Genomic DNA, 50,083 nt, shown 5'->3' on the forward strand with positions numbered 1-50,083 from the left:
GACGAGGAGGTCGGCGTGCTCGATGTAGTTGCGGATGGGGTGCACGACGACCGACTTGGTCAGTGCAACCTGCTCCGTGCCCTCGATGTCGAGGGTGAGGATGGCGTTGGTGCCGTGTGCACGGAGGATGGCGGCGAAGTCGCGAGCCGGCACATTGAGGTGGCGGGGATCTTCACCGTGGCCGTACAGAACCGTGGGGACCTGGCCGTCACGACGTGCGCGGCGAGCTGCGCCCTTGCCGAATTCGGTGCGGACGACGGCGACGAGGTTGTTTTCTTCAGACATGATGAAACGGCTCCTACAACTCACGGGGTTCGTGCTCGGTTTACTGACGTGTGGTTTTGCCTGCGGCAAGGCGGACAGGCGCGCACACGGCCAGGAGCGAAACGCTCGAGCTGAGCCGTAGCCGCGTCGATCACGGTAAACCTGCAACGTGTGGAACTGCTGCGATTCACCCTCGCCGAGACAACTTTGGATACGTTACCGGAGTTTGCTCCCGGCCGCTAATCGCAGGTGGTGGGGACCTGGCCGTGTGGACGTGGTTCGCGTCACATCGAAAGCGGTAGCCTGACGGAGTGACCATCGTGGGGAACGCTCCCGAAGGCAGTCGGCTCGGTGCCGTCGTGCCGGGTACCGACCTGTCGCAGCATGCTCGCCTACTCAGTCGGGTGCACGACGCAGTTCTCTCCGGCCAGGAACCACCGGCGCAGCCGCGGACCGTCGTGGCGCGGTCGTGGTCGAGGGTGGCCGCCGGCGGGCTCACGCCGGATCACTGCGGTGCGTCTACTGTCGCCGATTTCTCCGAGTTGGAGGCGAGGCGTTCGCGTACCGCGCTGCGAAGCGTTCTGCCCGAACTGCGAACCACGCTCACCGAGGTCGCCGAGGACGCGGGCTTCATCGTGGTCGTTGCCGACGCCGACGGTGTCCTGCTCTGGCGCGAAGGGGCGAAGACCGTCAAACGTGCGGCGGACGCTCTCGGGTTCGCGGAAGGCGCACGCTGGTCGGAGCAGTCGGTGGGGACCAACGCGATAGGTACCGCGCTGATCGAAGACTCTGCGGTGCAACTCTTCTCGGCCGAGCACTATGCGCCCACGCATCACAATTGGTCGTGTACCGGCTCGCCCGTGCACGACCCACGGACGGGCGAGATCCTGGGCGTGGTGGACATCAGTGGATCCGCAGCTTCGGTTCATCCCACCACCGTCGCGCTGGTGCGCACCGCGGTTCGCCTCGCGGAGGCGACGCTGTGGCGCGAGCACGCAGCTTCGCTCGAGCGCCTGCGCTCGCGCGCGGCGCCGTTGTTCGCGGCAGGCACAGGTCCGGCATTGGTGGTCGACGAGTTCGGCTGGGTAGCCGGCGCCAGCGGGATTGCCGCGCCCGACCGTGTGGCAGCACCCAGTGCGGGAAAGCCCGTCATCGTGCCAGGTCTGGGGATGTGTCTGCCTGAGCCGCTGGGAGACGGCTGGCTGTTGCGCACCGGCGTCGGCGGGCCGTTGATCGAGCTGGAGCTGGCCCTCGGAGCATCGCCGCAGGTGACGGTGCGTGGTGACGCCAACTGGACGCGCGCGCTTTCGCCGCGTCACGCCCAGATCTTGCGGGCACTGGCAGCCGTCGGTTCGGCAGGTGTGGATGCCGCAGGCCTGAGCGAAGTGCTCTTCGGTGATCGCGAGCATGTCGTGGCAGTGCGCGCCGAGGTGTCCAGACTGAGGAAACACCTCGGCGCGGTCCTGCAGACTCAGCCGTACCGCTTTGCCGAGGGCGTGCGAGTTGTGGTGATCTAGCGCGCCGCGCTGATTCCGGCACGACGTCCGAAGAAGCTGCCGTCGCCGAGACTTGTCCCGCTGGCGTAACCGCCCGCACAGACACCGGACGTGCAGCGACCCGCTGCGAAGAGTCCGAGGATCGGCGCACCCGAGACGTGCAGAACCTCGGAATCGACGGTGGTCTTCAATCCTCCCAGCGTGAATCCGCCTGTGCGGCCACGGAGATCGATTGCCGCGAACGGGCCGACGATCGGCTTCACCCACTCGGACTTCTTGCCGAGCACCGGATCCGAACCTTCAGCCGCGTGCCGGTTGTAGAGGTCGACGGTGGATTGCAGCGATCCGACGGGCAATCCCATCTCGCCTTCGAGTTCCTCGACGGTCTCCGCCACCCAGCTCGGCTGCGCCCGCAACTGTGCACTGGACGATTCGGCATTCATGCCTTCCTCGTACGCAGCTTCGTCGATCACGAGGAATGCCTGGTTGTCCTGCTGGAACAGCGTTGCCTGGCCGATGCGGCCGGGGTAGGTGTCCTCGGGGATGTATCGCTGACCGCGGCCGTTGACAAGAATGCCGCGCACCATCAACTGTGGGTCGCAGAAGAACGCGACCTCGGTGGCGTCCATGTGTGCGGTGTCGGCGCCGAGTGCCTGACCGATCTGGATTGCGCGGCCGTCGTGCGCCTCGATGGAGGCCGCCGGGTGGCCGAAGATGCGCGGTGCGTTCGAGCGCACCATCTCGTTGTTGTACGCGAAGCTGCCCATCGCAAGCACTACGCCTTTGCGGGCACGAATCGCGACATCCTTGCCGTAGCGCTTGGCGACGACGCCGACAACCCGATCGCCGTCTACCACCACAGTTTGGACGCGCAGATCGTATTCTGCTCGGACGCCGAGCTTTTCGGCCGTCTCGACGAGTGGCTTCATCAGCATGTAGCCGCCGCCCTTCTCGCCGGTGTTCTTCTCGGACATCTGCGGAACGTGTCCGCGGGGCGCGGGATCGACGAGGGTGTTGAACGGCGCGGCGTTCTCGCCTCCCGAGTACATCAGGCCGTCGTCGTACGGCGGTTCCCAGCCGGGCTGACCCCAGAACGATTCCTTGAACGGGACCCCGGCGTCGACGAGCCAGTTGTAGTGATCGACGCTGCCCTCGCAGTACGCGTCGATCTTCGTATCGTCGGTTCCGGGGCCGAGCGCTGCCTTCATGAACGTCTTCATGTTCTCGACCGAGTCCTCGAACCCGCACGCCTTCTGCAACGGCGTTCCACCGCCCAGGTAGATGAATCCACCAGCCAGTGACGCGGCTCCGCCCCAACCGCCCGTCCGCTCCAGGACGAGCACCTCGGCGCCGGCACGAGCTGCTTCGATCGCAGCGGTGACGCCGGCGATGCCGTATCCCGCGATGACGACGTCGGCCTCGTAGTCCCAGGTGGTGATGTCGGCAGCGGAGATCGGTCTGACGGTGGGGTCGGCCATGCGAATAGTCCTCTCGGAAGGCGAAACTGCTGATCACCCCACAGTTGCAGTTTCGACTTCCGCAGATCAGGCATGGTCCCGGTCAACGGGAGGTTTGCAAACTCCTCACCGCGCCCAGAAATGTGTCCAGGTCGGCTTCGTCGACGAAGTAGTGCGGCGATGCGCGAACCACGGCGTCGAGTCCGCGGGCATCCATGTCGAGGAGGGTGGACCCGCGACCGCTGACGGTGACGGTGATGTTCTGTGCTGCAAGCTGATCCCGAACCAGGTGCTCGGAAATACCGTCGACGGTGAAGGAAACGATGCCGCTCAGATGGGTTCCTCGATCGCGGACTTCGACTCCGGAAATCGCTGCCAGACCTTCCCTCAGCGTGACTGCTCGGGATTCGATCTGCTCCCACGCCGTGTCGGTGCCGATCGAGAGCAGATAGTCGGCGGCGACGCCGAGACCCAGGCGCGCCGCGACACTCGTTTCCCAGAGTTCGAATCGTGTTGCATCCGGCGCAGGGACGAAGCTGTTCTCGCCGGTCCATTCCGCTCCGTGCAGGTCCATCGCAGCGGGTTCGAGTGCGTCGACGAGTCCGGGGCGGACGTACAGGAATCCGGTTCCGCGTGGCCCGCGGAGCCACTTGCGGCCGGTTGCGCTGAGGGCGTCGACGCCGAGTTCGGTGACGTCGATGGGCAATTGGCCGACGGACTGGCATGCGTCGAGCAGAACGAGCGAGCCGTGGGCCCTCGCGAGTTCGACGACCTCGCGAACGGGGTTGATCAGGCCGCCGTTGGTGGGGACGTGGACGACGGAGACGACGCGAACCCGATCGTCGAGCATGTTCTCGAGTGCGTCGAGGTCGATGCGTCCGTACTGATCGCTCGGGATGATCTCGACGTGGGCACCGGTCGAACGCGCCCGCCCCAGTGCAGCGATGGCGTTGCTCGCGTATTCGACTCCGCTGATGAGAATTCGATCACCGGGTCCGAGCGGAACGGCAGCGAGGAAGTCGTTCCACGCGCGGGTCGCGCTGTCCGTCAAAGCGATATCGGTTGCCTGAGCACCGATGACCCGGGCCAGCGAATGGGGAACAGCAGCGAGGGCGCCGCTCTGACGAGCAGCTGCGACGTATCCGCCGACGTCGGCTTCACGTCGCAGGTGCTCGATCATCGTGGCCGGCACCGGCTCGGGCGGGAGCGAGGATCCCGCGCTGTCGAGGAACACCTTGTCAAGGCATCCGGGAGTGTCGCGGCGGATCGTGTCGAGATCGAACATGGCACCTTCCGTTCATGTCGGTGTGGTTCAAACTACCTGTGAACGAAGCTGTCCCGATGGAGCGAAGACTGGGCACGGCCGATGCCGTGGTGATCGGCCTCGGCGCGATGATCGGCGCCGGAGTCTTCGTGGTGTTCGCGCCCGCTGCCGCAGTAGCCGGTACCGGGTTGCTTGTGGGCCTGGCGATTGCAGCGTTCATCGCCTACTGCAACGCGACGTCGTCGGCGCAGCTTGCGGCCAGATACCCCACTTCAGGTGGGACCTACGTCTACGGACGTGAGCAGCTCGGACCCTGGTGGGGGTTTGCCGCCGGCTGGTCGTTCGTGATCGGGAAGACCGCGAGCTGCGCGGCAATGGCCCTGACTTTCGCGACGTATGTTGCGCCTACGGCGTGGCGTGTCCCCGTCGCGGTATTGGTGGTGGCAGCGCTGGTTGCAGTCAACTACCGCGGAGTCACGCGGACGGCGCACATGGCCAGGGTGATCGTCGCCGTGTCGACGACGGCGCTGTGTGTAGCGCTGGTGGTTGCCGTCGTCGGTCCTGGTGCGGTGCGCGAGTTCCCGGATCTCGCATTCGGGTCGTGGTACGGCATTCTGCAATCGGCGGGACTGCTGTTCTTTGCCTTCGCCGGGTACGCCAGGATCGCGACGCTGGGGGAGGAAGTGCGTGATCCGCGTCGAACGATTCCGCGGGCGATCCTGATCGCACTCACCGTCGCCGTCATCCTCTATGCGCTGGTAGCGGTGGTGCTGTTGGTGACGCTGGGACCTGATCGGCTGGCGAATTCGGCGCGACCACTGGCAGATGCGGTGGGCGCAGTCGGTTGGAGTTGGGCCGTTCCCGTAGTGGTGATCGGTGCCGCGGCGGCGTCGGCGGGGGCGCTGCTGGCTCTGATCGCCGGCGTGAGTCGTACGGCGATGGCGATGGCCCGCGAGCGCGATCTGCCAGTGGCCCTCGCTGCAGTCCATCCACGGTTCGGGGTCCCTCACCATGCGGAACTTGTGGTCGGTGCCGTTGTGATCGCCTTGGTCTCGACAACCGATCTTCGTGGGGTGATCGGCTTTTCGTCGTTCGGAGTGCTGCTCTACTACTTCGTCGCGAACGTGAGTGCGTACAGCCAACGCGGTGTGGACCGGATGTATCCGAAGTGGCTGCAAGCGGTCGGCGCGGCTGGTTGTGTCGTTCTGGTGGTCACACTTCCGTGGATCGCGGTTGTTTCCGGCGCAGGTGTGGTTCTGGCCGGTTGTGGGTACCGGTGGATACGACTGAAGAAATTCAACGACACGTAACACCACAAAGGGTGCATCTCGGACGTTGGCGTTCTATCGTCGGTAGCGACCGCGAAGACCGCCCGAAGGGGAAGTCGAATGGTGACAGCAGCGTTGACAGCAGCACAGACCACGCAGGTGGATTCACGTCCTGCGGCCGAGGCCTACGTCGGTGGTGTGTGCTTCAAACAGGGGCCACCCCGTTTGGTCGGAGCTGAGCTCGAGTGGCTGACCAGCCAGGTTCCCGGTGGGGAGCGGCCGTCAGCAGCGACTCTGGCAAAGGCACTCGGGCGATACGCGCCCACCAGTATCGACCCGGATTCACCAGCGGTTCCGCTTCCTCGTGGCAGCCTCGTCACCGTAGAACCTGGCGGACAGATCGAACTCTCGTCAGCGCCGCGGACGTCCGCCCGAGAACTGTGTGACTGTCTCGACGAAGACCGTCGTACTCTCGAAACACTCCTCGCGTCGTACTCCATCGAAATCAGTTCTGCCGCGGCCGACGTCGCCCGCCCACCTTCCCGGATTCTCCGGTTGCCACGTTATTGCGCAATGGAATCCCGCTTCGCCGGGATAGGACCGTATGGCACCTTGATGATGTGCAATACAGCAGCAGTGCAGGTCAGTGTCGATGCCGGCGGCAGCCCGGAGTCCATTGCCCAGCGTTGGCGGCTCCTCGGGGACATGGGGCCGGCGCTCATCGCTGCGTTTGCGTGTTCTCCACGCTTGCAAGGGGTTCCGAGAGGGGATTGGGCGTCCCAACGCATGCGGACGTGGCTCGAACTCGATTCCTGGCGAACGGTCGCAGTCCCGGAAGTGCAGGACTACGCCGGCTGGGCGCTCGATGTTCCGCTGATGTGTGTGCGAAACGAGGGCGACGATTGGACGGCTCCGCGGGGTGCCACTTTCGGGGACTGGATAGACGGCGCTTTGGATGCCGAGATCGGACGCCGACCCGTCTGGGCGGACTTGGACTATCACCTGTCCACGCTGTTCCCGCCGGTTCGCGCTGTCGGCCATCTGGAGGTTCGCTACATCGATGCGCAGCCGGGAGATCTGTGGCGAGTACCGGTAGCAGCGATCGACGCGTTGCTGTCCGGGCCTGCCGTGATGCGTGAGGCGAGTGATGCCGCAGCGTCGACGGCCGGGAGATGGCGGGATGCGGCAGAGTACGGTTTGGACGACGTCGAACTGCGTTCGGCGGCAACCTCTCTGATGTCGCTTGCCGCGTCGTACGCGCCGGAGCCGCAGTTTGTCCGTCTTCTCGATGCCGCAGCCGAACGGTGTTGTCGCGCAATTGTGCCCGGTGAGAGCGACACATGACGGGGGAGATCACCAAGGAAGCGGTCGAGGCCGTACTTCTGCGAGCGCGTGAACGGTCGACGCTGCTCACCGACTGCGTCGACGATACCGAATTGGTCGCTCAGCATTCTCCGTTGATGAGTCCACTCGTGTGGGACCTGGCGCATATCGGCAATCAAGAGGAACTCTGGCTGGTGCGAGATGTCGGTGGCCGCGATCCGGTGCGTAGCGACATAGACGAGCTGTACGACGCGTTCAAGCATTCGAGATCGTCGAGACCCACACTTCCCCTGCTCAACCCGGCCGAGGCGCGCGAATACGTACGTACGGTTCGCGGGAAGGTCTGGGATGTGCTCGAAGCCAGCACCTTCGGACGCACAGAACTCGACATGGACGGTTTTGCCTTCGGGATGATCGCGCAGCACGAGCAGCAACACGCCGAAACCATGCTCGCAACACACCAATTGCGTTCGGGACCCACGGCACTCGTTGCCACACCCGCTCCGCAAGCGGCCCGCATGCCGGAACTCGACGAGGTCACGATCCCCGCCGGCCCCTTCGTCATGGGGACCGACGACGAACCGTGGGCACTCGACAACGAGCGCACTGCGCATCAGGTCTATCTCACCGACTTCGCGATCGACAGATTCCCGGTCACCAATGGGCAGTTCGTCGAATTCATCGAGGACGGCGGCTATTCCCGACCGGAACTGTGGTCCCGTGACGGTTGGCGGCATCGCGTCGACGCGAAGCTCCGTGCACCACTGTTCTGGGAACGCGACAGTTCGGGTTGGTGGCACGAGACTTTCGGCGTCGAGGCTCCGGTCCCACCGGACAAGCCCGTCGTGCATGTGAGCTTCTACGAAGCCGAGGCCTACGCGTGCTGGGCAGGCAAACGGCTTCCCACCGAGGCGGAATGGGAAAAGGCCGCGCGGTGGGATCCGGAATCCGGAAGATCCCGACGATTCCCGTGGGGGGACGTGTCCGCAGACGAGAAACTTGCCAATCTCGGTCAGCGCCATCTCGGTCCCGCCGGCGTCGGCTCGTACCCGGCGGGTGCGTCGGCAGCGGGTGTCGAGCAGTTGATCGGTGACGTGTGGGAGTGGACGTCTTCGGGTTTCCATCCGTATCCGGGTTTCCGGGCCTTCCCGTATCGGGAGTATTCGGAGGTGTTCTTCGGCGGCGACTACAAAGTGTTGCGAGGGGGATCGTTCGGGACCGACAGCGTTGCCTGCCGGGGGACGTTCCGCAACTGGGACCACCCGATCAGGCGCCAAATCTTCTCGGGTTTTCGCTGCGCCAGAACGATTTCGGGTAGATCCTGACATGTGTCGGCACCTCGGCTATCTCGGGCCGCCGCGTTCGGTTCGTGAACTCCTCCACGACGGCGAAAACTCACTGATGCGACAGTCGTGGGCACCTCGCGAGATGCGTGGCGGCGGGACCATCAATGCCGACGGATTCGGCGCGGTGTGGTGGAACGGTGGAAGGCAGGGACGGTACCGCAGTATCTCGCCGATCTGGTCGGACCCGACAGTCGACGAGACGTTGTCCCACATCATTTCCGGATCCGTTCTCGCCGCCGTACGTTCCGCGACGGAGGGGATGGCCGTCGAGATCGGTGCCTGCGCACCGTTCGTCGACGGAACCTACGCTTTCAGCCACAACGGAGCGGTATCCGGTTGGCCTGGCTCACTCGCCGACTTGGCAGCAGAAGTTCCGGCCGTCGAATTGCTGAAGATGCCCGCGCCGACGGATGCTGCCTTGTTGTGGACAGTGCTTCGGCATCGGTTGAAGTCGAAGCCCGCGGAAGCCGCCGTGACGAGCCTCGTTCACGATGTGGCTGCGGCGGCACCGGATTCACGATTGAACCTCCTGTTCGGCGACGGGCAGGAACTGTGGGCCACGGCGTGGGGCCACACGTTGTACACGCGGGTCGACGAGTCGCGGGCACTGATCGTTTCCGAACCGTCCGATGGTTCGCCGGACTGGGAGCAGGTGCCGGACCGGCACATCGCCTGCGCGCGTCCCGGCCATTTGATCGTCACCCCGATACCGATGGGAGAACAATGAAAACCCCTACGCTCGAGGTTTATCTGACACCGGCCGAATCGGTCGACGCATTGCGAGCCGAGGCCAGGGAGGGCTTGACCGCTACGCCGAAGTGGCTCTCGCCCAAATGGTTCTACGACGCGCGTGGAAGTGAACTGTTCGAGGAGATCACGGCCTTACCCGAGTATTACCCCACCCGTACCGAACGCGGCCTGCTCGCTCGGTACGCCGACGAGATCGCTGCGTTCACCGATCCTGAGATCCTGATCGAACTGGGTTCCGGTTCCTCGGAGAAGACGCGGTTGCTGCTCGATGCAATGACTGCTCGTGGAACTCTGCGAACGTATGTACCGCAGGATGTTTCGGTGACAGCACTGGAAGGCGCGGCGCAGCAAGTCGGTGCCGAATTCCCCGGCATCGATGTGGTCGGGGTGGTCAGTGACTTCACCGGTTCGCTGCATCATCTGCCAGGTGGTGGACGGCGGGCGGTCGCGTTTCTCGGTGGAACTCTCGGCAATCTCGTTCCGGCAGAACGCGCCGAGTTCCTCTCGGGCATTGCAGCGGTGCTCGATCCCGGTGAGAACCTGATCCTGGGCGTGGGATTGGTGATCGATCCCGCAGTCCTCGTGCCCGCCTACGACGACGCTGCCGGTGTGACTGCTCAGTTCAATCTCAATGTTCTCTCGGTCCTGAACAAGCAACTGGGAGCGAACTTTCCCTTGGAGGACTTCCGTCACGTCGCGCTCTGGGATGCCGAGAACGAGTGGATCGAGATGCGCCTGGAAGCACTTCGTGAAGTCTCGGTGCACATCGACGACCTGGATCTGGAGATCACCTTCGCAGCGGGCGAGCAGCTGCGCACCGAGATCTCGGCGAAGTTCACCGAGGAGGGGATTGCCGCGGAACTCGCGTCCGCGGGCTTCGGGGTGCGGAAGGTGTGGTCGGATCGGGATCAGCGCTTTGCGCTGTTGTGTGCGCAGCGGGCGTGAAGTGGGCGCTTGTCAGAGGATGCTGTCTCCCCCTAGAAGTGTCTCAAAAGTTCTGTAGGCGGCAATATTTGAGAAGTGTCGAGAGTAGAGATCTGCGGTGCCGGTATGGACAGCGTCCGACACCGGCGCAAGATCCACGAGATGCGCGAGTTTTACATAGGACTGGTCATCGCTCGCGCCGAGCGGATACTCCTGCTCGCCGGCCTTGCGCTCGAATTTTGACTGCGCCTCAGCGGGGTCGCCAGCCCAGATGAGATAACAGTCCTCTCGGTGGAAGCACCCGACCCCGTCATTCTTCCCCAACTCGAATATCGCTATGCCGAAGTACGGTTGATCTCGTGTCGGATGCTGAGTCATGCGATTGAACGTAGTGACATCGGAGCGCAAAAGGTATCGGTGAATACCCCGGGATTTCGCAAAAACTTGTCGGTGGGCGCCCGTGGAATCGCTCATATGTTCGAATCGAAGACTTCCGCGGACGCGCTGTTTCGGCAGCATGCGGAAATCGCGCGCGCCCACTTCCTCGAGATCGACGCGGTCACTGCGCTGTACTTGGACCGTTGTGAGGAGGATGCCGCGGTTGGAGTCAATGAGGCTTTCGGGGTCAATTCGCGCACGTGGAGATCGCGTCGATACTGAGCATTACGGAGTACGCCGCGCAGAAAATGATTGCACTGGGATGTGACCTGCGCTGGCGACTTCCGCGGGTGGCGGCCGCTTTTGCTTGCGGTGACATCGATCTGGCCAAAGCGATGGCACTGTCCGAAGCTCTCGCCAACGTCTCCGAGCACGCGCTCGATGACATCGAGCGACTCCTCGTGGACGGTGCCTGCCGTGTAACCGGTAACAAGTTGAAGGCGCGCGCACGAGGTCTCATTGCTCGGCACGACCCTGATGGGGTGCGTGCCAGGCGAGTTCGTGCGGAGGCGGATCGGGACGTTCGGACGTGCGCGTCGCACGACGGTATGTCGACTCTGGACGGAATGCTTCCAGCGGTCGGCGCTCAGACTTTGGCCACGAGGCTCCGTGCGATGTCGATGCAGGTCTGTGGTTCCGATCCGAGAACTTTCGGGCAACGGCGTGCCGATGCACTGATCGCATTGGCGGAAGGAAAGACGTCGTTGGATTGTCAGTGCGACGGCGATTGCACCCGTAGGGATGATACGAAGACCTCCGCGCTCCCGATTGCGACAATTCTTGTGGGTGTCAACGCCTCCACCCTGCTCGGATTCGACGACCTGCCAGGCTATTTGCAGGGGTACGGCCACATCGATGCCGACCATGCGCGCGCGATCGCCGCGGACGCCACGTGGCAGAGAGTCCTCACCCTTGCACCGTCCGAGGTGCAACATTGTTCGACTGCGGGGGCAGTCGGACCGGTGCTCGGCGTGGGTCGGTCGATGCGCTCACCGGAGATATTGCCCGCTGCGGCAAGGGATAATCGCTCGAGAAGGAACAGTGGTTCGCGGCGCGGTGAATCCACGTACCAGCCGTCCGCGGCGTTGGTGACGATTGTAAGGACGCGAGACGGTACGTGCCGCTTTCCGAATTGTGTTGTGCGTTCTGATAGTTGCGATATCGATCACACGGTGCCGTTCGATCACGGCAACCCCGCTCAGGGAGGGCCTACTGCAGAACGGAACTTGGCCTGTCTGTGTCGAAAACATCACCGACTGAAGACGTTTGGCAGGTGGACAGTGAAGCAAATCGGAGGTGGTCTTCTGGAGTGGAAAGATCCGTCAGGACGACGAACGGTTACCGCGCCCGTAGGCCCATTCTGTGACCCCGAACTGAGAGTGCCCGACGCGGCGAGACTGCATTTGACGGACGACGATGCGCTGGAACGACGTTTCGGACTTCGGGACAGGGGAGTGGAAGCGGATCTCGAATACCTCCTGGACTGGAGTGTGCCCGGCTGGCGGAAGGCACGATCTGCACCAAGACGTAACGCATCCCCGCTGGCGAACGCTTTGCCGGAGTTTGCCGACTTCTGAAGGGGTTTCGTTTCTCCTGTGGCCTGCGGGTATAGCGAGAGGGCCCGAAAAATGGTGTTTGTCTGTTTATAGTGAGGCGCAGAACGGTTTCCGACCCGAGGAGAACGCGTGCGTCATCCGAAGCTCGCCGCATTGACCGTGGCCCTGACTGCAGTACTGGTGATGCCGGTAACGCAGAGCGTGGCTCAACCATTCCCCTTCGACCCCGGCAGTTTCGGCAACGGAAGCACCGGATCGTTGGGGAGCGACGACCCGGACATACCCATCGAGGACACCCTCCCGCAGTTGTCGGTCACCACACTGGTCGACGGACTCGACCACCCTTGGGACGTGGTGGCGGCCCCGGACGGTGCAATCCTGACCGGACAACGATCCGGCGGATTCTTCGTTCGCCGAGGCGACAACACGACAGGTCCAGTCGCTGCTGACCTTTCGGATCTCTACGCGCAGTCCGAAACCGGGCTCATGGGCATCGCGCTTGCTCGCGACTTCGCTCAGTCGCGCACCCTGTACACCTGCCAAGGATTCAGCGCTGGGGGAGTCACGGACGTTCGAGTGATCGCGTGGACCGTCGACGCCGGATGGACCGCACTCACGCGAACCGGAACTGTATTGCCAGGAATCCCGGTCTCGTCCGGGCGTCACGGGGGTTGCCGAATTCTTGCGGCGCAGGACGGAACGCTGTTCGTCGGGACGGGTGACACCGCGACGCCGAGCGTCCCCCAGGATCCGAATTCGCTGGGCGGCAAGGTCTTGCACATCAACGCCGACGGAACTCCGGCGGCGGGGAATCCGAATGCTTCCAGCCCGGTCTACACGCTCGGGCACCGCAACGTCCAAGGCTTGGCCGTGCAACCCGGAACCGGCCGGGTGTACTCGGTTGAACAGGGCACAAGCGTCGACGACGAAGTCAACCTGCTTACCCCCGGCGGAAATTACGGCTACCGCCCGGATCGGCTTCCCGGAACGTACGACGAATCCGTGCCGATGACCGACCCGGTGCGAGTGCCGGGAGCAATTGCGGCGGTGTGGCGTTCGGGTAGCTCGACGTTGGCTACCGCCAGCGCTGCCTTCACCGGTGGAGCTGCATGGGGTGCCTGGGACGGTGCGCTCGTAATGGGTGGCCTCAAGAGCAAGGAACTGATCTTCCTCCGCCTGAATGCCGACGGACGCTCGGTCGACGCGCAGACCTTCGGGTTGGAGAACCAGTTCGGTCGCTTGCGGTCGGTGACCCCGACGCCCGACGGCTCGCTCCTGGTGACCACCGACAACGGCGCCGGCGACAAGGTGCTGCGGGTGACGCCCACGCCCTGATCTTCAGTACCAGGCGATGACCCGGCACGGACCACCCGAACCACCCGCATGCGTCGGCGCTCCCACCATCACCGTGGCGCCGACGGCCGGAAGTGCGGACAGATTTGCGAGGGCTTCGACTGCGTACTTTCCTGAGCCCAAAGCGCTTCGGTGAGCCCCGTGGGTGGTGCTTCGGCCCGCGTCGATGCTGAGGGTGTCCGAGCCCACGGCGACGATGTTGCGCTCGCGGACGAGAAAGTCGATCGCCTCGGGGTTGAATCCCGGTGTGTGTTGCACGCCGAGTGCATCTCGATTCGTGAAGGCGCCACCGGCACCGGCCCGGGTATCCCAACCCGAGTTCATCGCAACCAGGCTGCGGGGAGCGATGGTCCCGTGGAGGGACTCCCAATCGAGGATGTCCTGGCGGGTGAGCAGTGTGTCGGGGTCGACGGAGGCTCGGGCACTGATGTCGACGACCGCAATCGGCACGACGAGGTCGGCGACGGGAATCTTCTCGACGGTGATTCCGTCCGCACTGGCGTGTGCGGGAGCGTCGATGTGAGTACCAGTGTGTTCTTCGAGGCGGAGTTCGTTGAGGTAGAAGTTTCCACCTGACCCGGCGGAGCCGAGCGAGCCCAGAGATCCGGCGGCGTCGGCGATCTTCGCCAGGTTTCTCATCTCGAACGAGCGCGCGCCCGGCCACACCGGGAACTCCGGCGTCAGTACGTGGGTCAGATCGACGATGGTCTGACCTGTTGGTGCTGCCGACGCAGTGGGCTGTACAGCGCCGGCCATGACGGTCGCGCCGAGGGCACCGGTGCCCAGCGCCGCGAACATCGATCGACGGCTGATCTTCCTGCCCTCGCGTCCGATTGATTCGTAGACCTCCGACAAGACCTTCGGTGAGCACATCAGAAACTCCAGATCACTGGGATCAACACCGTTGCAACTATCAGGAACCACAACAACATCGGGAGTCCGAGCTTCCAGTAGTCGCCGAACTTGTAACCACCAGGGCCCATCACCATCATGTTCGCGGGAGTGGCTACAGGCGTCAGGAAGGAGGCCGCGGCAGCGACGGTGACCGTCATCAGAAGGGGCAGCACCGAGATGTCGAGTTCGATGGCGACCGAGATCGCGATCGGCGTGATGATCAACGCGGTTGCAGTGTTGCTGATCAGCTGGCCCAGAGTCGCCGTCACGACGAAGAGTCCAGCGACGACGACATACGGGCTTGCCCCACCGACGACGTCGACAAACGCATGCGCGAGCTTTTCGGCCGCGCCGGTCTGCTGGATTGCGGTCGACAGCGGGATCATTCCGCCGACGAGAATCAACGTGGTCCACGAGATGGACCGATGCGCCTGCTCGACGCTGATGACTCGTAGCAGCACCATCGCACATGCCGCGAGGAGTCCGGCTATCGCGGATGGCACCAATCCGAACGTCAGCATCACTACCATCGCCGCAACGACGACGAGAGCGATGACCGCGCGGGTTCCCAACGGGGCTGCCTGCTTACGGATCTGGGCAGGTGCGTCGACCACGAGGACGTTCGGATCGACGGCGGTGTGGGTGTCGAGATCGTCCCAGCTTCCTTGCAGGAGAAGCGTGTCACCGGCCGCCAACTTGACGCCCTTGGGGCCGCAGTCCTCACCGGCGCGCTGGACTGCGAGTATCACCAGATCTCCACTGTCGGTCACCATGCCCGGAAAAGCCCTGTCGCCGATCATTTCCGAGCGCGGCGGGATGATCACTTCGACCACGCCGTCGTGCTTGGTGATCAAGGGCTCTGCGGACGGCGCATCCTTTCCCATGAGCTGATACTGCTTCGCGAGGGTCTTGGCATGCCGGCTCAGGTCAGGCGACATCGACGTCCCAGCACGATGGGGGAGGACGTGAGGACCGAGAAGTACGGCGATCGCAATCGTTCCCAATACGAGCGGCGCACCGACCAAGGTGAAACTGAAGAACCCGAAAGCACCGGCCCCGGATTCCTCGGCCGCTTCGGAAACGATGATGTTGACCGGTGTTCCGGTCAAGGTGAGCATCGATCCGGCATGGGCGGCAAATGCCAACGGCAGAAGCAGTTGTGACGTCGATTTACCGAGACGTACCGCCAAGACGACCACCATCGGTACCAACGCGGCTACGGCCCCGTTGACGCTGATCAATGCGGTCAACGCGGCAACCAGCAACATGATCGCACTCACGAGGCGGACTCGGGATTCGCCGACTTTCGCCAGCAGTTTCTCGCCCGCCCATGTGGTGACACCGGTGGCGTCGAGGGCTTCGCTGACGACAAAAAGCGCGGCGATGAACACCACCGTGGGATCGCCGAATCCGGCGAGCGCCTGCTCCATCGTGATCACACCGGTGGCGTACAGCGCCAGGGCAGTGCCGATCGCGATGATGCCGACCGGGATTCGGCCGATCACGAACAGCGCCACGACCAGTGCAAGCACGACGAAAGTGGTGGTGATGTCATTCACGATTCGTAAAGGTACCTGCTCATACAGAACGGCCCCGTCTCGCAAGTGAGACGGGGCCGTGGGACGGACGCGAGGAGAATTAGTTGGAGGCGGCGATGCGGGCCTTCTCGAGAGCGGCCAGCGTGCGAAGAACCGTGGCCTTCTGCTTGTTCAGATCGCTCAGTCGTGCGCGAGCCGGCAACCCTTGTGCGAGTTCGGCGACCTTGATCTGCTCGTCGATCGAACCGAGCTGATCGAGAAGCCCTAGGACGCGCGTCTGGAGCGTGTCGATGTCCACGGTGTCGGTCTTGACCGGAGCGGCAACGCGCGTCGCTGTGCCCGTGCTGGCGGGGCGGGAAGCGCGTGCGGGTGACGTGTCGGCGACAACCGTTGCGGCGCGGGGCCGAATTGCCTTGCGAACAGCGGCCGCATCGGGAAGGACGTCCATGCGGATCTCGTTCAGGACTCGGCGTGCCTCGCGTGCGTTGACGCGGTACTCGCGCTCTTCGTCGTCGTCGGACTGCAGCGTGCCGCCGAGCGGGCGCAGACCGTACATGCCGAGGAAGCGCTTGGCGTCGTCGATGATGCCTTCGTTTTCACGGCATTTTCCGCAGCGGGGTTCGTTGCGGAACATGTCCACGGAGTTGTCGTCTCCGCACCAGACACAAGATCCTGGGCGCCACCGCCGGATCGTCGGAACTGATGAATTCAGGGAATGAGATTCGGGCCGGGATTCCAGGGTTTGCGCGTCGATCACGACGAGCCACACTAGGCGAAGATTGCGGCGCGGTGAACACCGCCCCAACATCGACCTGGGTTTCTCGACGGTAGCGTGATCAAGATCATGTCAATCGTCGCATTCGGCGGTATTCGTGTGTCCCACAGGTGGTTTCATGATGACCGGGTGGTCTGTTTCTGAGACCTTCACGAAGACGACGACGGGCGCGTACCGGTGACCGTGAAGTCACAGGTACGCGCCCGTAGTGCGGCGCGAGACTAGGCGCTGCCGTTGAACAGCGAAGTCACAGAACCGTTCTCGAAAACTTCCTTGATGGTGCGAGCGAGCAGCGGTGCGATGGACAGCACCGTCAGCGTCGGGAACTTCTTCGACTCGTCGATCGGAAGTGTGTTGGTGACAACAACTTCCTTCGCGCCACACGTCGACAGACGCTCGGCCGCAGGGTCGGAGAGGACGCCGTGGGTTGCAGCGATGACGACGTCACCTGCACCGGCCTCCTTGAGCACCTTGACCGCGCCGGCGATGGTTCCGCCGGTGTCGATCATGTCGTCGATCAGGATGCAGGTGCGACCTTCGACCTCACCGACGACGCGGTTGGACTTGACCTGGTTGGGTACCAACGGGTCGCGCGTCTTGTGAATGAATGCCAGCGGTGCTCCGCCGAGCGAGTCGGCCCACTTCTCGGCGACACGAACGCGCCCCGAATCGGGGGACACCACCGTGATGTTCTCGAGGTTGTAGCCCGCGCGAATGTGGTTGGCCAACTGGCTGTGTGCGTGCATGTGATCGACGGGGCCGTCGAAAAAGCCCTGGATCTGATCGGTATGCAGGTCGACCGTGATGATGCGATCGGCGCCGGCGGTCTTGAGCAGGTCGGCAATCAGGCGAGCGGAGATCGGCTCGCGTCCGCGATGCTTCTTGTCCTGGCGGGCGTACGGGTAGAACGGAAGAACGGCGGTGATGCGCTTTGCCGATCCACGCTTGAGAGCGTCGATCATGATGAGCTGCTCCATCACCCACGTGTTCAGCGGTGCCGGATGACTCTGCAGGACGAACGCATCGGAGCCGCGAACCGACTCTTCGAATCGAACGAAGATCTCACCGTTCGCGAAGTCGCGCGCGGTCTGCGGGGTGACGCGGATATCGAGTTCCTTCGCCACCTGCTCCGCCAACTCGGGATGTGCGCGACCCGAGAACAACATCAGGTTCTTCTGGTTGTCGATCCAATTCGCAGTCACTGGTTCATGCCATCCTTTTGTACTTGCCGGTCGATCTGGTGGTGATCTGTGCTGTCTGTTGTGCAGGGCTGTCAGGTTGTTGCAGGGCTGTCAGGTTGTTGCAGGGCCGTCAGGTTGTGCAGCTGCTGCAGCGGCATCGGCCGCGGGTGTGCCGGGACGATTCTTCTGGACCCAGCCCTCGATGTTGCGCTGCACCCCACCCGAGACGGCGAGCGCCCCAGGCGGTACGTCGTTCTTCAAGACCGTGCCCGCACCCGTGTATGCGCCGTCTCCCACGACGAGAGGGGCGACGAACATGGTGTCGGAGCCTGTTCGGACATGCGACCCCACCACAGTACGGCTCTTGTTCACCCCGTCGTAATTGACGAAGACGCTCGAAGCTCCGATATTGCTGTGATGGCCGATGGTGGCGTCGCCGACGTAGGTAAGATGCGGAATCTTCGAATGCTCGCCGATATCCGCGTTCTTGGTTTCCACGTAGGCGCCGATCTTGCCGTGTGCCCCGAGGCGGGTACCAGGCCGGAGATAGGCGAAGGGGCCCACAGCCGCGTCCGCGCCGACAACGGAGTCGGTCCCGTGCGAGCGGACGACTACTGCGCGCTCACCGACGGTCACGTTGTCCAAGGTGGTATCCGGGCCGATCACGGCGTCTTCGCCCACCGAGGTTGTGCCGGTCAACTGAACTCCGGGCAGGAGCGTCACGTCCTGTGCGACGTGCACGTCGCAATCTATCCATGTGCTCGCAGGATCGACGACGGTGACGCCGGCACGCATCCACTTCTCGAGGATCCGACGGTTCATCTCGCGGGCGAGCGTCGAGAGCTGCACGCGATCGTTGGCGCCCGCGACGAGAACCGAATCCGCGATGTGCTGAGCACGAACACGCTTGCCCGCGCGACGGGCGATCATGATCACATCGGTGAGATAGAACTCGTGTTGTGCGTTGTTGGAGTCGAGGGACGCCAGCGCGTCGCGCAGAGTTTCGAAGTCGAAGGCGTAGACCCCTGAATTGACCTCGGTGATCGAGCGCTGCGAATCGGTGGCTTCCTTCTCCTCGACTATGGCGTTCACCTCGCCGTCCGTCGTACGAAGGATTCGCCCGTAGCCGGTGGGGTCGACGGCCGTCGACGTCAACACCGTCACCGCGGCCGCGGGAGCAGCCGTGTGCTGGGCGAGGAGGTCTGCGATGGTCTTGCCGTCGAGCAGAGGCACGTCGGCGGCTGTGACGAGTACGGTCCCGGAGAAGTCGGCCGGCAACCCCTCGAGCCCACAACTGACAGCGTGCCCGGTGCCCTTCTGCTCGTCCTGAACAGCGACGGTGACGGAACGGTCCAGTTCCCCGGCGACTGCGTTCACGGCTTCGGTGACACGCTCACGATCGTGACCGACGACGGTCACCAGGTGCGTGGGATTCAGTGAGGTTGCCGCGTGAAGCGAATGTGCCAGCATGCTGCGTCCGGCGAGAGTGTGGAGGACCTTGGGAGTCTTCGACTTCATTCGTGTACCGGCACCCGCTGCGAGAACGATCACGGCGGTCTGCACTGGTTTGAGCTCCCTCTGTCGATCAAACTGTCGATCAAACTGTCGATCAAGACATACATTCCGCTCGGGAAAGCATGTTGTTCACCAGCTCCGCCGCCAGGACTCGAACCTGAACTATCTGAACCAAAATCAGAGGTGCTGCCATTACACCACGGCGGATTGCCACGCATTGCCGAGCCTTGCGGCCGAACGCGCGAAAGAATAATCGCATGCCGACCCGCCGTAGGTCGAACCGCTCCTCCGATCGGGCCCCCGAAGTCCCGATAGGCTGAGCGTCCACAGCAGTGATTTGTGTGTCGGCGAGAGGAAGACAATGGCGACGGTGTCCGGTTCGGGTGGCGGGGATCCAGTTCCCGAACGAGTGACACGGATCCGGATGACCGGTACCCAACGTCGGCAACAGCTGATCGAGATCGGGCGGGCATTGTTCGCCGAACGGGGATACGAAGCGACCTCGATCGAGGAGATCGCCCAGCGCGCGAACGTGTCCAAGCCTGTCGTGTACGAGCACTTCGGCGGCAAGGAGGGGCTGTACGCCGTCGTAGTGGACCGGGAGATGTCGCGACTCCTCGAGATGATCACGTCTTCGCTCTCACAAAATCGCTCGAGAGTTCGAGTCGAGCGGGTTGCGTTGGCTTTGCTCACCTACGTGGAAGAGCACACCGACGGATTTCGGATACTCGTGCGCGATTCGTCCGTTGTCGCGCCCAGTGGGACATATTCGAGCCTCCTCAACGATGCGATCAGTCAGGTGGGCTACCTGTTGGCGGGGGACTTCTCCAGACGCGGTTTCGACCCCGGACTAGCAACGATGTACGCACAGGCGCTTGTCGGCATGGTGTCCACTACGGCTACTTGGTGGCTCGACGAACGGACTCCGTCGAAGGAAGTTGTCGCCGCTCACCTCGTGAATTTGTGTTGGAATGGGCTGACGAATCTGGAAGCCGATCCACAATTGGAGGGTTAACCAGGCGCGCCTGCCGCGCAGAGATGGATCGCGGTCTAAGCTGTGTTCGCTGTATCACGATCGTTTGATGGGCAAATGTCTCATTTGTTTGCAGGGTGGGTTGAATGCCGAACCGTGCCATCCATTTTGACGCTGTGAACGGGTAAGACCAAGAATTCGTTCGATGTGTGGTGATTGGAGGCCGGATCGATGGTGAGGCAAGAGCGGGCAGAAGCCACCCGTGATTCGGTGCTGCGCGGAGCAGCGGGTGTGTTCTTGCGCCTGGGCTATGCCAATGCCAGCTTGAGCGAGATCATCGCCGAGTCGCAGGTGACCAAAGGCGCCCTGTACTTCCATTTCGGGTCCAAGGAAGAACTCGCGCGGGCAGTGATCGACGAGGGTTCGGCACGTTTCGACGCAAAATGTGAGCTCTGGTTGGACCGTCGAACTCCCGCGCTCGAGTCACTGATCGGTATTTCGTCGGTCATCGTCGACATCGGTGCGCATGACGCCATGGTTAGAGCTACGTTCCGCTTGTTGGTCGAGATCGGGGACTATCGGGGCTCCGGGCCGGCGACTCTGGACGTGTGGCTCGACATTTACCGTGAACTTGCCAGCCGTGCCGCCGACGAAGGTGATCTGCGTTCGGACGCGGATTCTGCTGACATTGCTCGTTTCCTGTTGGAAGTTGCGTCGGGAGTTCGGCTGATGGCAGCCGCGACCGGGACCGTTCGTGAGCTTTCGGACTCCATGAAGGCATCGTGGAATCTGATACTTCCGATCGTGGTCCCGGAATCGAAAGTGGAGTACTTCAGGCAATTCGCGGCCCGTCGCCTTGCCAGTGATCACTGAAATCACTGGCTCTCCGCACTGCTCCTTTGGTCAATTTGCTGCAAATGTCCTGGTAGGGACATTGTTCTCTTTGTTCTGCATTCGAAACAAACTAAGAGTATGTTTATAGTGTTGATGGGAATCTGGAAGTCCGATCTTGCCGTCAATCTTCGGATTACGGTATGTTCTATCGGTAGCTGAAGAATTGCTGAGAATGAAGGTTTGTCAGGGCAGGGTGACGGCGTCGGCGCACCGGGCAGCATAGGGGGCTGCCCGGCGTGTACGACCCCAGATGGGGAGTCAACAGATGGGTGACACTGCGCCGACGCCGATGCTCGACATCGGCCCGCGGATCGGCTGTGACGTAGTGAACGTCGTGGATGTCACTCGAAGTATCGAACTCTTCGGGCGGAGGTATCTCGATCGGACCTTCACCCCGCACGAATTGCAGACGTGCGCCGGGCCGGCGCGGGATCAACGATTGGCTGCACGTTTCGCCGCCAAAGAGGCTGTGGTGAAGGTACTGCGGCCTGGTGACGTTCCCGTTCCGTGGAGTTCCATCGAAATCACTCGGGCCGAGTGGGGTGGCTGTGGGGTGACACTGTCCGGTAATGCCGCGGAACTCGCGCGGGCCCAGGATCTGCACGATTTTCAAGTATCTATCTCGCACGAAGCGGACGTGGCCATCGCAATGGTGATCGCAACACGCTCGGGCGCTCGCATCGAAAAGAAGGACGACATCGCTGATGATTGATCAGGCAATTCGGAAAGTGCTCGTCGAGCACGGTCGGCTGGCAGTCGACGTGAGCACGATCGACGGAGAGGCCGATCTTTACGAGTTGGGTTTGACGTCGCACGCGAGCGTGAATGTCATGTTGGCGCTGGAGGATTCGTTCGACATCGAGTTCCCTGACGAGTTGTTGCGGAAGAGTACTTTCGCAAGCGTCAAGGCGATCGAGGGTGCGTTGACGGAGTTGGGTGCTGCATGAACGCTCCGCAATCGCAGTGCTCCACCGGAACGGCCCTCGAGCGGGCCGCACGGTTGGCCGACGAAGTTGCAGCGGTGTGGGCCGACGAAGTCGATGCAGAAGCAAGGTTTCCGCGTGAAGCTGTCGACGCCATGCGAAGCGAACGGCTGCTGTCCGTAGCTGTGCCGAGGGAACTAGGCGGCGAAGGGCTCTCGCTGCAGGAAGTGTCGCAGATCGCCCGTGTGATCGGAACGCGCTGTGCAGCAAGCGGAATGATTTTCGCGATGCATCAGACGCAGATATACTCGTTGGTCAAGCACGGCAACACCGAAGCACTACGCGAGTTTGTCGAAGAAACGGTCGACAAGCAATTGCTGTTGGCATCGGCAACCACTGAGCTGGGAATCGGTGGTGACGTCAGCCGGAGTTACTGCGCGGTGGAAGACTTGGGCGGTCACCTGCTGTTGATCAAGAACGCGCCTGTCATTTCGTACGGTGAACACTCCGACGCGATAGTCGTGACGGCTCGGCGAACACCGGAGAGTCAGCCGAACGATCAGGTTCTCGTGGTGTGTCGTACCCCAGACCTGACGCTCGAACGCACCACCGAGTGGAACACGCTGGGGCTGAGGGGTACTTGCAGTCTCGGTTACATCCTTCGGGCCACCTCGACGCCGGAGATGGTCGCCGGCGTACCGTATTCCGATATCTCCACCCACACCATGCTTCCGGTCTCGCACGTCGTCTGGAGTTCGGTGTGGTTGGGAATTGCCGACGCTGCAGTCGAGAAGGCGCGCAAGTACGTGCGTGCCGCCGCCCGCAAGCAGCCCGGGGTCACTTCCCCCGGAGCGCTGCGGCTCGCCGAAGTTGCCGCTTCGGCACAACAATTCGCCGATCTCGTCGGCGCCTCTGCGCGCAGGTACGACCGCGCAGTCCACGCGGAGGAAGGCGTTGCCGATTTCGAGGCGACGGGAGCGGTGGGATTTTCGCTCGCGATGAACAACCTGAAAGTCACAGCGTCGACAGCGGTGGTGGAAATCGTGGGGCAGACAATGTTGATCTGTGGAATCTCGGGATATCGCGAGGACACCGAATTTTCGCTCGGTCGGCACCTTCGTGACGCGCACGGCGCAGCGGTGATGGTGAACAACGATCGAATCATGGCAGGTTCAGCGCACATGGCCATCGGATACCGGGGAACGCTATGACGAACGAGACTGTGACGACCGAGACTGTGACAGGCGAGACCGATCTGGATCGGGCCCGGGCTGCATTTCAACGTGAACTGCTCGTCGAAGGACTTCTCGTCGAGACGGAGGTGCCGGGACTCTACGGGCGTTCCGGCGTGTTCGAGGACATCGTCGACGGTATCGACCGAGTGGTGATTGCAGCGGGGCCAGGCGACGCCGCGACTCGGCTGCGGTTCCCGCCGGTGTTCCCGCGGAGCAGTTTCGAGCGCACCGACTACATCGCTTCGTTTCCCAACCTCACCGGCGCCATCAACACCTTCGCCGGTTCCAATCGCGATCACGCGCGACTGCTGGCCGATCGCGCCGAGGGACAATCGTGGGACCGCCACCTCGAGCCGACCGAGACCATGCTCGTGTCCGCAGCGTGCCATCCTGCCTATGCGCGGTACACCGGAGTTCTGCCCGAAGGCGGCGTGCTGCTGGACATCTACGGTTTTTGCTTCCGGCACGAACCGGCGATCGATCCGGCTCGCATGCAAGCGTTTCGGATGCACGAGTTCGTGACGATCGGTGACGCCGCGGCAGCGCGAGCGCATCGCGAGCATTGGATCGAGCGGGGGCTCGAGGTGCTCGGCCGGCTCGAACTCGACGCTACCCCGGTGATCGCCAATGATCCTTTCTTCGGGCGCGCCGGAAAGATGCTTGCAGCCAACCAGCGTGAAGAGAATCTCAAGACGGAACTGACAGTTCGGCTCTACGGAGATCTCGACGAGGGCACGGCGATCGTGTCCTCGAACAACCATCTCGACCATTTCGGTGTCAACTTCGACATCCGAACGGCGGAGGGGGAGGTGGCACACAGCTCGTGCGTCGGCTTCGGGATGGAGCGAATCGCGTTGTCCTTGTTGCGGACTCATGGTCTTGACGTGGCTGCATGGCCAACCTCCGTTCGTGAACGAATGGGCATCTGATGTCACGGCTGATCGACATTTCACCTGATCGCTACCGGCCCCATTCGTTGCACCAGGACGACCGCGTGTGGGCGCAGACCAACTGCTACACGGATCTGTGGATCGAAGTGTTGCATTCGCTGGGATTGGACCCCGTCCCGGCATTGGCATGTGCCTTCTCATCGCGGTTCGACGGGACTCAGTGGACGTTCCTCAAGCTCAAGGCCGAGGACATCTACGCGCTGTACGGAATCGAAGTCGCCGAGATGAACGTCTGGCGGGCACCGCTGATCCACGTCGAGGACAACCTCGCGGTTGGGATGCTGTCGACGGTTGAAGTGGACGGATACTGGCTTCCCGACACTCTTGGAACGAGTTATCACGAGGGGCACACCAAGACCACGATCGTGCCCAATCGGATCGATCGCGTTGCCGGCGAGCTCGAGTACTTTCACAACAGCGGGTACTACTTGCTGCGAGGCGACGATTTCTCCGGCGTCTTCGATCTCGATCGTTCCTCACTTCCTTCGTTCGTGCCCTATGTCGAACAGATCAGGTTGAATCCGGTTCACGCGACCAACGCCGGAAACATCGCCGAAGTGGCTCGGCGGAATGTAGCGGTTCGAGCGGTGGGTAATCCCGTGCGAGAGCTGGGACGCAAGGTGATCGACGACCTCGAATGGGTGCAGGGGGCGGGTATGGATGCGTTTCACCTCTGGTCCTTCGGGCTACTTCGTCAGTGCGGGGCCAGCGCGGAGCTGGCTGCCGACGCCAGCGAGTTCTTGGACACTGCAGGTTTCTCCGGGACAGGCGAAGCTGCGCCAGATTTCCGCAAAGTGGCATCCGGTGCCAAGAGCGTGCAGTTTCAGATGGCGCGTGCCTCCAGGGGCCGCGCGGTGGACCCGCGTGAGCAACTCGACGAGATGGCCGTGTCGTGGAAGAGGGCGATGGAAATCGTTGCCGACACAGTCGGCGTCGACTCGCATCGACACCTGAGGTTGGTCTGACAGTGCCTCGTTCGTCAGCAGACCTGCTGGCCGGCGCGATATGGCGATGCGCTGCAACCGAACCCGGATCCGTATCCGACCCGGATGCCCTCGAAGCTGTGACCGAGTGGGTCGCAGCGTCCGTGCCTGGAACAGTCATCGGTGCGTTACGTGCGGCGCAAACGGACGCCGGACGCACGAAGTCCGTTTCGTCGTCGTCTGTTTCAGAATCGTCCGTTTCATCGTCGGACTGGTGGTTCGTGACTACCGTGGCCACGACCGGTGAGGGGTCGTGGCTGCTCCAGTTCGACGGTATGACGGCGTTTGCGGATGTCTGGATCGGCGGTGTCCGTGTCGCGTCCACTGAATCCATGTTCGCACCTGGGGAAGTGAGCATTCCGGCCGGAGTCGGCGCTGGTAAACGTGTCCAGGTGGCTGTTCATTTTCATTCTCTCTCCGCGATTTTGAGATCGAGGCGTCCTCGAGGACGTTGGCGCTCGTCGATGGTCCGTGAACAGGGCCTTCGGTGGATCCGAACCACGATGCTCGGTATGGCTCCCGTGTTCAGTGGTGTGTCGGTACCGGTGGGTCCGTGGCGGGGTATCCGCTTGTTGGACAAGGGGATTGCCGCCGTAGTCTCTGCTGTCAAGCATGCGAGTGTTGACGGCACAACCGGTCGCGTTGCCGTCAGTGCTCGGCTCACCGGATTGCCGGCCTCGCTGGAGTACGTGACCGTGCGTGTCGGCGATCACTCGCGGCAATTGGCTGTATCCGCCGGACCGGATGGATTTCTCGAGGTGTCCGGCGTCGTCGAAGTGCCGGACGCGCAGTTGTGGTGGCCGCACACTCATGGCACCCCGCGCACTTATCCGGTGACGATGGAAGCGGTCGGAGTCTCCGAGCATCTCGGTTCAGTTGGCTTCCGGACGGTGGAGGTCGACAGATCCGATGGTGGATTCCGTTTGTATGTCAACGGCATCCGGGTGTACTGCCGTGGTTCGGTGTGGGTGCCGACCGACCCGATCTCGCTTCAAGGCGACGCCGGCACAACTCGCGTCTTGGAACGCCTGGCAGAGGCCGGCCTGAACATGATTCGAATCCCGGGGACGATGGTCTACGAGAGCGACCACTTCTGGGAGGAATGCGCGCGACTGGGCATTCTCGTGTGGCAGGACATGATGTTGGCGACGCTCGATCCGCCCGACACCGACGAATTCTTCGAACTCGTTGCCTCCGAGGTCACCGAGTTCTTGCACAGAGTGCGCGGAAATCCCGCTTTGGCAGTCTTCTGCGGCGGCAGCGAGACCGAACAGCAGCCGACCATGCTGGGCTTGGTCGATCAACACATCCCGCTCATTCATTCGAGACTGCCGGAGTTGATCTCGACGGTGGCATCCGAACTCGAGTACGTGACGTCGTCCCCCTCGGCGCCTCGCGGGGGCGAGCAATTGGCAACGCATGTCGGAAGCGGGGTCGCTCACTACTTCGGGGTGGGTGCCTATCGTCGTCCACTGGCCGACGTGCTCAGCGCGCGAGTACGTTTTGCGACCGAATCATTGGCATTTTCGATTCCACCGTCGAATGCGGTGATCGAGAACGAATTCGGTTCACTCGCCGTCGCGGGGCACCACCCGGCATGGAAAGCCGCGGTGCCTCGGGACAACGGATCGTCGTGGGATTTCGAGGATGTTCGGGACCACTACGTCCACGCGCTTTTCGGCGAAGACGCTCGTGAAGTCCGGTGGTCCGACCCGGAACGCTATCTCGACCTGGGGCGAGCAGCTGTATGTGAGGCGTTCGCATCGACGCTCGGATACTGGCGTCGCCCGGACTCTCGGTGCGACGGCGCCTTGACACTCGCACTGCGAGACCTGGAGCCCGGACCGGGATGGGGGGTCCTCGATTGGAGCGGCAGCCCCAAAGCTCCGTGGTTCGTGCTCCGTAGAAGCGCCAAACCGATCGCGCTCCTCGTCACGGACGACGGTATGGACGGATTGAGGCTCGACGCGATCAACGAGACCGCCGAACCTGTCGTCGGCGAGATCAGGTTTCGAGCGCACAGTCGGTCAGGTGTCGTCCCGGTCGACGTCGCGCTACCGGTCAACGTGGAAGCGCATTCAAGTCTGACCTGGTCCGTGGACAGCCTTGTCGGCCGTTTCACCGACCTCACTCACGTCTTTCGGTTCGGGGCGCGGACATACGACGCCGTCACCGTCACACTCGAAGACGAAGACGGCGAGATGGTGGACGAAGTGGTCCACCTACTGGGTGGTCCGGCGCGGCCTCGTGAGCGATCGGTCGGACTTGTTGCCACAGCGCGCAACGTCGGTGACGAAGAGTGGGTAGTCGACGTCTCGACGGATGCTTCCGCCCAATACGTTGCCCTCGAACTGCAGGGCTTCGAGCCCGAAGACTCCTGGTTCCACCTCGCGCCGAACGGTCGCAGGACTGTACGCCTACGGAGAACCGGTCAGGCGACGAAGGTGATCGGTCGCGTTCGGGCGCTCAACTCGCACGTGAGTGCGGCCGTGGCGCCGCCGATCACTCCGGTCACACAATCCTCGCCGTCCAAGCGGACGTCGAAGAAGACGAGTGCTACGGGAAACTGAACGGATCGGACTGCGCTGCGAGATCGCACACCGATAGAATCGAACCGGCGCACAACTCTGCCTCGGTGGGGATATTGCGCTCGGGCTGTGCGTCCGCAACCCGTCATCACTGTTCAGGAGCGCGTTCGTTGACTTCCTTGTCCTCTGCCCAGACTGCGCTCGCTGGACTCGCCGAGGTCGCCCTCGCAGATGCCGCGTTCACTCCGGTGATCGAATCCATCGGATCGGCCGCCTTGGACATCGTGGCTCCGAAGCCGGCTCGGCCGTTCATCGCCGCTGCACTCGCCGCTCGCACGCCGGTGCTGCTGGTGACAGCCACCGGTCGTGAAGCCGACGATCTGACTTCGGAACTCACCGAGATGCTCGGTGGAGGAGTGGCGCAGTTTCCGTCGTGGGAAACATTGCCGCACGAGCGACTGTCGCCGAGCGCGGATACCGTTGGGCGACGGGTGGAGGTCCTGCGCAGACTCGCCAGACCAGACGACGCCTCGTACGGATCGCCACTTCGGGTGATCGTCACCACGGTGCGCTCTCTCGTTCAGCCGATGGCGCCAGGCCTGGGCGAGATAGAACCGATCACGTTGCGCGTCGGCACCGAGATCGATTTCGATTCCGTTCTGGTTCGTCTGGTGGAGATGGCGTACAGCCGCGTCGACATGGTGGGAAAGCGTGGTGAGTTCGCGGTCCGTGGTGGCATTCTCGACCTGTTCTCGCCGACGGCGGATCATCCGGTCCGTATCGAATTCTGGGGTGACGAGGTATCGGAGCTTCGCTACTTCTCAGTTGCCGATCAGCGTTCGCTAGCGGACGTCGACGTCGATTCCGTGATCGCGCCGCCGTGTCGTGAACTGATTTTGACAGCTGATGTTCGTGATCGAGCCGCCGCACTCGCTGCTGAGAACCAGGCTGACGCGTCGTTGGTCGAGATGCTGGACAAGATCTCGGCAGGTATCCCCGTCGAGGGGATGGAAGCTCTGCTCCCGGTTCTCAAACCCGGTGAACTGCAGCTACTTTCCGATGTACTTCCCGAAGGGGCGCACATTCTTCTGTGTGATCCGGAAAAGGTGCGCACCCGCGCCACCGACCTGGTGCGCACCGGCCAGGAATTCTTGGAAGCATCGTGGACGGCGGCGTCGATCGGCGGCGCTGCACCGCTCGACACGTCGATCCTCAACGGCGGAGGAGTCGATCTCGGTGCCTCCGCGTACCGGTCGCTTCGTCATGTTCGCGAATCTGCCGAAGCTGCCGGCCGACCCTGGTGGACAGTCAGCCCGCTGGCGTCGGGAAACGGTGAAGAACTCGAACTCCCGGTGCATGCGGCACCGCAGGTGCGCGGTTCCGACGACCTGTTGGCCGAGCTGTTCGTCAGCCTTCGGGCGCACGTGAGCACGGGCGGTCGCGCGGCGATCGTGGTGGCAGGTGCCGGAACCGCAAGCCGCGTCGTGGAGCGACTCGGTGAAGCCGAAGTGCCCGCCAAGATGCTCGATGCCGGCGCTACCCCCGCCCGTGGACAGGTCGCGGTGCTCCGCGGATCACTGCACGACGGACTGGTACTCGCCGGCGACGACTCGACGCCTGGGATGGTGATCGTCACCGAGTCCGATCTGACCGGCAACCGCGTTGCCGCGGTCGGCGACGGAAAGCGCTTGCCGGCCAAGCGCCGCAATCAGGTTGATCCCCTCGCGCTGTCGGCAGGGGACATGGTCGTGCATGATCAGCACGGTATCGGCCGGTTCGTCGAAATGGTCGAACGCACCATCGGTGGGGCGCGTCGTGAATACCTGGTCATCGAATACGCGCCGAGCAAGCGCGGTCACCCGGGCGATCGTCTGTTCGTCCCGATGGAATCGCTCGATCAACTCTCCCGATACGTCGGTGGGGAGTTGCCGGCGCTGAGCAAGCTCGGTGGATCCGACTGGGCAAACACCAAGCGTAAGGCCCGCAAGGCAGTTCGTGAGATCGCGGGCGAGCTGGTTCAGCTCTACGCAGCGCGTCAGGCTGCTCCCGGGCATGCGTTCGGCCCGGACACACCGTGGCAGAAGGAACTCGAAGACGCATTCGCGTTCACCGAGACGATCGACCAGTTGACCGTTATCAGTGAGGTCAAGGCCGACATGGAGAAGCCGGTTCCGATGGACCGGGTGGTCATCGGTGACGTCGGGTACGGCAAGACGGAGATCGCCGTCCGCGCCGCGTTCAAGGCAGTGCAGGACGGCAAGCAAGTGGCGGTGCTGGTGCCGACGACTCTTCTTGCACAGCAACATCTTCAGACCTTCACCGAACGAATGGCGTCGTTCCCGGTGAAGGTGCGAGGGCTGTCCCGGTTCACCGACGCCAAGGACTCGAAGGAAATCATCGCCGGCATGGCGGAAGGTGAGATCGACATCGTCGTCGGTACTCACAGGTTGCTGCAGACCGGTATTCGCTGGAAGGACCTCGGGCTTGTGATCGTCGACGAGGAACAGCGATTCGGAGTCGAGCACAAGGAACACATCAAGGCGTTACGCACCCACGTCGACGTCCTGACGATGTCGGCTACTCCGATTCCTCGTACTCTCGAGATGAGCATGGCCGGGATCCGCGAGATGTCCACGATCCTCACACCGCCGGAAGAACGTCATCCGATCCTCACGTACGTCGGCGCGTATGCGGACAAGCAGGTTGCCGCGGCCATCCGGCGTGAACTTCTGCGCGACGGTCAGGTCTTCTACGTTCACAACCGTGTCAGCTCGATCGACAAGGCAGCCAAGAAGATCCGCGAACTCGTCCCGGAGGCTCGCGTCGTCGTCGCGCACGGTCAGATGAACGAGGACACTCTCGAAAAGACTGTGCAAGGATTCTGGGAACGCGACTTCGACGTGTTGGTCTGTACCACGATCATCGAAACCGGTCTGGACATCTCGAACGCGAACACACTGATCGTCGAACGCGCGGATTCGCTGGGCCTCTCGCAGTTGCATCAGCTTCGCGGACGCGTCGGGCGTAGTCGTGAACGTGGATACGCCTATTTCCTGTACCCGGCCGAAAAGCCTTTGACGGAAACGGCATACGACCGACTGGCAACGATTTCGCAGAATTCGGACCTCGGCGCGGGTATGGCCGTCGCGATGAAGGACCTCGAAATCCGTGGAGCCGGAAACGTTCTGGGCGCAGAGCAGTCCGGCCACGTCGCGGGGGTCGGGTTCGATCTGTACGTCAGGCTGGTCGGTGAGGCGGTCGAAGCCTTCCGGGCTGCAGCCGACGGCAAACCGATCACAATGGACGAGGGCACGAAGGAAGTCCGGATCGACCTACCGGTGGACGCGCACATCCCGCCCGACTACGTCACCAGTGACAGGCTCAGGTTGGAGGGGTACCGCAAGCTCGCTGCGGCAACTGATTCCGACGGCATCGCTGCCGTAGTCGAAGAACTGGTCGATCGCTACGGCCCACTGCCCGAAGAGGTTCGACGGCTGATCTCGGTGGCCAAGCTTCGACTGCTCTGCCGCGAGTATCAACTGGAGGAAGTCGCCGTCACCGGAACTCAGCTCAAGATCTCGCCTATGTCACTGCCCGATTCCAAACAGATCAGGCTCAAGAGGATCTATCCGAGCGCGCAGTACCGGGCAACGACCGGGCTCGTGCAACTCCCGCTGCCTCGCACCGGCGGAGTCGGCTCGGATCGCCTGCGGGACGTCGAACTACTTCAATACATCGCGGACTTCATCCTGGCGATTGACGGGCGCGCCGCCGGTGCCGTCCTGGTCGAGGCGTGAGCACACGGTGAACGAATCGCCCGTCGTCGTACTGCTCGATCCTTTGCGGCCGCATGTCTTTCCGCTGGAGGCGCTCCCGTTCCTGTCCGGCGCGATCGATATCGACCCGGACGTCCCCGACTCGGTACGCGGCGCACTGCCGGCCACGACACCCGGCGCCGCGGTGACTGTGATGATGGACACCGCCGAGCCGAAGATCGCGGCGTTGTCTGCCGCTGGGGTAAAGATGATTCGCGCCGAACCCATTCACGGCGATCGACTGGTGGAAGCGGCGTCGATCATGGACCGGTTGTGGAATCGCGGCGGTTGGGAGTCGACCCAGACGCACGAGAGCCTCTCCGTTTACCTCGTCGAGGAGACCTACGAGGTACTCGACGCGATTCGAAGCGACGACGAGAGCGATCTTCGGGAGGAACTCGGAGACCTGTTGCTTCAGGTGTTGTTCCACTCGCGGATCGCTCAAGCACACGGTGTTTTCGAATTGGACGACGTGGCCGGTGCATTGATCGCGAAACTCGTGCACCGCAGCCCGCACCTGGTCAGTTCCGGGGCGGTCGACATCGCTGAGCAAGAGCGGGCGTGGGACGCTTTGAAGGCTGCCGAGAAGGCTCGCGCGTCATCCATGGACGGCATCGCTCGGTCGCAGCCGCCGTTGCTCCTCGCCGAAAAAGTACTGAGCAGGGCCGCCAAAGCTGGTGTGATCGAAAGCGCCGATGAAGCTGATCTGGAAGCTCTGATCGAGCAGTGCCGACGCGCCGACACTGCACTCCTGGGCGCCCTGGACATGCTGATCGCCGACATTCGGATTCGTGAGGGAAGACGTCTCGAAGACGTGGAGGATTAGCCCACTTTGACGTAATTGCCCGGTAATCACCTGGCAATCGGAAAATAGCTTGGGCTTGGTGAGTGCAGTTGAAACAAACCTAAGGTATGTTTACGTACGAAATGAGCAACACTGGGTCGTTTTCTTGCATGAATTGGCCTTTGATCGGCGGTTATGTAGGGGGGTCCGATGACGGTTCATTTCTGCACTGCGAGCAGCGAGGTACGGCAACCGGCGGGGTGTTGCCGTACCTGGACGCTCGCGGTGGCTACCGATCAGCGATCCCCCAAGCCGTTCGATCCGCTGACGCCGTTCGTATGACAAGAAAGACTGATGGCAAATGAGCGTTCATGCTGAGGTGGAGAGCCGGTCGGCGGTATCGCAGGATTCCGCTCATGTCGGAACAGACTGGCGCCGGGCATACCGGAAGCGGATCGCAGTGAGCGATTCGATCACGGTCCTGTTCGTGATCGCACTCGCTCAGATCGGCAGTATGTGGCCGCATCCCATCGAGTGGCTGACACCACTTAAAGTGATCGCGTCTGCAGCGTTGGGCGGACTGTGGATGATCGCCCTCGCACGGGGGCGTAGCCGTCATCAGTCGATGCTGGGCGAGGGCAGTGACGAGTACGAGAAGGTACTGCTCGCTACCGGCCAGGTCTTCGGAGTAGGCGCATTGGCCGGGATCATTCTGGGCGTGGGAATTGCGCGAAGCTACCTCATGATCGCACTGCCCGTCGGACTCGCTGCGCTGCTTCTCGGACGCTACCTCTGGCGACGCGACATTCGAAAGAAGCGTGCGATCGGGGATTGCCGTAACTCGGTGCTGTTGGTTGGTGGACATGCGTCCGTCGTTGCTACTACGCGTGCCTTCGTGCGGGAATCCTCGGCAGGCTACGACGTTGTGGGAGCGTGCATTCCGCGTCGGGCGACCGCGTTGGACGATCACATCGTTGTCGACGGAGCAGCAGTCCCGGTAATGGGCAACGAGTTCGAGGTAGTCGAGGCGATGCGCGCAAGTGGCGCAGACACCGTCATCGTAACCGGGACCGAAGACCTCGGACAGGTGGGCATTCGCAAACTGATGTGGGACCTCGAAGCCGAGGGCGTCGACATGGTGGTTTCACCGGTCGTGGCCGATGTGTCGAAGGCTCGCTTGATGTTTCGCCCTGCGGCGGGACTCCCGTTGATTCACGTTGCGCGGCCGCGCTACCAGGGCGCGAACCGGCTTGCGCCCGCTGTTTTCGACGCGGTGTTCTCGATGCTGATGATCCTCCTCGTGGCGCCGGTCATGCTCGCCGCTGCCGCTGCAGTCAAGTTCACGTCCAAAGGCCCGGTGTTCTACAAGGCGGAACGCATCGGCCTCAACGGGAAACCGTTCCCCATGTTCAAGTTTCGTACCATGGTGGAAGGCGCCGATCAGCAGGTTGTCGATCTGATGGGGGACAACGAAGGCGCCGGAGGTGTGTTGTTCAAGATGCGTGAGGATCCACGAATCACGTCCGTCGGCAAGATCCTTCGTCGATTGAGTATCGACGAGCTACCGCAGTTCTTCAACGTCATTCGCGGAGAGATGAGCGTTGTCGGCCCGCGGCCGCCATTGCGTCGCGAGGTCGAGATGTACGACGACGAGGTTGCCCGGCGCCTGCTGGTCAAGCCTGGCATCACCGGTCTCTGGCAGGTAAGTGGTCGCAGTGATCTCTCCTGGGAAGAATCTGTTCGTCTCGACTCTTCCTACGTGGAGAATTGGTCTGCGGCGCAGAATATCTCGATCATCACCAGGACCGTATCCGCAGTGCTCAGGAGCGACGGAGCGTACTGACCGGACAGAGGCAGTCAGCATTCCTGGAACTGGGCGCGAACATACCCGGCGGTTTGCCACACATAGTTCGCGGCCCAGACCCAGACCGGAAGTGGTCGGGGGTCCGCGACTACGTCGATGTCACCGTCCCAGCAACGGTTGATGATGTAGCGACTGCGAGAGACATGGGGAACGAAGGTCACAACGATGACACGCTTCCATCCCTGTGCCTCGGCGCGACGCCGAATCTCCTGTCCTTCACCACGCGTGGTCGACGGATCTGGCTTGAAACAGCTGACCTCGAAGTCGTAGGTGCCCTCGCATATTGCGGTGATCCTCGGATCATTGCTTCGATACGGATTCGAAAAGATGATCTGGGGCGCGTAGCCCTGCTCGGCCAAGGACAGTCCGTATTCTTCTCTGCCGTCGTGATCACCGCCGAGAACAACTATCGCGTCGGCCATTTCGGGTGTGTCGATCACCGGATCGACGTAGACCGGCCAGCCGGCGGCAGTGATTGCAGTAAGTCCGCCGACAATCCCGCTGAGAACGAGTACGCGTCGACGGACCTTGGGGCGAGTGGATTTCACAATTACTTCCTGTAGTGCAGATGTGGGAGCCGCTCAGAGCCCGTACTGGGTTTCGAGCACCGCACGAACGGCAGGCATTCCTAGTCGTTCGCGAGCAACATTTCGCGCGCGGGCGCCCATCTCTGCAGCGGCGACGGGATCCTTCAAGAGCGACGAGATCGCCGCGGTCACTGATTCGGTGGCGTCATCGGTCACGAGGCCACACCGACCATCCCGGATCAGTGGTGCGAGGCCGCACGTGTCGGTGACGACTACGGGCAGTCCAGCGGCCATCGCCTCGAGTACAGACATCGGGAACGGTTCGTTCACGGAGGGCAAGACATATACAGCGGCTTGACGAAATCGTTCGGGAGACTTGTCGAACGGTAGTGGGCCTTCGTACTGGATGCAATTGCTATGTCCGGAGCGTTCGATCAGTCGGTTGACGGCTTCTGCTTCACCCTCATCCGGTCCGACTATCGAAAAGCGCGCCGTGTGTCCGCTGTCCAACAACTCTTTTGCGGCTTCGACGAAGACCTGGGGTCGCTTTCTTGCCTGTAGTCGTGCTAGGTAGAGGACCTCGGGCGGGTCGCAACTGTTGACTGGCCGTGACTCGAGGTCTTCGGCCTCGGGGATCCCGTTGTTGAGTTCCACCAAGTTGACGCGACTGTCTCCGACAACAGACTGCAGGTCTGTGTGCTCTCGTTCGGTCAGATAGAACACTGTCCGTGCTCGTTTGAGGACCGGGATCGTGAAAGCAGCGTCCAACGGCCTTGCCAGCAATTTGTCTGTCTCGTCGATCATCCCGTGAGTTTGTGCGAAAACTGGAATACCGTATGCAAGAGCCAATTTCGCGGCAGGAAGGGTCACCAGGTCACGCGCGAGATGAATGTGCACGACGTCGAATTCTCGGACGTGCTTGCGAAGCCACACAAGCATCGACGGCGCGCCGATTCCCGCGTACCCGATTTTGGGGATCACGGTTCGCGCCGGAAACAATTGCAGAGCGATACCCTGCTCGCGTGTCGGTGGCACCGCGTATCCACGCTCACCCGCGGCGATAGTTACGTCATGCCCATTGTCCTGCAATGCTTTCGACTGATTTAGGGCGACCCTGATAGGCCCTCCGTAGGCGGCGTCCGGTGAGAAGAGAGTGACGATCTGCAGTATCTTCATCGTGCAGCGCCGGCCCGTGGCGCCAACATCGTGGCTCCGGCGGGAACATCGGACGTCACCAAAGCCGTCGCGCCGACGATTGCGTTGTCCCCGATCGTTACACCGCGGAGTATCGTCGCACGGGCGGCGATCCATGCTTGGTCACCGATGACGATGGGAGCATTGTCGAACTCGAATGTGGGACTTCGGTGATCATGACTGCCCGTACACAGGAGGACATCCTGCGAGATAGCCGTATTCGCCCCTATCGTGACGGGTTCGAGATTGAGTATCCATGTTCCCTCGCCGATCCACGAGTCTGCTCCGACCGTCAGTTTCCACGGCCAGTGGATACGGACGCGGTGTCGAATCAGGACCCCGTCGGCGATGTCGGCACCGAACCGCCGGAGAACTGCAACGCGTACTCCATTGGGGCACCACCAATGAGAAAGCAGCACACCGGAAATCGCGAGCCAGGAGATTTGGACCAGCGGGCCGCGTCCCTTGTCGTATCCTGCACCGGTGAACCCGGACAGAGTGCGGTTTGTGCTCACAGTCGGACCGCTGCAGACGAATCCCGTACGTGCTCGCGATACCAGGCTACGGTCGACTCGATGCCCTCGCGGGTTGAGATCTGTGGTTTCCAACCGGTGGCCATCAATGTGGACACGTCGAGTAGTTTGCGCGGTGCACCATCGGGCTTGCTTGTGTCCCAGTCCATTCGGCCTTCATATCCCACTGCTTCGGCCACAATATTTGCGAGCTCTTTAATGGTTTCGTCGTGACCGGTACCGACGTTGACATGCCCGGACTCGTCGAAGGTGTCAAGTAGGTGAAGGAGTGCATCGGCCAAGTCGTCCACATGGAGGAATTCTCGACGTGGGCTCCCCGAACCCCAGTTTGTGACTGATTCAATTCCCTCGTTCTTGGCTTGGTCGAGACGGCGGATCATCGCAGGAAGTACGTGCGAAACATTCTCCGAGAAGTTGTCGCCGGGTCCGTACAGGCTTGTCGGCATCGCCGAGATCCAGGGCAACCCGAACTGCCTACGAACAGCCTGGACCTGGATGATTCCCGCAATCTTGGCGATCGCATATGCGTCGTTGGTCGGTTCGAGATGGCCGTTCAGTAATTGATCTTCTCTGATCGGCTGTGGCGCCAGGCGCGGGTAGATGCACGAGGACCCGAGGAACAGCAATCGGCGCACGCCGTGCCGCAGCGCTGCGTCGAGCACATTGGTCTGGATCTGAAGGTTGTCGGAGATGAAATCGACCGGATACGTGTTGTTCGCGACGATTCCTCCGACCTTCGCGGCAGCCAAGACGACGCACGACGGTTTGGCGGCTTCGAAGAAGGCGAATACGTCTGCTCGGTTTCGCAGATCGAGTTCGGCAGATGTGCGGCCGATCAGGTCGGTGAAGCCACTCTGTTCGAGCTTGCGCCAGAGCGCGGATCCCACCAGTCCCTTGTGTCCGGCGATGTAAGTCGGGGCGCTGCGATCAAGAGGTGCAATCGATTTCGTTGTGATCATGAGAGCGAGATCTTCCAATCAGGGAGATGCGGCGTGTCGATCCACGGTGTGCCGGCATGCGCCAATGCTGCGATGTCGGCGTCCATCATGATTCGAGCCAATTCTGGGGTCTGTACTGTCGCTTTCCAGCCCAGTTTGTCCTCGGCCTTGCCTGCATCGCCGACCAGAGCGTCCACCTCTGTGGGGCGAAGGTAACGAGGATCGAATTTGACGTACTTCTGCCAGTCGAGACCCACATGTTCGAATGAGGCCACGACAAAATCTTGGACCGTGAAGTTTCCTCCAGTGGCCAACACGTAGTCATCTGGTTCGTCGACTTGAAGCATCCGCCACATACCCTCGACGTACTCGGGTGCGTAGCCCCAGTCCCTGACCGCGTCCAAATTGCCCAGGTACAGGGAATCTTCGATCCCGGCCTGGATTCGCGCGACTGCACGCGTGATCTTTCTCGTGACGAATGTTTCACCGCGGCGGGGTGACTCGTGATTGAAGAGGATCCCGTTCACCGCGTGAATTCCGTAGGCCTCGCGATAGTTCCTGGTGACCCAGTACGAGTACACCTTTGCAGCGCCGTACGGCGACCGCGGATAGAACGGGGTGTCCTCGTTCTGTGGAGGCGGACTGGCTCCGAACATTTCCGAACTCGAAGCTTGGTAGAAGCGGCACTGCAATCCCGTCATGCGGACTGCTTCGAGCAAACGAATAGACCCGATTCCGGTTGTGTTGCCTGTGTGTTCGGGCTCGTCGAAGCTGACCCGCACGTGCGACTGCGCAGCGAGGTTGTATACCTCGTCTGGTGCGAGCTTCGACAGGAGCGTGACGAGTCGTGCGCCGTCGGACAGGTCACCGTAGTGCAAGAACAGCCGTGCGCCCAGTTCGTGAGGGTCCTGATAGAGGTGATCGATGCGTGACGTGTTGAAAGTTGATGCGCGTCTGATCAATCCGTGAACTTCGTAACCTTTGGCCAACAACAGTTCTGCCAGGTAGGAACCGTCCTGTCCGGTGATCCCTGTGATGAGTGCGCGTTTGGTCATCGAGCGTCAGCTGCCTTGTCTATGTTCGTCGTCTTCAGATCCGAGTCGAGATGTGTGAGGTTTTGTTCCGAGCGGCTCGCGTACTAACTGCGGCCGGCCACCAGCTCGCGGATCCACTTTTCGCATTTGTCGATGGACGCGGTTTTGCCAACCGAGGTGGCGCAGTAATGGACCCCGGCGGCACCAAGTCTGGCGGAAGTCTCCGCGTCGCCCGCGAGTTGTAGGGCTGCAGAGAGCAGGCCTGCGGGATCACCGTTCTGAGTGACGACCCCAGCACCGGAGGCACGGATCTCGTCGGCAGTCGTAGATGCCACATCGGTTGCGGCGACAATCGGGGTACCGCTGCTGAAATACGACGTCAGCTTGCTCGGCACTGCCATCCCGACGATCCCGGGTGCCTCGTTGACCAGTAAAACGTCGGCGGCGGCCATGGCAGTGCGGAAATCCTGGTCGTCGAGTGGGCGGACGAAGTCGATTCGATCGACTCCGACTGCCGCGGCTTCGAGGTTCGGTCGCTGATTGCCGTCACCGACCAGAACGAATCGGATTGGCAGACTCTGCTCGTCGGCGAGTCGAGCGGCCTCGACGACATTTTCCAGACCTTGTTTCAGGCCCATGTTTCCGGTGTGCAGAACAATGGTTTCGTCAGGCGACCAACCGAATTTGGTGCGTGCGGCGGTGAGATCGTCCACATCGATCGGCGTCACGTGCGTCCAGTTCCGAACCACTGTGACTCGTTCGCGTGGGACGTGAAGTTCGTTGACGACATGGTCGACGAAACGGTCATGGACGACGGCGATTCCGTCGGCGGACTTCACGACAGCCGCCTCGAGCCTGGACGTTGCGCGGGCACTGCGGCCTGTCATCGCACCGGTCTCCACGACGCCTTGACCGTACAAGTCGTGTACCCAGACCCCGATGGCCGGACGTTTGGGTGTCAGCCGAGCACGTCCGAGGACCATCGCAGTGGCCAGCAATGCCGGACTGGTGCACACGATTACGTCAGGTGTGTTCCATCCGGAACTGGCGGCACGTGCGCCGAAACTCAGCTCCATCTTGATTCGTCCCAAGGCATTCGGTGGGCTGGGCACGAAGTGGCGGCGTCGGTGAACGTGAACGCCGTTCACGACCTCGTCGATCGACCGTCCCTGGTAGGAAGCGTCGATTTCCCACGCCGGATAGTGCGGGTACCCGGTGACGACGTGCACCTTGTGCCCGCGCTCGCCGAGGGACTCGGCAAGGTCCGTCATGTACGGGGCTATCCCCGTGGTTTCCGGCGCGTAGTTGATGCCGAGAATCGTGATGTTCAGCGATTCGACGGGACCACGATTGGATAACTCGAAAGTCGCGGAGACGTCACCAGGTTTGTCGTGCATCTGGTCGATCTGGGTGCTGATGACGAACCTCCAGTTGGTAAACTGCGCTTCAAACAGTCAAATGGTTTGGTTTACGCTATTTAAGCCCTATTTCCACGGTTTATCAACTGGTCTCATGTCGTGCTTCGATCGCCGGGAGCGATGTTGCTGCATCAGATGGAGGCGAGCCTGTGCGCGCGTAGTGTTAACCAGCAGGTTGCAACAGGGTGATGGGTGGACTGGCCTCGTTGGGCAATTTCGAATGTGGCGGAGCGCACTGGCGGAAGGCGGAGATTTCGATCCGGCCGCGGGTTCCCTCGGAGGTTCTGCAAACTCGCTGAAACCGGCGCACGGTTGTTTTGCCGCGAACGAAGGGAAATTGGTCGGTGAGGATTGAATTTCGGGCACACGTGATCGTGGAGGGATGAAGTGAAGGTCGATCCGCTGGCAAGCACGTACTGCTGTCACGCGCAGGAGTCCTTCGGCCCAGTTGATAGAGCTGGTGTCGTAGCCGTTGTCAACGAGTGGATCTCGGAGACTTTCGAAGCGGGTATCGGGGTCTTCCCCCTGATTTTCGAGATGCGTACCGCTGGTGAGGGTTCGCCTACTGCCTCGTTACACGGACTGGGTGCCGTCGAAGGAATGCGCGTGGCCGACGTGTCTTCGGCGATAGGCGTCGAGGTATTCGACCGGACATTGTTCAAGTATTTCAATGCGCGACGATTCAGTGACCCTCGCGAGATCACTGTCGTCGTTGCACGCAACATGATCGGCCTGATCTATTCACACATGTTTGGTGACGAGACGGTCTTCATGCCGAAATCAGAACGACTCTTTCTTGCGTTGTCGGGTCTGGATCCGGCGCTTGGTCCGCGCTCTCCCGCTGTGCGCAGATTGTCGAAGCGTCGGATCGTTGCTGCCGGGCTTTTGATGGCGTCGACCAATCCCTTGATTGCCGCGACGTCCCTGAGGCGAATCCTCAGTGGTACAAGTATGTTCCAGCGTGAGGTGGTGAGTCGGCGGGCATCGGGAAACGCAATCTCGTCCTCGGCCGTATCCACGGAACCTGTTCGCGGGTGGTGGCTCTCCGTTCGTTTGGTTGCAGCACCTGGAACCCGTGTGCCTTCCGTGTATTTCTATTGCGCAGTGCTCGCGGCTCTGGAGTGCGGCCCCGACGTCACTCATCACGTGGTTGTCGACCTGCGATCGGGATCGCCCCTACTGGCGAGGACAGGGGGGAATGCGTTCAGTCACATTCCTTTCCGGGCAGATTGGACAGCTAGTAGTCCCCTCGAAGTGGCTTCGCAGGTTCGGTCGAGGATTCGCTCCGGCGAGGCGCTCGTCCGGCGTGCTGCTGGGGAGTTGGTCGGACGGCGCAATAGTCGGTCCCGGGCCGACCCTGATGGCGTGGCGTCCCCGATGGTGCTTGCAACTACAATGTCGTGTTTTCGGGTGCCCGGTGATCGAGATCATGCGTTCAGTGGTGGTGATCTGGCGTTCGCGAGGGGAATGCAGACACTCGAGCCGGCAGTTCTCGCGTCCAACATGCGCACGACGGGCCGCTACGCCGACTGTACATACAGCCATTCGGGTAATTTCGTCGATCTCGAGAAGATGCGTTCGGCCGTCAACGCTGCGGCCGCCTACCTCGGGCTTCGAATCGCGGTCAACACTGGCTCGCACTTCGACTAGAGAAGGTTCGTCTGGAGGAGGTTCTCTCTCTGGAGGAATGCACGAAGGCAACCCCGGCTACTTCGCAGTAAACAATCCTATAGACTGTTTCAGGTGGACTGAGCCGACCGACGGTTTCAATTTGATCTCAGTCTGGAGACACCACGTGTGCAAGGGAGGTGGGGTCGTGGCAGGTCTGAAGCTGCGAGTGCTGTTCAGTGCGGGTGACCAAGTGCTGTCCAGCGTAAGTAACGCGTTGATTCTGTTCGCGATGGCCGGACCGTCCTCCGTCAGTGAGTTCGGTCTGGCGATCCTTGTTTTCTCCATCCTCACGGCTGCGCTCGGATTCGTTCGAGGTGCAGTTGGCACACCCCTGCTGTTGATGAGTGCCCACAGTCGCAACAGGATTCGCGCGGAGAGCAGACATGCGATCTCGGGTGCTGCCACCTTCGGAGTCCTGGTTGGGATCGTTGCCTTCGGAGTCTCGGTTTTCCTTCACGAACCGCAGGTAGGGATTGCATACGCCGTTGCCGCGCCGGTTGTTCTCGCGCAGGATGCCTTGCGGTTCACCGCGATGTCGATGGGAGAACCGGAACACGCGTTCTTCAGCGACGCGTTGTGGGCGAGTGCGGCGTTCGGTGTCCTTGTCGTGACTTGGATTCGACCAGAGGCACTTTCGATCGCAGAGATGATTTGGTTGTGGTCCGTCGCCGGAGGACTCGCACTCGTTTACCTGATGATTCGCGTACAGACGCTACCGCGACTGACTGGTCTGTATCGCTGGTGGGCGTCGTTCTGGACTCATCGAATCCGGTTCGGATTCGAGAGTGGCATCGACCAACTGGCTGCAATCGTGATCGTCGCGGTGTCCACGGCCTTCATCGGAACGGTGGCTGCCGCGTCTTTGCGCGGAGCCGTGACCGTCCTGGGGCCGTTCGCCGTGCTGATCAGTTCTCTTCCACTGATCGTCATTCCCGAATCGGTGCGGGCCGGCCATACCGCGCGCCAGGTGTGGAGCACACTGCGTTATGCAGCGTGGCTCACATCTGCGATGGCGGCAACGATCGGATTCGCCGCTCCCTTCCTTCCAGATGCACTCGGCCGAGTCGTTCTAGGAGAGTCCTGGGCCGAGGCTCGCCATGTTCTGCCGTTTCTCGGACTCGAGTACGCGGCGATCTGTTGGATAGCGGGTGTTTACAATCTCTACCGCACTCAAGGAGCCAGCGGACGACTGCTCAAGCTGCGAATTGTCCAGAGTCTCACGGCAATCGTCATCTGCAGCGCGGCCGCGGCCCTCACGGGAACCGCGGTCGGAGTCGCGATCGGGCTGGCGGTCTCGTCCGTCCTCGTTGCGGTGTGCCTGGTGGTCGCTGCCCAACGGAAGCACTCCGGCCGTGAAGACCCCGCGAGCGTGCCGTCCACTGCTGATCGTGCCGAACCAGGCGATCTGCGCCGAACACGAACAGGCGCACTGGCCGGGACGACCACGTGAAAACAATTTCCAGCGGGCGGACAAAGCCTCACGAGTTCGCGGAATTCGACGTCGGGCGGCAGGACTCGTTGATGCCACCGCTGATTGCGATCTGGACCGCGGTGATCATGGTGATCATCGTGCCTTTCGCAGTCGTCGAGTTCACTCCGACACCGCCAGGGCGTGTATGGATGGCGGTACTTGCCGTCACCACGATTTCGGGACTGCGCTATGCGTGGATTGTGGGCGAGGGCTTTCGTCGGCTCGTCGAGATGTCGTTCTGGGTTTTCACCTATGTCTTCATGGGTCTTGCCCCACTTGCCCAGCTCCGCCTGCGAGAGATTCCTCCTACGACGCCCCGAGTGGATCCGTCCCTCAACTCGACAGCGGTGGCTATCGTCCTTCTGGGAATCGGCGGCTTCCTGGTGGGATTAGTGTTCTCCGGAGCGGTGTGGCGTCGAATCAAAGACACGCGATGGGGAAACGCCACAAGCGTGCGTGTGGATCCCGTTCGGGTTTTGATTCTTGCCGGTTGCGCCCTGGTCGCCAACGCGTACTACATCAAGAAACTTGGTGTAGGGACGCTTCTGTCGAGCCGAAGTGCCGTGGTGGAGCAGGCGAGTGCGTCGCTGGGGCAATCCACGGTCGCCAGCATCATCGGCGCCGTCGCGATGATGTCCTTGCTTGTCGCATTCATCGCGGTGGTCAAATACCGTGATCAGAATCCGGGAGCCGATCGTTTATTTCTTCTCTGCGCCATCGTGCTCGGAGCCGTGCTGTTGTTGACTTTCAATCCGATCTCGAGTGCGAGGTATCTGTTCGGTACTGCAGCACTAGCCGTGGCGGCACTTTTCGGACTCTTCGCGACCCGTGGTCGTTTCCGTGTGGTTGCCTTGCTTGCCGTGGCTGCACTTGTCCTGGTCTTTCCGCTCGCCGATGCGTTCAGGTACAGCACGTCGGCACAGTTCAAGACAAGCTCGCCTCTCGAATCGCTCACGTCTCCGGACTACGACGCATTTGCGCAGGTCAACAACACCGTCAACTTTGTGAATACGCACGGGGTTACCGATGGCAAGCAGGCACTCGGAGTTGTTCTTTTCTGGATTCCGCGGACCATCTGGCCCGGCAAAGCTACGGACACGGGCATCCTGCTCGCGGAGAGCCGCAACTACACGGTCAAGAACCTTTCTGCTCCGTTGTGGTCCGAGCTGTTCGTCAACGGTGGGTGGATCGCGCTGATTGTCGGAATGGTTGCTCTAGGCTTGATCGCAGGGATTCAGGACAGGCGAATCGAACTGTCGCTGCGCCAGTCCAGGGCGCCGACGATCCTTGCCTGCATCCTGCCCTTCTACCTGATCATTCTGCTCAGAGGATCACTGCTGCAAGCGATGTCGTACTTCCTCGTCATCATCGGTTGTGCATTCTTCGTCTCACGGCGGGAGGTGACTCGATGACTCGGACGAACCGATTCTCGTCGAGAATCTCTGCCCGTCGCCCGCTGGAACTCGTGGGCCTTGCTCTGCTGGTGGTACTGGTCGTTTGTGCGACGGCGCTGGCGGTGCGTCAGAATTCGGCTGCCGGAAACGGCCGGTCCGCCCTCACAGCAGCGACAACGGTTCCTCAGTTGCCGCCGGACACAGCGCCGGCATCGATGTGGTTCGGCGACAGCTTCACTGCGGGCATCAACGGAATCGGGCTCGGGGCATACCCGAGAATCATCTGCGTCCGGATGGGGTGGGACTGCAATGTCGATGCTCAGGGAAGCACCGGTTTCACCAACGACGGCGCACCCGAGTATCAGGGAACTACAACACGATTCGAGAATCGACTACAGGTGTCGATCGAGCGGTATCGAGCGGACATCATTTTCGTGGACGGTGGGCGAAACGATCTGCACATGAGTCCGATGGATTTGTTTCCCGTCATGACGTCGTACATCGATACCGTCCGGGATGCATGGCCGGATGCGCGTCTGGTGATCATCGTGCCGACATACGTCACACCTGTGCCGTACGACGGATACGACCAATTCGTATCAGCGCTGCGAAGTTACGGGGAATCGGTTGCCGCGACCGTGATCGATCCTGTTGCCGACGGTTGGTACGCCGACGTGGACCTCACGACACTGAAATTCGAGGACGGTGTGCACCCGAATGCAGTGGGGAACGCAGTGATTGCTCAGAAACTGGTGGAATCGCTGACCGCCTCCGGTGTGATTCGCGAGGGCGCGCCGAATGGGGGGATTCTGCGATGAACCCGTCCCGCTTCTTCGGAGTCCTTCGTGACAAGTGGGTTGTCGTCGGCATCTCGACATTGCTCGGCCTGCTGGTAGGCGTTCTGCTGACATTGCTCACGCCGACCACTTTCAAGTCCTCGACCCAGCTCTTTCTCACCACGCCAGGGTGGGGTACACCGACCACTCTGGGCAATGCCGATTCGAGCCCTTTCCAAGGTGACGAATTCTCGCAGCAACGAGCGGGTACGTACACGCGTCTGGCGGAGGGTGCCGACTTCTCGGCCCGCGTCGCAAGTCGTCTGGGCGAGAGTGGTCTGCGTGACGTCGAAAGCATTTCGGTTCGCGTTGTGCCCGACACCGTGTTGCTCGAAATCTCTGGCACCACCGACAGCGCAGACCGGGCGTTGCAACTGACGAACGCGGCTTCGGATGAGATGAACGAGACGATCCGGCGACTCGAGACGCCGAGTGGGACTTTGATCCCGACGGTTCAGCCGCTGACTGTCGTCACGGCGTCAGCACCGACGAGCCCGGCTGGTCCGCAGACGATTCCGAACGTTCTTCTGGGGTTGGTCGTCGGATCGCTGGTTGGAGTGACTGGTGTGATCTTGGCTGCTGCGAGGTCGAGAGCAGTTCAGGGTGTCGACGAATTAGCGGCCTGGACGGGTCTACCTGTGCTCGAGTCGATCCCGTACCTCGGTGACAGGGGATTGTCCGCCGAGGAAGGTGCTCAGTCGGCATCGAGAAGTTATTTTGAGAGACTGCAGTTCAACCGAGATCTCATCGGGTCAGGTACGCCCGCGTCACCCGTGCTCGTGACCGCTGCCGACGAGGGGAAGATCAGCAGGTTCGCAGCTGGCGGCATCGCCGATGCTGCTTGCGCTCTGGGGTATTCGGTGGTTCTCGTCGACTGCAACTTCCGATCCTCGCGTGCACATATCGAGTTCGGGGTCACCGACATCGTCATGTCGGACAGCGTCCTCGATGATGTTCTGATCTCGACACCGCTGCATCCGACTCTCCTCCGGAGCGGTTCGCCGACCGAAACTCCGGAGCGAGTCTTCGAGTCTGAGTCGTTCAGGCGCATGCTGCGAGATCTGAGTGCCAGGTTCGACGTAGTGGTTGTTTTCGACTCCGGCGGGACGCAGTACGCCGACTCGGGCCGACTGGCCAAGGTATGCCGTTCGATAATCCTTGTCGTTCAGTCTCATTCGACAAACATGCAGACGGTGATGACGAAGATTCACGATCTGGAAATCGCAGGAGCGAAAATCGAAGGTTCGGTCCTCTTGACGACCACGCGCCGAACGCAGCGAGGGGCAGTGTTGCCCGTGAATCGGCCAGACACAACTGACTCGGTGGCAAGTTACACGCCACGGCGCGACGGAGACACACGCACACAGCGATCTCCAAGAAAGGCGAACACATGAATGCACTCAGCACTGCCGCGCGAATTCTGAGGCGGGGGTGGGCAATACCTGTCTTCGCGGTGCTCGGCTTGATCCTCGGTGCTTTCATGGCCATCTCGAGTCCGTCGTCCTACACGTCGACAACTGTGCTGTTCATCGGCTCGCCGATCAGTGCTGACTCGGCTGGCGCCTACCAGGGCGATCTGTTTTCTCAGCAACGAGCGGCGACCTATGCCCAACTGTTTTCGAGCGACGATCTGGCGGTCAAGGTGATCGACGACCTGGGTCTTCCAATGAGCGGACATGAGTTGGCCTCGCAGGTTTCGGCGGCAGCAGTTGAGAAAACTGTGCTCTTGCAGGTCTCTGTCACGGATTCGACGGCCGAAGGATCGGCCGGTATCGCCAATGCGTATGCGAAGAATTTTGCACAATATGTGGGGCAGTTGGAGACCCCTAACGGTGGTGGCCGTCCGAATACCTCCGTCCAGGTGGTCACCGAGGCCAACGCTGAAGATGCCAGTGGGGGTTCGAATCTCGTGATGACGTCCCTGTTCGGCCTCATCGGTGGCCTGGTCGTCGGCATCGGCGTCCGGGTGCTCCTTGGGCGACTCGACCGGTCCGTTCGAAGCGCTTCCATGCTCTCGGCCGTTGCAGGTGTACCGATTTTGGCGACAGTTCCGGAATCGGCCTCGCGGGGATTTCGCGCGTTGACGTTCCCCGCCGACGGCGCGACCGCCTATGCCGAGTCGATACGCAAGCTCAGGACAGGTATCGAGTTCGCCGGCCCGAGTGCCGACGCGATCCGTTCGGTCCTCATCGCCTCGCCTCGGTACTCGGAGCCTGCGGGGTGCATCGCAGCCGATCTCGCGGTTGTCCTGTCCGAAGCGGGACGTCGAGTGCTGTTGGTGGACGGTGACTTGAGGTCGCCGAGCTTGGATTCATACCTCGGTATCAAGCCGGCAGTCGGCTTTTCCGACGTGCTGGCCGGTGCGATTCCGCTCGTGGACGTGCTCGTTCAGGTACCCGGTCGCTCATTGACTCTGCTGCCCGCCGGCTCGATACGATCCGATTCCGGTGATGCCATCGCATCGGTCTCGGCACGCGAGATGCTTTCGGAAGCCTCCGAGAAATTCGAATACACGATCGTCGTGGGTCCACCGTTGTCGCTCTATTCCGATTCGGCTGTGATCGGCTCAGTCGTCGACGGCGTGGTTCTTGTTTCAACACAGAGTATTTCGTCGGTCGACGAGGTGGAAGGCGCAGCGACCACGCTGCGCGCTGCCGGCGCGAACCTGTTGGGCGCGGTGCTGTCGGGTGTCGGACGGGGTGGCTTGGTCAAGGTCCGCAGCCGTGTGAGTGTGGTGGACGAGCCTGCGGCGAACGAGCCTCCGGTGAATGATGCATCGAATGAACCAGTCGGCGCGTGGCCTCCCGTTGAAGGAGGAGCCGGCGCGCAGGTAATACACGCAGAACCAGGTGTGGGATCGACGGGGAAGAATGAAGTGGAGAAGCATGATTCGGGGGATTCGGTCGAATCTCCGGCCGAAGATATGCGCATCGATTTCGACGAATGGGAGCCGGCGGAGACTGAGGGGCGCTACACGCGCAGTGATCTGGACAGTCCGACAGTGGCGATCCCTCGCTCGATGCTCCGCACAAAGGTCGCGCAGAAGGCGAACCTCTCGAGTGACGAGTTGCCGACCGATAAGCGGCAGGTAAGATCACTCGGTGGGAACGGCGATTCCGATTCCAGGTCGAATCACCCGCCGCAAGCTTCGGATTCTGTGCAGCAGAATTGAATTGGAATTCGATTTCCAGGTTCGGGATGTCAACGTCACCGGACATTGCGGCGTAAGGCCGTGTGTGAGAAGGGGTGGCTGATTCGGTGAACGCCGATGCTCGAAAACGGAAACGGGTGAGTATCGAAGGTTCGCGGGACAGGAAATTTCGTGCAGTTGCCATCGGCATTGCGCTGGTGTCGTCAGTGCTTCTCGTAGTGGCCGGCCTCAGGCTCTCTGATGGAGTGGACCCAAACGCGAGGGTTGACGCGGCGGTGTCATCACATCCCGCCGTCGAGCTTCCGGACAACGGACAGTCGACCGCCAAAATGGTCTTTGCGCACTACTTCCCGCCGTATCCCCTTTCGATCGACAACCTACCGTCGGGCGAAGACTATTACGCCACGCAGTATCTCAATCCGAACGGTGAACGAGGTTCATACGCCGCATTCGGAGGGTTTCTTCGAGACCGACCGCAACCACGGCCTGTTTCAGCTGACCCACAGTGGAGGCAGCGAGATCTCGAAGATGAAGTGCGGCAGGCAATCGACGCGGGAATCAGTGGGTTCTCGGTTGACATTCTGACGAAGTCGTCGAACCCGTTGTGGTCTTCGTCCGTTCCGTCCCAACTTCTCGCCGCTTCGGCTGCGGTTGATCCTGCGTTCGAAATAATGCTGATGCCGGATATGAACGGCGAACTCGGCACATTGGACCCCGCGAATCTGGCAGGCGAGTTGTCGCAGTACGCGTCATCGCCGTCGGTTTTTCGATTGACGGACAACCGGGTGGTGATTTCGCCCTTTCTTGCCGAGAAACACGACCCGGCGTGGTGGTCGCAGTTTCTCGAAATCATGAAGGCCCGCTACGGGATCGAGGTGGCCTTCGTTCCACTCTTCCTGAACTCCACCACGAATATGGATTCATTCGCGTCGATAAGCTATGGAATGTCGACGTGGGGTGGACGTAACCCTTCCTTCAATCCAGTGACGGACACCGGGATCGGCTCGCCACTGGATCAGGTGAACCGAGCGCACGCTCTCGGCAAGATATGGATGCAGTCGGTCTCGTTCCAGGATGCGCGTCCCAGCCAATCGGTTTTCGACGAAGCGCAGAACACTGGGAATCTCCGAAACACCTGGCAGATTGCGCGCGAATCGGATAGCGAATGGGTGCAACTAATTTCGTGGAACGACTACAGCGAAGGTACGGCGTTTGCACCGAGCGAGGGGCACGGTCGTGCGCTGCTCGATTTGAACGCATATTTTGTCGACTGGTTCAAGACCGGAACGGCACCGGCGATTGCACGTGATATCGCGTACGTCACCTATCGGAACCAGCTGTCGTCCGCGCAACCCGCACTACCCTCGGTATCACCGATGATTCTGCGTGCGGGGTCGTCCCCGGTTCGCGACACGATCGAGGTTTTGACCTTCTTGGTCGAAGGTGCCGAAGTGAAAGTTACGGTCGGCGGTACGACGACCACGTGCAGTGCCGATACAGGGATGGACATCTGCACGGTTCCATCGGCGGTCGGCGCCGTCTCGGTCAGCGTGGTTCGAAACGGGGCGGAAGTGGCTTCGGCGAAGGCACATTCAGACGTCGTGTCCACTCCTGCGGTTCAGAAC

42 protein-coding genes and 1 tRNA gene are annotated in these 50,083 nt (G+C 61.7%); 27 read left to right on the plus strand and 16 right to left on the minus strand.

Annotated features, from left to right (window positions below; genetic code table 11):
• On the minus strand, positions 1–285 hold a 285-nt coding region (locus QM609_RS26270), incomplete at its 3' end, for a 50S ribosomal protein L25 (RefSeq protein WP_283337602.1).
• 290 nt (positions 286–575) lie between these two features.
• Here QM609_RS26270 and QM609_RS26275 point away from each other — a divergent pair.
• Positions 576–1,781, plus strand: a complete 1,206-nt coding sequence (locus QM609_RS26275) for a GAF domain-containing protein (protein WP_228232777.1) — start codon at positions 576–578, stop codon at positions 1,779–1,781.
• On the opposite strand, the gene QM609_RS26280 is transcribed toward QM609_RS26275, so the two are convergent.
• A complete protein-coding gene (locus QM609_RS26280) occupies positions 1,778–3,238 on the minus strand; it encodes an FAD-dependent oxidoreductase (RefSeq protein WP_050654519.1) in 1,461 nt (486 codons plus the stop codon). The genes QM609_RS26275 and QM609_RS26280 overlap by 4 nt on opposite strands.
• Before the next feature lie 82 nt (positions 3,239–3,320).
• On the minus strand, positions 3,321–4,502 hold the full coding sequence (locus QM609_RS26285) for an aminotransferase class V-fold PLP-dependent enzyme (RefSeq protein ID WP_050654520.1): 1,182 nt from the start codon (positions 4,500–4,502) through the stop codon (positions 3,321–3,323).
• Positions 4,503–4,516: 14 nt separating this feature from the next.
• Between QM609_RS26285 and QM609_RS26290 the strand changes: the two genes are divergently transcribed.
• From QM609_RS26290 to egtD, 5 genes are all read left to right on the plus strand, one after another.
• Positions 4,517–5,791 (plus strand): APC family permease, encoded by a 1,275-nt coding sequence (locus QM609_RS26290; RefSeq protein ID WP_050654521.1) that lies wholly within the window; start codon positions 4,517–4,519, stop codon positions 5,789–5,791.
• Between the two features lie 78 nt (positions 5,792–5,869).
• A complete protein-coding gene (gene egtA / locus QM609_RS26295) occupies positions 5,870–7,093 on the plus strand; it encodes an ergothioneine biosynthesis glutamate--cysteine ligase EgtA (protein WP_050654522.1) in 1,224 nt (407 codons plus the stop codon).
• Positions 7,090–8,397 carry an ergothioneine biosynthesis protein EgtB gene (gene egtB / locus QM609_RS26300; RefSeq protein ID WP_042920949.1) on the plus strand — a complete coding sequence of 436 codons (1,308 nt, stop codon included), beginning with the start codon at positions 7,090–7,092 and terminating at the stop codon, positions 8,395–8,397. Before egtA ends, egtB begins: the two co-directional genes overlap by 4 nt.
• Position 8,398: 1 nt before the next feature.
• Positions 8,399–9,145, plus strand: a complete 747-nt coding sequence (gene egtC / locus QM609_RS26305; RefSeq protein WP_050654523.1) for an ergothioneine biosynthesis protein EgtC — start codon at positions 8,399–8,401, stop codon at positions 9,143–9,145.
• Positions 9,142–10,113 carry an L-histidine N(alpha)-methyltransferase gene (gene egtD, locus QM609_RS26310; protein WP_050654524.1) on the plus strand — a complete coding sequence of 324 codons (972 nt, stop codon included), beginning with the start codon at positions 9,142–9,144 and terminating at the stop codon, positions 10,111–10,113. The genes egtC and egtD overlap by 4 nt, the downstream gene beginning before the upstream one ends.
• A gap of 12 nt (positions 10,114–10,125) precedes the next feature.
• Here the strand turns inward: egtD and QM609_RS26315 are convergent, their stop codons facing one another.
• The gene (locus QM609_RS26315; protein WP_042921056.1) at positions 10,126–10,470 is read right to left on the minus strand and encodes a hypothetical protein; all 345 of its coding nucleotides are present in this window, start codon (positions 10,468–10,470) and stop codon (positions 10,126–10,128) included.
• Between the two features lie 96 nt (positions 10,471–10,566).
• Here QM609_RS26315 and QM609_RS26320 point away from each other — a divergent pair, with 96 nt between their 5' ends.
• The 3 genes from QM609_RS26320 to QM609_RS26325 all read left to right on the plus strand — a co-directional run bounded on the left by QM609_RS26320 (position 10,567) and on the right by QM609_RS26325 (position 13,421).
• Positions 10,567–10,752, plus strand: coding sequence for a hypothetical protein (locus tag QM609_RS26320; RefSeq protein ID WP_050654526.1), 186 nt, complete (start codon positions 10,567–10,569; stop codon positions 10,750–10,752).
• Between the two features lie 26 nt (positions 10,753–10,778).
• A complete protein-coding gene (locus QM609_RS29315; protein ID WP_257216379.1) occupies positions 10,779–12,107 on the plus strand; it encodes an HNH endonuclease signature motif containing protein in 1,329 nt (442 codons plus the stop codon).
• A 108-nt stretch (positions 12,108–12,215) separates the two neighbouring features.
• The gene (locus QM609_RS26325) at positions 12,216–13,421 is read left to right on the plus strand and encodes a PQQ-dependent sugar dehydrogenase (RefSeq protein ID WP_054188780.1); all 1,206 of its coding nucleotides are present in this window, start codon (positions 12,216–12,218) and stop codon (positions 13,419–13,421) included.
• Positions 13,422–13,424: 3 nt separating this feature from the next.
• Here the strand turns inward: QM609_RS26325 and QM609_RS26330 are convergent, their stop codons facing one another.
• The 6 genes from QM609_RS26330 to QM609_RS26355 all read right to left on the minus strand — a co-directional run bounded on the left by QM609_RS26330 (position 13,425) and on the right by QM609_RS26355 (position 19,549).
• Positions 13,425–14,312 carry a cyclase family protein gene (locus tag QM609_RS26330; RefSeq protein ID WP_030536286.1) on the minus strand — a complete coding sequence of 296 codons (888 nt, stop codon included), beginning with the start codon at positions 14,310–14,312 and terminating at the stop codon, positions 13,425–13,427.
• The gene (locus tag QM609_RS26335; protein ID WP_050654528.1) at positions 14,312–15,892 is read right to left on the minus strand and encodes an SLC13 family permease; all 1,581 of its coding nucleotides are present in this window, start codon (positions 15,890–15,892) and stop codon (positions 14,312–14,314) included. Before QM609_RS26335 ends, QM609_RS26330 begins: the two co-directional genes overlap by 1 nt.
• A gap of 79 nt (positions 15,893–15,971) precedes the next feature.
• A complete protein-coding gene (locus tag QM609_RS26340) occupies positions 15,972–16,628 on the minus strand; it encodes a hypothetical protein (protein ID WP_030536285.1) in 657 nt (218 codons plus the stop codon).
• A 239-nt stretch (positions 16,629–16,867) separates the two neighbouring features.
• Positions 16,868–17,848 carry a ribose-phosphate diphosphokinase gene (locus QM609_RS26345; RefSeq protein ID WP_003946284.1) on the minus strand — a complete coding sequence of 327 codons (981 nt, stop codon included), beginning with the start codon at positions 17,846–17,848 and terminating at the stop codon, positions 16,868–16,870.
• Positions 17,849–17,938: 90 nt separating this feature from the next.
• Complete coding sequence (gene glmU, locus QM609_RS26350; protein WP_076948394.1) at positions 17,939–19,390, minus strand: bifunctional UDP-N-acetylglucosamine diphosphorylase/glucosamine-1-phosphate N-acetyltransferase GlmU; 1,452 nt, start codon at positions 19,388–19,390, stop codon at positions 17,939–17,941.
• Between the two features lie 88 nt (positions 19,391–19,478).
• Positions 19,479–19,549 (minus strand) — tRNA-Gln (locus QM609_RS26355).
• Positions 19,550–19,703: 154 nt separating this feature from the next.
• On the opposite strand from QM609_RS26355, the gene QM609_RS26360 reads away from it, so the two are divergent.
• The 11 genes from QM609_RS26360 to QM609_RS26410 all read left to right on the plus strand — a co-directional run bounded on the left by QM609_RS26360 (position 19,704) and on the right by QM609_RS26410 (position 34,270).
• The gene (locus tag QM609_RS26360; RefSeq protein ID WP_003946303.1) at positions 19,704–20,357 is read left to right on the plus strand and encodes a TetR/AcrR family transcriptional regulator; all 654 of its coding nucleotides are present in this window, start codon (positions 19,704–19,706) and stop codon (positions 20,355–20,357) included.
• Positions 20,358–20,546: 189 nt separating this feature from the next.
• Positions 20,547–21,188 (plus strand): ScbR family autoregulator-binding transcription factor, encoded by a 642-nt coding sequence (locus tag QM609_RS26365; RefSeq protein ID WP_003946317.1) that lies wholly within the window; start codon positions 20,547–20,549, stop codon positions 21,186–21,188.
• Between the two features lie 286 nt (positions 21,189–21,474).
• Complete coding sequence (locus QM609_RS26370) at positions 21,475–21,921, plus strand: holo-ACP synthase (protein ID WP_003946314.1); 447 nt, start codon at positions 21,475–21,477, stop codon at positions 21,919–21,921.
• On the plus strand, positions 21,914–22,156 hold the full coding sequence (locus tag QM609_RS26375; protein ID WP_003946296.1) for an acyl carrier protein: 243 nt from the start codon (positions 21,914–21,916) through the stop codon (positions 22,154–22,156). The genes QM609_RS26370 and QM609_RS26375 overlap by 8 nt, the downstream gene beginning before the upstream one ends.
• Positions 22,153–23,343 (plus strand): acyl-CoA dehydrogenase family protein, encoded by a 1,191-nt coding sequence (locus QM609_RS26380; RefSeq protein ID WP_003946288.1) that lies wholly within the window; start codon positions 22,153–22,155, stop codon positions 23,341–23,343. Before QM609_RS26375 ends, QM609_RS26380 begins: the two co-directional genes overlap by 4 nt.
• Entirely contained in the window at positions 23,340–24,296 is a 957-nt protein-coding gene (locus QM609_RS26385) for an amino acid--[acyl-carrier-protein] ligase (RefSeq protein ID WP_007728880.1), read from the plus strand. Before QM609_RS26380 ends, QM609_RS26385 begins: the two co-directional genes overlap by 4 nt.
• Positions 24,296–25,282: a DUF1839 family protein gene (locus QM609_RS26390; protein WP_003946304.1), complete on the plus strand. Its 987-nt coding sequence runs from the start codon at positions 24,296–24,298 to the stop codon at positions 25,280–25,282. The genes QM609_RS26385 and QM609_RS26390 overlap by 1 nt, the downstream gene beginning before the upstream one ends.
• 2 nt (positions 25,283–25,284) lie before the next feature.
• The gene (locus QM609_RS26395) at positions 25,285–27,870 is read left to right on the plus strand and encodes a glycosyl hydrolase 2 galactose-binding domain-containing protein (RefSeq protein WP_007728874.1); all 2,586 of its coding nucleotides are present in this window, start codon (positions 25,285–25,287) and stop codon (positions 27,868–27,870) included.
• A gap of 128 nt (positions 27,871–27,998) precedes the next feature.
• On the plus strand, positions 27,999–31,625 hold the full coding sequence (gene mfd, locus QM609_RS26400) for a transcription-repair coupling factor (protein ID WP_003946285.1): 3,627 nt from the start codon (positions 27,999–28,001) through the stop codon (positions 31,623–31,625).
• Positions 31,626–31,632: 7 nt separating this feature from the next.
• Positions 31,633–32,469, plus strand: coding sequence for a nucleoside triphosphate pyrophosphohydrolase (locus tag QM609_RS26405; RefSeq protein ID WP_030536281.1), 837 nt, complete (start codon positions 31,633–31,635; stop codon positions 32,467–32,469).
• 319 nt (positions 32,470–32,788) lie between these two features.
• Complete coding sequence (locus tag QM609_RS26410) at positions 32,789–34,270, plus strand: sugar transferase (protein ID WP_050654531.1); 1,482 nt, start codon at positions 32,789–32,791, stop codon at positions 34,268–34,270.
• Between the two features lie 14 nt (positions 34,271–34,284).
• Here the strand turns inward: QM609_RS26410 and QM609_RS26415 are convergent, their stop codons facing one another.
• From QM609_RS26415 to QM609_RS26440, 6 genes are all read right to left on the minus strand, one after another.
• Positions 34,285–34,839, minus strand: coding sequence for a YdcF family protein (locus tag QM609_RS26415; RefSeq protein ID WP_007728868.1), 555 nt, complete (start codon positions 34,837–34,839; stop codon positions 34,285–34,287).
• A 33-nt stretch (positions 34,840–34,872) separates the two neighbouring features.
• Positions 34,873–35,994, minus strand: coding sequence for a glycosyltransferase (locus QM609_RS26420; RefSeq protein ID WP_030536278.1), 1,122 nt, complete (start codon positions 35,992–35,994; stop codon positions 34,873–34,875).
• A complete protein-coding gene (locus QM609_RS26425; protein ID WP_007728861.1) occupies positions 35,991–36,527 on the minus strand; it encodes a DapH/DapD/GlmU-related protein in 537 nt (178 codons plus the stop codon). The genes QM609_RS26420 and QM609_RS26425 overlap by 4 nt, the downstream gene beginning before the upstream one ends.
• Positions 36,524–37,504, minus strand: coding sequence for a GDP-L-fucose synthase family protein (locus QM609_RS26430; protein ID WP_007728859.1), 981 nt, complete (start codon positions 37,502–37,504; stop codon positions 36,524–36,526). Before QM609_RS26430 ends, QM609_RS26425 begins: the two co-directional genes overlap by 4 nt.
• A complete protein-coding gene (gene gmd, locus QM609_RS26435; protein WP_050654532.1) occupies positions 37,501–38,538 on the minus strand; it encodes a GDP-mannose 4,6-dehydratase in 1,038 nt (345 codons plus the stop codon). The genes QM609_RS26430 and gmd overlap by 4 nt, the downstream gene beginning before the upstream one ends.
• A gap of 83 nt (positions 38,539–38,621) precedes the next feature.
• Positions 38,622–39,914 carry a glycosyltransferase family 4 protein gene (locus QM609_RS26440; protein WP_007728855.1) on the minus strand — a complete coding sequence of 431 codons (1,293 nt, stop codon included), beginning with the start codon at positions 39,912–39,914 and terminating at the stop codon, positions 38,622–38,624.
• Between the two features lie 408 nt (positions 39,915–40,322).
• Here QM609_RS26440 and QM609_RS26445 point away from each other — a divergent pair, with 408 nt between their 5' ends.
• The 7 genes from QM609_RS26445 to QM609_RS26475 all read left to right on the plus strand — a co-directional run.
• Entirely contained in the window at positions 40,323–41,585 is a 1,263-nt protein-coding gene (locus QM609_RS26445; protein WP_050654533.1) for a hypothetical protein, read from the plus strand.
• A gap of 166 nt (positions 41,586–41,751) precedes the next feature.
• Positions 41,752–43,056 carry an MATE family efflux transporter gene (locus QM609_RS26450; protein ID WP_007728852.1) on the plus strand — a complete coding sequence of 435 codons (1,305 nt, stop codon included), beginning with the start codon at positions 41,752–41,754 and terminating at the stop codon, positions 43,054–43,056.
• The gene (locus QM609_RS26455; RefSeq protein ID WP_007728850.1) at positions 43,053–44,489 is read left to right on the plus strand and encodes an oligosaccharide repeat unit polymerase; all 1,437 of its coding nucleotides are present in this window, start codon (positions 43,053–43,055) and stop codon (positions 44,487–44,489) included. The genes QM609_RS26450 and QM609_RS26455 overlap by 4 nt, the downstream gene beginning before the upstream one ends.
• Positions 44,486–45,289, plus strand: a complete 804-nt coding sequence (locus tag QM609_RS26460; protein WP_007728848.1) for an SGNH/GDSL hydrolase family protein — start codon at positions 44,486–44,488, stop codon at positions 45,287–45,289. The genes QM609_RS26455 and QM609_RS26460 overlap by 4 nt, the downstream gene beginning before the upstream one ends.
• A complete protein-coding gene (locus tag QM609_RS26465) occupies positions 45,286–46,701 on the plus strand; it encodes a capsular exopolysaccharide biosynthesis protein (protein WP_007728846.1) in 1,416 nt (471 codons plus the stop codon). The genes QM609_RS26460 and QM609_RS26465 overlap by 4 nt, the downstream gene beginning before the upstream one ends.
• On the plus strand, positions 46,698–48,479 hold the full coding sequence (locus tag QM609_RS26470) for a tyrosine-protein kinase domain-containing protein (protein WP_007728844.1): 1,782 nt from the start codon (positions 46,698–46,700) through the stop codon (positions 48,477–48,479). Before QM609_RS26465 ends, QM609_RS26470 begins: the two co-directional genes overlap by 4 nt.
• Positions 48,480–48,733: 254 nt before the next feature.
• Positions 48,734–50,083, plus strand: a 1,350-nt coding sequence (locus QM609_RS26475) for a glycoside hydrolase family 71 protein (RefSeq protein ID WP_283337603.1), incomplete at its 3' end; no start/stop codon positions are given.

It is taken from the genome of Rhodococcus sp. IEGM 1302, assembly GCF_030056935.1.
GTDB lineage: Bacteria > Actinomycetota > Actinomycetes > Mycobacteriales > Mycobacteriaceae > Rhodococcus_F > Rhodococcus_F qingshengii.

Coding starts and splice junctions, on each gene's coding strand:
- QM609_RS26365 (WP_003946317.1), top strand. CDS start 20,547: ATGGTGAGGCAAGAGCGGGCAGAAGCCACCCGTGATTCGGTGCTGCGC.
- QM609_RS26330 (WP_030536286.1), bottom strand. CDS start 14,312: ATGTGCTCACCGAAGGTCTTGTCGGAGGTCTACGAATCAATCGGACGC.
- egtA (WP_050654522.1), top strand. CDS start 5,870: ATGGTGACAGCAGCGTTGACAGCAGCACAGACCACGCAGGTGGATTCA.
- QM609_RS26370 (WP_003946314.1), top strand. CDS start 21,475: ATGGGTGACACTGCGCCGACGCCGATGCTCGACATCGGCCCGCGGATC.
- egtD (WP_050654524.1), top strand. CDS start 9,142: ATGAAAACCCCTACGCTCGAGGTTTATCTGACACCGGCCGAATCGGTC.
- QM609_RS26430 (WP_007728859.1), bottom strand. CDS start 37,504: ATGATCACAACGAAATCGATTGCACCTCTTGATCGCAGCGCCCCGACT.
- QM609_RS26375 (WP_003946296.1), top strand. CDS start 21,914: ATGATTGATCAGGCAATTCGGAAAGTGCTCGTCGAGCACGGTCGGCTG.
- QM609_RS26290 (WP_050654521.1), top strand. CDS start 4,517: ATGTCGGTGTGGTTCAAACTACCTGTGAACGAAGCTGTCCCGATGGAG.
- QM609_RS26460 (WP_007728848.1), top strand. CDS start 44,486: ATGACTCGGACGAACCGATTCTCGTCGAGAATCTCTGCCCGTCGCCCG.
- QM609_RS26285 (WP_050654520.1), bottom strand. CDS start 4,502: ATGTTCGATCTCGACACGATCCGCCGCGACACTCCCGGATGCCTTGAC.
- QM609_RS26360 (WP_003946303.1), top strand. CDS start 19,704: ATGGCGACGGTGTCCGGTTCGGGTGGCGGGGATCCAGTTCCCGAACGA.
- QM609_RS26280 (WP_050654519.1), bottom strand. CDS start 3,238: ATGGCCGACCCCACCGTCAGACCGATCTCCGCTGCCGACATCACCACC.
- egtB (WP_042920949.1), top strand. CDS start 7,090: ATGACGGGGGAGATCACCAAGGAAGCGGTCGAGGCCGTACTTCTGCGA.
- QM609_RS26380 (WP_003946288.1), top strand. CDS start 22,153: ATGAACGCTCCGCAATCGCAGTGCTCCACCGGAACGGCCCTCGAGCGG.
- QM609_RS26390 (WP_003946304.1), top strand. CDS start 24,296: ATGTCACGGCTGATCGACATTTCACCTGATCGCTACCGGCCCCATTCG.
- QM609_RS26470 (WP_007728844.1), top strand. CDS start 46,698: ATGAATGCACTCAGCACTGCCGCGCGAATTCTGAGGCGGGGGTGGGCA.
- QM609_RS26315 (WP_042921056.1), bottom strand. CDS start 10,470: ATGACTCAGCATCCGACACGAGATCAACCGTACTTCGGCATAGCGATA.
- gmd (WP_050654532.1), bottom strand. CDS start 38,538: ATGACCAAACGCGCACTCATCACAGGGATCACCGGACAGGACGGTTCC.
- QM609_RS29315 (WP_257216379.1), top strand. CDS start 10,779: ATGATTGCACTGGGATGTGACCTGCGCTGGCGACTTCCGCGGGTGGCG.
- QM609_RS26410 (WP_050654531.1), top strand. CDS start 32,789: ATGAGCGTTCATGCTGAGGTGGAGAGCCGGTCGGCGGTATCGCAGGAT.
- QM609_RS26440 (WP_007728855.1), bottom strand. CDS start 39,914: ATGCACGACAAACCTGGTGACGTCTCCGCGACTTTCGAGTTATCCAAT.
- QM609_RS26465 (WP_007728846.1), top strand. CDS start 45,286: ATGAACCCGTCCCGCTTCTTCGGAGTCCTTCGTGACAAGTGGGTTGTC.
- egtC (WP_050654523.1), top strand. CDS start 8,399: ATGTGTCGGCACCTCGGCTATCTCGGGCCGCCGCGTTCGGTTCGTGAA.
- QM609_RS26385 (WP_007728880.1), top strand. CDS start 23,340: ATGACGAACGAGACTGTGACGACCGAGACTGTGACAGGCGAGACCGAT.
- QM609_RS26320 (WP_050654526.1), top strand. CDS start 10,567: ATGTTCGAATCGAAGACTTCCGCGGACGCGCTGTTTCGGCAGCATGCG.
- QM609_RS26420 (WP_030536278.1), bottom strand. CDS start 35,994: ATGAAGATACTGCAGATCGTCACTCTCTTCTCACCGGACGCCGCCTAC.